56 protein-coding genes and 1 tRNA gene (2 of these 57 only partly in view) are annotated in these 56616 nt (G+C 69.6%); 20 read left to right on the top strand and 37 right to left on the bottom strand.

Translation table 11 applies throughout. The features are described 5' to 3' along the window. The 16 genes from AB0K08_RS10075 to AB0K08_RS10000 form a co-directional block, all read right to left on the bottom strand. Positions 1-1207, bottom strand: partial view of a dihydroorotase gene (locus AB0K08_RS10075; protein WP_363353947.1) — the 5' portion only. Its footprint begins 179 nt before the window's first position; 1207 of the gene's 1386 nt are visible here — the first part of the coding sequence; it begins with the start codon at positions 1205-1207; its stop codon lies off the left edge, out of view. Continuing rightward, positions 1204-2172 (bottom strand): aspartate carbamoyltransferase catalytic subunit, encoded by a 969-nt coding sequence (locus tag AB0K08_RS10070; RefSeq protein ID WP_363353945.1) that lies wholly within the window; start codon positions 2170-2172, stop codon positions 1204-1206. Before AB0K08_RS10070 ends, AB0K08_RS10075 begins: the two co-directional genes overlap by 4 nt. Beyond that, on the bottom strand, positions 2169-2774 hold the full coding sequence (gene pyrR / locus AB0K08_RS10065; RefSeq protein WP_363353943.1) for a bifunctional pyr operon transcriptional regulator/uracil phosphoribosyltransferase PyrR: 606 nt from the start codon (positions 2772-2774) through the stop codon (positions 2169-2171). Before pyrR ends, AB0K08_RS10070 begins: the two co-directional genes overlap by 4 nt. A gap of 148 nt (positions 2775-2922) precedes the next feature. Beyond that, positions 2923-3333: a transcription antitermination factor NusB gene (nusB, locus tag AB0K08_RS10060; RefSeq protein WP_363353941.1), complete on the bottom strand. Its 411-nt coding sequence runs from the start codon at positions 3331-3333 to the stop codon at positions 2923-2925. 16 nt (positions 3334-3349) lie between these two features. After that, on the bottom strand, positions 3350-3913 hold the full coding sequence (gene efp, locus AB0K08_RS10055; RefSeq protein ID WP_363353939.1) for an elongation factor P: 564 nt from the start codon (positions 3911-3913) through the stop codon (positions 3350-3352). Positions 3914-4001: 88 nt separating this feature from the next. Next, complete coding sequence (gene aroB, locus AB0K08_RS10050; protein WP_363353937.1) at positions 4002-5144, bottom strand: 3-dehydroquinate synthase; 1143 nt, start codon at positions 5142-5144, stop codon at positions 4002-4004. Further along, complete coding sequence (locus AB0K08_RS10045; RefSeq protein ID WP_363353991.1) at positions 5141-5677, bottom strand: shikimate kinase; 537 nt, start codon at positions 5675-5677, stop codon at positions 5141-5143. The genes aroB and AB0K08_RS10045 overlap by 4 nt, the downstream gene beginning before the upstream one ends. A 53-nt stretch (positions 5678-5730) precedes the next feature. Next, entirely contained in the window at positions 5731-6975 is a 1245-nt protein-coding gene (aroC, locus tag AB0K08_RS10040; RefSeq protein WP_363353935.1) for a chorismate synthase, read from the bottom strand. Between the two features lie 75 nt (positions 6976-7050). Further along, positions 7051-7956, bottom strand: coding sequence for a shikimate dehydrogenase (locus AB0K08_RS10035; protein ID WP_363353933.1), 906 nt, complete (start codon positions 7954-7956; stop codon positions 7051-7053). Further along, complete coding sequence (gene mltG / locus AB0K08_RS10030; protein ID WP_363353931.1) at positions 7949-9316, bottom strand: endolytic transglycosylase MltG; 1368 nt, start codon at positions 9314-9316, stop codon at positions 7949-7951. The genes AB0K08_RS10035 and mltG overlap by 8 nt, the downstream gene beginning before the upstream one ends. Beyond that, positions 9297-9827 carry a Holliday junction resolvase RuvX gene (gene ruvX / locus AB0K08_RS10025; RefSeq protein ID WP_363353929.1) on the bottom strand — a complete coding sequence of 177 codons (531 nt, stop codon included), beginning with the start codon at positions 9825-9827 and terminating at the stop codon, positions 9297-9299. Before ruvX ends, mltG begins: the two co-directional genes overlap by 20 nt. Further along, positions 9824-12577 carry an alanine--tRNA ligase gene (alaS, locus tag AB0K08_RS10020; protein ID WP_363353927.1) on the bottom strand — a complete coding sequence of 918 codons (2754 nt, stop codon included), beginning with the start codon at positions 12575-12577 and terminating at the stop codon, positions 9824-9826. The genes ruvX and alaS overlap by 4 nt, the downstream gene beginning before the upstream one ends. 7 nt (positions 12578-12584) lie before the next feature. Then, positions 12585-12938, bottom strand: coding sequence for a hypothetical protein (locus AB0K08_RS10015; RefSeq protein ID WP_363353925.1), 354 nt, complete (start codon positions 12936-12938; stop codon positions 12585-12587). Between the two features lie 123 nt (positions 12939-13061). Next, positions 13062-13688, bottom strand: coding sequence for a 30S ribosomal protein S4 (gene rpsD / locus AB0K08_RS10010; protein WP_363353923.1), 627 nt, complete (start codon positions 13686-13688; stop codon positions 13062-13064). A 223-nt stretch (positions 13689-13911) separates the two neighbouring features. After that, positions 13912-14442 carry a general stress protein gene (locus AB0K08_RS10005; protein WP_363353921.1) on the bottom strand — a complete coding sequence of 177 codons (531 nt, stop codon included), beginning with the start codon at positions 14440-14442 and terminating at the stop codon, positions 13912-13914. A 41-nt stretch (positions 14443-14483) separates the two neighbouring features. Next, on the bottom strand, positions 14484-15947 hold the full coding sequence (locus AB0K08_RS10000; protein WP_363353918.1) for a replication-associated recombination protein A: 1464 nt from the start codon (positions 15945-15947) through the stop codon (positions 14484-14486). A gap of 65 nt (positions 15948-16012) precedes the next feature. Here AB0K08_RS10000 and dtd point away from each other — a divergent pair, with 65 nt between their 5' ends. Then, entirely contained in the window at positions 16013-16465 is a 453-nt protein-coding gene (dtd, locus tag AB0K08_RS09995; protein WP_363353916.1) for a D-aminoacyl-tRNA deacylase, read from the top strand. Here the strand turns inward: dtd and AB0K08_RS09990 are convergent. Genes AB0K08_RS09990 through aspS form a run of 3 tightly spaced genes read right to left on the bottom strand, consistent with a single transcriptional unit; the run spans position 16462 to position 19275 of the window. Further along, a complete protein-coding gene (locus tag AB0K08_RS09990; protein WP_363353914.1) occupies positions 16462-17223 on the bottom strand; it encodes a DUF4232 domain-containing protein in 762 nt (253 codons plus the stop codon). The genes dtd and AB0K08_RS09990 overlap by 4 nt on opposite strands. Beyond that, positions 17220-17426 carry a hypothetical protein gene (locus tag AB0K08_RS09985; protein ID WP_363353912.1) on the bottom strand — a complete coding sequence of 69 codons (207 nt, stop codon included), beginning with the start codon at positions 17424-17426 and terminating at the stop codon, positions 17220-17222. The genes AB0K08_RS09990 and AB0K08_RS09985 overlap by 4 nt, the downstream gene beginning before the upstream one ends. 1 nt (position 17427) lies before the next feature. After that, complete coding sequence (gene aspS / locus AB0K08_RS09980) at positions 17428-19275, bottom strand: aspartate--tRNA ligase (RefSeq protein WP_363353910.1); 1848 nt, start codon at positions 19273-19275, stop codon at positions 17428-17430. A 125-nt stretch (positions 19276-19400) separates the two neighbouring features. Here aspS and AB0K08_RS09975 point away from each other — a divergent pair, with 125 nt between their 5' ends. Continuing rightward, positions 19401-20675, top strand: coding sequence for an APC family permease (locus AB0K08_RS09975; protein WP_363353908.1), 1275 nt, complete (start codon positions 19401-19403; stop codon positions 20673-20675). 10 nt (positions 20676-20685) lie between these two features. Then, positions 20686-21123 (top strand): VOC family protein, encoded by a 438-nt coding sequence (locus tag AB0K08_RS09970; protein ID WP_363353906.1) that lies wholly within the window; start codon positions 20686-20688, stop codon positions 21121-21123. Between the two features lie 406 nt (positions 21124-21529). Here the strand turns inward: AB0K08_RS09970 and AB0K08_RS09965 are convergent, their stop codons facing one another. The 3 genes from AB0K08_RS09965 to AB0K08_RS09955 all read right to left on the bottom strand — a co-directional run bounded on the left by AB0K08_RS09965 (position 21530) and on the right by AB0K08_RS09955 (position 23093). After that, a complete protein-coding gene (locus tag AB0K08_RS09965; RefSeq protein ID WP_363353904.1) occupies positions 21530-22213 on the bottom strand; it encodes a cation transporter in 684 nt (227 codons plus the stop codon). Beyond that, positions 22210-22566, bottom strand: a complete 357-nt coding sequence (locus AB0K08_RS09960; protein ID WP_363353902.1) for a metalloregulator ArsR/SmtB family transcription factor — start codon at positions 22564-22566, stop codon at positions 22210-22212. The genes AB0K08_RS09965 and AB0K08_RS09960 overlap by 4 nt, the downstream gene beginning before the upstream one ends. 149 nt (positions 22567-22715) lie before the next feature. Next, complete coding sequence (locus tag AB0K08_RS09955) at positions 22716-23093, bottom strand: metalloregulator ArsR/SmtB family transcription factor (RefSeq protein WP_363353900.1); 378 nt, start codon at positions 23091-23093, stop codon at positions 22716-22718. A gap of 81 nt (positions 23094-23174) precedes the next feature. Here AB0K08_RS09955 and arsB point away from each other — a divergent pair, with 81 nt between their 5' ends. Genes arsB through AB0K08_RS09920 form a run of 7 tightly spaced genes read left to right on the top strand, consistent with a single transcriptional unit; the run spans position 23175 to position 29703 of the window. After that, positions 23175-24296: an ACR3 family arsenite efflux transporter gene (gene arsB / locus AB0K08_RS09950; protein WP_363353898.1), complete on the top strand. Its 1122-nt coding sequence runs from the start codon at positions 23175-23177 to the stop codon at positions 24294-24296. Positions 24297-24326: 30 nt separating this feature from the next. Then, a complete protein-coding gene (locus tag AB0K08_RS09945) occupies positions 24327-24770 on the top strand; it encodes a low molecular weight phosphatase family protein (RefSeq protein ID WP_363353896.1) in 444 nt (147 codons plus the stop codon). Positions 24771-24813: 43 nt separating this feature from the next. Beyond that, positions 24814-25266: an arsenate reductase ArsC gene (locus AB0K08_RS09940; protein WP_363353894.1), complete on the top strand. Its 453-nt coding sequence runs from the start codon at positions 24814-24816 to the stop codon at positions 25264-25266. 11 nt (positions 25267-25277) lie between these two features. Continuing rightward, positions 25278-26303 (top strand): thioredoxin-disulfide reductase, encoded by a 1026-nt coding sequence (gene trxB, locus AB0K08_RS09935; protein WP_363353892.1) that lies wholly within the window; start codon positions 25278-25280, stop codon positions 26301-26303. Continuing rightward, complete coding sequence (locus tag AB0K08_RS09930) at positions 26296-27774, top strand: FAD-dependent oxidoreductase (protein ID WP_363353890.1); 1479 nt, start codon at positions 26296-26298, stop codon at positions 27772-27774. Before trxB ends, AB0K08_RS09930 begins: the two co-directional genes overlap by 8 nt. 34 nt (positions 27775-27808) lie before the next feature. Further along, on the top strand, positions 27809-28459 hold the full coding sequence (locus tag AB0K08_RS09925; RefSeq protein ID WP_363353888.1) for an arsenate reductase ArsC: 651 nt from the start codon (positions 27809-27811) through the stop codon (positions 28457-28459). Positions 28460-28503: 44 nt separating this feature from the next. Next, positions 28504-29703 (top strand): MFS transporter, encoded by a 1200-nt coding sequence (locus AB0K08_RS09920; RefSeq protein ID WP_363353886.1) that lies wholly within the window; start codon positions 28504-28506, stop codon positions 29701-29703. A 317-nt stretch (positions 29704-30020) separates the two neighbouring features. Here the strand turns inward: AB0K08_RS09920 and AB0K08_RS09915 are convergent, their stop codons facing one another. Then, on the bottom strand, positions 30021-30473 hold the full coding sequence (locus AB0K08_RS09915; RefSeq protein ID WP_363353884.1) for a C40 family peptidase: 453 nt from the start codon (positions 30471-30473) through the stop codon (positions 30021-30023). Positions 30474-30923: 450 nt separating this feature from the next. On the opposite strand from AB0K08_RS09915, the gene AB0K08_RS09910 reads away from it, so the two are divergent. Continuing rightward, positions 30924-31334, top strand: a complete 411-nt coding sequence (locus AB0K08_RS09910) for a four-helix bundle copper-binding protein (RefSeq protein ID WP_363353882.1) — start codon at positions 30924-30926, stop codon at positions 31332-31334. Between the two features lie 44 nt (positions 31335-31378). Beyond that, positions 31379-32050 (top strand): DUF305 domain-containing protein, encoded by a 672-nt coding sequence (locus tag AB0K08_RS09905; protein WP_363353880.1) that lies wholly within the window; start codon positions 31379-31381, stop codon positions 32048-32050. A gap of 165 nt (positions 32051-32215) precedes the next feature. On the opposite strand, the gene AB0K08_RS09900 is transcribed toward AB0K08_RS09905, so the two are convergent. The 5 genes from AB0K08_RS09900 to AB0K08_RS09880 all read right to left on the bottom strand — a co-directional run bounded on the left by AB0K08_RS09900 (position 32216) and on the right by AB0K08_RS09880 (position 37486). Further along, a complete protein-coding gene (locus AB0K08_RS09900) occupies positions 32216-32896 on the bottom strand; it encodes a DUF305 domain-containing protein (RefSeq protein ID WP_363353878.1) in 681 nt (226 codons plus the stop codon). A gap of 47 nt (positions 32897-32943) precedes the next feature. Then, positions 32944-34968, bottom strand: a complete 2025-nt coding sequence (locus AB0K08_RS09895) for a copper-translocating P-type ATPase (protein ID WP_363353989.1) — start codon at positions 34966-34968, stop codon at positions 32944-32946. Positions 34969-35226: 258 nt separating this feature from the next. Further along, on the bottom strand, positions 35227-35559 hold the full coding sequence (locus tag AB0K08_RS09890) for a heavy-metal-associated domain-containing protein (protein WP_363353876.1): 333 nt from the start codon (positions 35557-35559) through the stop codon (positions 35227-35229). 98 nt (positions 35560-35657) lie between these two features. After that, on the bottom strand, positions 35658-36782 hold the full coding sequence (locus tag AB0K08_RS09885; protein WP_363353874.1) for an ATP-binding protein: 1125 nt from the start codon (positions 36780-36782) through the stop codon (positions 35658-35660). Next, on the bottom strand, positions 36779-37486 hold the full coding sequence (locus AB0K08_RS09880; RefSeq protein WP_363353872.1) for a response regulator transcription factor: 708 nt from the start codon (positions 37484-37486) through the stop codon (positions 36779-36781). The genes AB0K08_RS09885 and AB0K08_RS09880 overlap by 4 nt, the downstream gene beginning before the upstream one ends. Before the next feature lie 161 nt (positions 37487-37647). On the opposite strand from AB0K08_RS09880, the gene AB0K08_RS09875 reads away from it, so the two are divergent. Further along, positions 37648-38259: a CueP family metal-binding protein gene (locus AB0K08_RS09875; protein WP_363353870.1), complete on the top strand. Its 612-nt coding sequence runs from the start codon at positions 37648-37650 to the stop codon at positions 38257-38259. A gap of 728 nt (positions 38260-38987) precedes the next feature. Here the strand turns inward: AB0K08_RS09875 and AB0K08_RS09870 are convergent. Further along, positions 38988-40130, bottom strand: coding sequence for a calcium/sodium antiporter (locus AB0K08_RS09870; protein WP_363353868.1), 1143 nt, complete (start codon positions 40128-40130; stop codon positions 38988-38990). A gap of 118 nt (positions 40131-40248) precedes the next feature. Here AB0K08_RS09870 and AB0K08_RS09865 point away from each other — a divergent pair, with 118 nt between their 5' ends. Both AB0K08_RS09865 and AB0K08_RS09860 read left to right on the top strand, forming a co-directional pair. Next, a complete protein-coding gene (locus AB0K08_RS09865) occupies positions 40249-41313 on the top strand; it encodes a hypothetical protein (protein ID WP_363353866.1) in 1065 nt (354 codons plus the stop codon). A gap of 297 nt (positions 41314-41610) precedes the next feature. Next, positions 41611-42453, top strand: coding sequence for a hypothetical protein (locus tag AB0K08_RS09860; protein ID WP_345354544.1), 843 nt, complete (start codon positions 41611-41613; stop codon positions 42451-42453). A gap of 242 nt (positions 42454-42695) precedes the next feature. On the opposite strand, the gene AB0K08_RS09855 is transcribed toward AB0K08_RS09860, so the two are convergent. Continuing rightward, positions 42696-43085, bottom strand: a complete 390-nt coding sequence (locus AB0K08_RS09855; RefSeq protein WP_115930598.1) for a heavy metal-responsive transcriptional regulator — start codon at positions 43083-43085, stop codon at positions 42696-42698. A 109-nt stretch (positions 43086-43194) separates the two neighbouring features. Between AB0K08_RS09855 and merA the strand changes: the two genes are divergently transcribed. Further along, positions 43195-44628, top strand: a complete 1434-nt coding sequence (gene merA, locus AB0K08_RS09850; protein ID WP_363353863.1) for a mercury(II) reductase — start codon at positions 43195-43197, stop codon at positions 44626-44628. Between the two features lie 227 nt (positions 44629-44855). On the opposite strand, the gene AB0K08_RS09845 is transcribed toward merA, so the two are convergent. Beyond that, positions 44856-44932 (bottom strand) — tRNA-Met (locus AB0K08_RS09845). Positions 44933-45119: 187 nt separating this feature from the next. Here AB0K08_RS09845 and AB0K08_RS09840 point away from each other — a divergent pair. Further along, the gene (locus tag AB0K08_RS09840) at positions 45120-45734 is read left to right on the top strand and encodes a recombinase family protein (protein WP_363353861.1); all 615 of its coding nucleotides are present in this window, start codon (positions 45120-45122) and stop codon (positions 45732-45734) included. Between the two features lie 44 nt (positions 45735-45778). Beyond that, positions 45779-45943: a hypothetical protein gene (locus tag AB0K08_RS09835; RefSeq protein WP_363353859.1), complete on the top strand. Its 165-nt coding sequence runs from the start codon at positions 45779-45781 to the stop codon at positions 45941-45943. 19 nt (positions 45944-45962) lie between these two features. Here the strand turns inward: AB0K08_RS09835 and hisS are convergent, their stop codons facing one another. Continuing rightward, the gene (gene hisS / locus AB0K08_RS09830) at positions 45963-47327 is read right to left on the bottom strand and encodes a histidine--tRNA ligase (RefSeq protein ID WP_363353857.1); all 1365 of its coding nucleotides are present in this window, start codon (positions 47325-47327) and stop codon (positions 45963-45965) included. Positions 47328-47474: 147 nt separating this feature from the next. On the opposite strand from hisS, the gene AB0K08_RS09825 reads away from it, so the two are divergent. Continuing rightward, entirely contained in the window at positions 47475-49124 is a 1650-nt protein-coding gene (locus AB0K08_RS09825; RefSeq protein WP_363353855.1) for a DUF349 domain-containing protein, read from the top strand. Between the two features lie 84 nt (positions 49125-49208). Then, entirely contained in the window at positions 49209-49817 is a 609-nt protein-coding gene (locus tag AB0K08_RS09820; protein ID WP_363353853.1) for a hypothetical protein, read from the top strand. Here the strand turns inward: AB0K08_RS09820 and AB0K08_RS09815 are convergent. The 5 genes from AB0K08_RS09815 to ruvB form a co-directional block, all read right to left on the bottom strand. After that, a complete protein-coding gene (locus AB0K08_RS09815) occupies positions 49814-52243 on the bottom strand; it encodes a bifunctional (p)ppGpp synthetase/guanosine-3',5'-bis(diphosphate) 3'-pyrophosphohydrolase (RefSeq protein ID WP_363353851.1) in 2430 nt (809 codons plus the stop codon). The genes AB0K08_RS09820 and AB0K08_RS09815 overlap by 4 nt on opposite strands. Before the next feature lie 71 nt (positions 52244-52314). Further along, complete coding sequence (gene secF, locus AB0K08_RS09810) at positions 52315-53310, bottom strand: protein translocase subunit SecF (protein ID WP_363353849.1); 996 nt, start codon at positions 53308-53310, stop codon at positions 52315-52317. Continuing rightward, positions 53307-55058, bottom strand: a complete 1752-nt coding sequence (secD, locus tag AB0K08_RS09805; protein WP_363353847.1) for a protein translocase subunit SecD — start codon at positions 55056-55058, stop codon at positions 53307-53309. Before secD ends, secF begins: the two co-directional genes overlap by 4 nt. An 18-nt stretch (positions 55059-55076) precedes the next feature. Then, complete coding sequence (yajC, locus tag AB0K08_RS09800) at positions 55077-55535, bottom strand: preprotein translocase subunit YajC (protein ID WP_363353845.1); 459 nt, start codon at positions 55533-55535, stop codon at positions 55077-55079. A 48-nt stretch (positions 55536-55583) separates the two neighbouring features. Next, positions 55584-56616: the 3' portion of a Holliday junction branch migration DNA helicase RuvB gene (ruvB, locus tag AB0K08_RS09795; RefSeq protein ID WP_363353843.1), read on the bottom strand. The gene runs 104 nt beyond the window's last position; 1033 of the gene's 1137 nt are visible here — the last part of the coding sequence; the start codon falls outside the window, past its right edge; it ends in the stop codon at positions 55584-55586.

Below are 56616 nucleotides of genomic sequence, written 5' to 3'. Positions count from 1 at the left end.
GGTCCACGGTCCGGGTGACGTCAGGGTCGTAGACCGTGAGGTTGGCCGGCGCGCCGATCTCGAAGACGCCGTCGGCGGAGATCCGGCCCTGGTCGGCCACGCGGGCGATCCGGGCCGGCGTCGAGCTCAGGATCCGGGAGATTCCCGCCCAGTCCATCAGGCCGGTGTCCACCAGGGCCAGTTGCGCCACGGGCAGGGCGGTCTCCAGGCCGGTCATGCCCATGGCGGCCACGGTCCACTCGCATTCCTTGGTCTCCGCGGTATGCGGGGCGTGGTCCGTGCCGATCGTGTCGATGGTGCCGTCCGCCAGCCCCTCGCGCAGCGCCATGACGTCGGCCTCGCGGCGCAGCGGCGGGTTGACCTTGTAGACGGGGTTGTAGGTGCGGACGAGTTCCTCGGTCAGCAGCAGGTGGTGCGGCGTGGCCTCGGCGGTGACGTCGATCCCGCGCTCCTTGGCCCAGCGGATGATCTCAACCGAGCCGGCGGTGGAGACGTGGCAGACATGCAGCCGGGAGCCCACGTGCTGGGCGAGCAGCACGTCCCGGGCGATGATGGCCTCCTCCGCCACGGCCGGCCAGCCGGCGAGCCCGAGCATGGAGGACAGCGCCCCCTCGTTCATCTGGGCGCCGTCGGTGAGCCTCGGCTCCTGCGCGTGCTGGGCGATCACGCCGTCGAAGGCCTTGACGTACTCCAGGGCACGGCGCATCATCACCGGGTCGGCCACGCACATCCCGTCATCGGAGAACACCCGGACCCTGGCCCTGGACTCGGCCATCGCGCCCAGCTCGGCCAGGCGTTCCCCGCCCAGGCCCACCGTCACGGCCCCGATCGGGTGCACGTCGCACCAGCCGGCCTCGCGGCCCAGCTGCCAGACCTGCTCGACCACGCCCGCCGAGTCCGCGACCGGCGTCGAGTTCGCCATGGCGTGGACCGAGGTGAAACCGCCGAGCGCCGCGGCGCGGGTCCCCGTCTGCACGGTCTCCGCGTCCTCACGGCCCGGCTGGCGCAGGTGGGCGTGCAGGTCCACCAGGCCCGGCAGGACCACACGGCCACGCGCGTCGAGCACCTCGGTGCCGGCCGGCGTCGTCAGATCCGGCCCGACGGCGGCCAGCAGCCCGCCCTCGACGAGGACATCCGCGGTGGTGCCGTCCGGCAGCGTGCCGCCGGTGATCAGGTACCGGTCCGGGGAGGGGGATGCGGGGCTCATGCGGGCTCCTTCTGGTTCAGCAGCAGGTAGAGGACGGCCATGCGCACGGAGACGCCGTGGGCGACCTGTTCCAGGGCGGTGTTGCGGGCGGAGTCGGCGCCGGCGGCGGAGATCTCCAGGCCGCGGTTCATGGGACCGGGGTGCATGATCACGGCGTCCGGGACGCCCGAGGCCTCGATCACGGCCAACCGCTCGTCCGTCAGCCCCCAGGACCGGGTGTACTCGGCGGCGGAGGGGAAGAACGCGTCGTGCATCCGCTCGGACTGCACCCGCAGCATCATCACGGCGTCCGGGGCGGTGGCCAGGGCCTCGTCGAGGGAGTACGTCACGGCGCAGGGCCAGTCCCCGGCCCCGAGCGGGATGAGGGTGGGGGGCGCGGCGAGGGTGACCTCGGCCCCCAGGGTGGTCAGCAGCCACAGGTTGGACCGGGCCACCCGGGAGTGCAGGATGTCCCCGACGATCACGACCTTCATCCCGGTCAGGTCGGTGCCGTGCGGGGCGAGGCCGCCCCGCCGCGCCAGGTGCCGGCGCAGGGTGAAGGCGTCCAGCAGCGCCTGGGTGGGATGTTCGTGGGTGCCGTCGCCGGCGTTGACCACGGCGGACCGGATCCATCCGGAGTCCGCGAGCTGGGCGGCGGCCCCGGACCCCCAATGACGCATCACGATCGCGTCGGCGCCGATCGCCTCGAGCGTCTGGACGGTGTCCTTCAGCGACTCGCCCTTGGACACCGAGGTGCCCTTGCCGGAGAAGTTGATGACGTCCGCGCTGAGACGCTTGGCCGCCGCCTCGAAGGAGATGCGGGTGCGGGTGGAGTCCTCGAGGAAGAGGTTGACGACGGTGCGTCCGCGCAGGGCGGGAAGCTTCTTGACCTCACGGCCGGAGACGGCGGCCATCTCCTCCGTGGTGTCCAGGATCCGCAGCGCGTCGGCGTGGGAGAGGTCCTGGGTGGAGAGCAGGTGCTTCACCGGGCGGCCTCCCCGGCCACCGGGGTGATGTCGAGGATGGACACGGCGTCCTCGGCGATCTCCGCCCCGTCCACCTCGACGAGCCGCACCTGGACGCGCTCGGCGGTGGAGGTGGGCAGGTTCTTGCCGACGAAGTCGGCCCGGATCGGCAGTTCCCGGTGGCCGCGGTCCACCAGGACGGCCAGGCGCACGGCCGCCGGGCGGCCGAAGTCGTTCAGGGCGTCCAGTCCGGCGCGGATGGTGCGTCCGGAGAAGAGCACGTCGTCCACCAGCACCACGGTGGCCCCGTCGATGCCGGCGGCCGGCAGCCGGGTCGGCGCCGGGGTGCGGGAGGTGGAGCGCCGCAGGTCGTCGCGGTAGAGGGTGACGTCCAACTCACCGGTCGCGGCCGCCGCGTCGAAGCCGGGTTCGATCCGGGCGAGTTTGGCGGCCAGCCGTTCGGCCAGCGGGACGCCGCGGCGCGGGATGCCGAGGACCACCAGGGAGTCTGCGCCCTTGTTGGACTCCAGGATCTCGTGGGCGATCCGGGTCAACGCCCGATCGATGTCCGCCGCGGTCATGACCTGACGGACGGTGCGCACGGCGCGGCGTTCAGCCTGCACACATGCCTCCTTCCCCGCCTCACAGGACGGAACTTAAAGGAAACGCAACCCTGCTGGGGCGTGTTGGTCCGGCGTCCACACTAGCACCAGGGCCGGACAGTGCCGGCTCCTGCAGTCAGTCCGGTGTCAGTCCGGTGTCAGTCCAGTGTCAGTCCAGCAGGGTCGGCTTGAGCTGCTGGAGGCGGCCCAGCAGCCCGTTGACGTAGTCCGGGGAGTCGTCCGTGGACAGCTCCTTGGCCATGGCGACGGCCTCAGCCACCGCCACGCCGTCCGGGACGTCGTCGTTGAACAACAGCTCCCAGGCGCCGATCCGCAGGATGGCGCGGTCCACCGCGGGCATGCGGTCCAGGGTCCAGCCCTGTGCGTAGGAGGACAGGATCTCGTCGATCCGTTCCTGTTCGGCCACCACGCCCTGGGTGATCTCCACGGTGTACGGGTTGATCACCTGTTCCGTGGACGTGCGGCGGGAGGTGACCCCCGCCTCCGGGGCGGTCCCGCGCTGCTCGGCCTCGAAGAGGATGTCCAGGGCGCGCCGCCGTGCCTTGCCTCGTGCACTCACTGATCCAGCCTGTCGATCAGTCGTTCACGCGGCCGAGGTAGTCACCCGTGCGGGTGTCCACCTTGACCTTGGTGCCCTGGTCCACGAACAGCGGGACCTGGATCTCGTAGCCGGTCTCCACGGTGGCCGGCTTGGTGCCCGCGGAGGAGCGGTCCCCCTGCAGGCCCGGCTCCGTGTAGGTGATCTCCAGGACCACGGACGGCGGCATGTCCATGTACAGCGGCGTGCCCTCGTTCATGGCGATGGTGACCTTCTGGTTCTCCAGCATGAAGTTCGCGGCGTCGCCCACCACGGCCGCCAGCACCGTGATCTGGTCGTAGGTGTCCAGGTCCATGAAGACGAAGTCCTCGCCGTCCTGGTACAGGTACTCGTAGTCCGAACGGTCCACGGTGGCGGTCTCGATCTTGGCGCCGGCGTTGAAGGTCTTGTCCACGAGCTTGCCCGTGTTGATGTTCCTCATCTTGGTGCGGACGAACGCTCCGCCCTTGCCCGGCTTCACATGCTGGAACTCGATGACGTTCCACAGGTGGCCGTCCATCTTCAGGACGGTGCCGTTCTTGATGTCATTGCTCGTTGCCACTGTCAATCTCCGTCTGTGTGGGGTGGGCCGGTCGATGGCGTCGACGCGGCGCGCGGCGCAGTCCAGTCGACCATTCTAGGGGATGGCGCTACTCCGAGATCTCCTGGTAGGCCGCGAAGAGCAGGGAGGCGTCCGGGACGTCATAGGTGGTCGGCTTGCCCAGCCCGTCCAGCAGGACGAACCGCAGCTGGTCGCCGCGGTTCTTCTTGTCCCGGCGGATCCCGTCCAGCAGGGCCTCCCAGCGGCCTGACGCGTACTGGGTCGGCAGCCCCAGGGAGTCGAGGATGGAGCGGTGGCGGTCGGCCGTGGCGTCATCCAGCCGGCCCACGGACCGTGCCAGTTCGGCGGCGAAGACCAGGCCGACGGACACGGCCGCGCCGTGGCGCCACTGGTAGCGCTCGGCCAGCTCGATGGCGTGGCCCATGGTGTGGCCGTAGTTCAGCATCTCCCGCAGCCCGGATTCCCGCAGGTCGTCCGAGACCACCTGCGCCTTCACGGCGATGGAGCGCTCGATGAGTTCCCGCAGCTGGCGCGAGTGGGGGTTCTGTGCCTGCTCCGGTGAGGACTCGATGATCTTCAGGATCTCCGGGTCCGCGATGAAGCCGCATTTGACGACCTCGGCCAGTCCGGAGACCAGCTCGTTCGGCGGCAGGGTCAGCAGCGTGTCCAGGTCGGCGAGGACGCCGGCCGGTGGGTGGAAGGAGCCCACGAGGTTCTTGCCCTCGGCGGTGTTGATGCCGGTCTTGCCGCCGACCGCGGCGTCCACCATGCCCAGCAGGGTCGTGGGGATGTGCACCACCCGGACGCCGCGCAACCAGGTGGCGGCCACGAAGCCGGACACATCGGAGACCGAGCCTCCGCCCACGGACACCACGGCGTCCGAGCGGGTGAAGTCGTTCTGCCCCAGGACCTGCCAGCAGAAGGCGGCCACCTGGATGTGCTTGCCCTCCTCGGCGTCCGGGATCTCGGCCGTGAGGGCTTGGTATCCGGCGGTCTCCAGGTCCGACTTGACCACGTCACCGGTGGCGCGCAGGGCGCGCGGGTGGATCACCAGGACGCGGCGGACCGAGGGGCCCAGCATGTCCGGCAGTCGGCCCAGCAGCCCCTTGCCCACCACCACGTCGTATCCACCGGTGGCCTCGGCTGCCGATCCCCCGGAGACCGGGATGACGGTGGCGTCCTCGGCGTTCTCGGTGTCGGCTGCGGTGGACGGGGGGTTCGGCTCGGTCATGGATGGACACTCCTGTGGTTCTCGGATGAGGTCTCGGATGGGTTCTCCGCCGTGCGTACCAGGCGGATGATCTGGTCGGCGAGGTCATGGGTCGAGCGGCCGGTGGTGTCAACCGTCCACTGCGACACCTCACGGTACAGGCCGTGTCGTTCGGCGAGGATGCGGCGCCAGGTGCGGCCGGGGTCCCCGGCCAGGACCGGCCGGCCGGCGCCGCCCTTGAGCCGTTCCAGCGCGGCGCCCTCGCCCACCGTCAGGTAGACCACGTGGGAGCCCTGCGCCAGCCGGTCACGGGTGAGGGCACTGAGCACCGCTCCCCCGCCCAGGGACAGCACGCAGGGCTCGGCGCGGGACAGCACCTCCGCGATCACGTCCTCCTCGGCCTGGCGGAAGGCCGGTTCGCCCCGGGTGGAGAAATAGGCGGCGATCGGTCCGTTCTCCGCCACGAAGAGGTCGTCGGCGTCGAGCCGTTGCAGGCCCAGCCGGCGGGCCAGGACGGAACCGAGGGTCGACTTGCCGGAACCCATGGGCCCCACCAGCACGATCCGCCGGCCGGGAGACCACGCGGGCCGGCCGTCCGTTGCCGAACTCACTGCAGCGGATCGCCCATGGGTGCCTCAGCGGAGGCCTCGGTGGCAGCGGCTTCGGGGATCGGCAGGGGTTCGAGCGCGGCCACGAACGACTGGAGGTTGCGGCGCGTCTCCGCCACGGAGTCCCCGCCGAACTTCTTCAGCACGGCCTGGGCGAGGACGAGGGCCACCATGGCCTCGGCCACCACACCGGCGGCCGGGACGGCGCAGACGTCGGAGCGCTGGTGGTGGGCCTTGGTGTCTTGGCCGGTGGCGGTGTCCACCGTCCGCAACGCGCGGGGGACGGTGGCGATCGGCTTCATCCCGGCGCGGACGCGGACGACTCCCCCGGTGCTCATCCCGCCCTCGATGCCGCCGGCCCGGTTGGAGGTGCGCACGGGGTGGCCGTCGGCGCCGCGGACGATCTCGTCATGGGCCGCGGTGCCGCGCCGGGAGGCGGTGGTGAAACCATCGCCCACCTCGACGCCCTTGATGGCCTGGATGCCCATCAGCGCGCCCGAGAGCATGGAGTCCAGCCGGCGGTCCCAGTGCACGTGGCTGCCCAGGCCCACGGGGACGCCGTAGGCCAGGACCTCGACCACGCCGCCGAGGGTCTCGCCCTCCTTGTGGGCGGCATCCACCTCGGCGACCATGGCGTCCGAGGTGGACTGGTCGAAGCAGCGCAGGGGGTCGGCGTCCAGGGCCGTCACGTGCTCCGGGGTGGGCAGCGCAGCGCCCTCCGGCACGGAGACGGTGCCCACTGCGGTGGTGTGGGACACGGTCCGGATGCCCAGCTCGGCCAGGAACGAGGAGGCCACCGTGCCGAGGGCCACGCGCGCCGCCGTCTCACGGGCCGAGGCGCGCTCCAAGAGGGGGCGGGCCTCATCGAAGCCGTACTTCTGCATGCCGGCCAGGTCGGCGTGGCCGGGGCGGGGGCGGGTGAGGGCGGCGTTGCGGGCCACGCCCTCCAGCTCGGAGGGCTCCACGGGATCGGCCGACATGACCTTCTCCCACTTCGGCCATTCGGTGTTGGCGATCTCGATGGCCACGGGCGAGCCGAGCGTCGAACCGTGCCGCACGCCGCCCGTCAGGGTGACCTGGTCCTGCTCGAACTTCATCCGGGCACCCCGGCCATAGCCGAGGCGACGGCGCGCCAGGGCGTCCTGCACCATAGAGGTGGTCAGGGGGATGCCCGCGGGCATCCCTTCGATGATTCCAACGAGTGCGGGCCCATGAGATTCGCCCGCTGTCAACCAGCGCACCATGGACTCGATTCTCTCATGGCCTGGCGGTCCCGAGGCACAGAGTGACCGGCACCCGTCACAACGGTGGGGGTCAGGTCACTTTGCGCTGGAGGGGGTGCGGGAGGGGAGATCGACGGCGGCCGCCATCGCCGCCGTGACGGCGCCCCAGTCGGGCGTGCTCCCGGCCGGCAGGGCGCGTTCGGAGCACAGGCGCACCTGTTCCACCGCCTGGTACAGCAGCATCTCGAGTCCGCTGACCACCTGTCCGCCACCGGACTCCCATGCGGTGGCCAGGGCCGAGGGCCAGGGGTCGTAGGCGGCGTCCAGCAGCGGGGGCAGCCCACCCGCACCACGTCCCGCGGCGGCCAGCAACCCGGCCGTCGGATCCGCGGCCCGCGGGGGCAGGGTGGCGACGACGGCGCGGAACCCGGGCGCCGCCGTCGGGAAGTCCGCCAACAGCCGGATCTCGGGCTCGAGGCCGAAGCCCCGGGCCAGTTCGGCGTGCTCTGCGGCCTTGGCCGGGGTGCGGACGAACAGGTCCACGCCGGCCAGCTCCATCAGCTGCGCGGCGGCGATGGCCGCGGCGGCGGTCCCCCCGCCGCCGAGGATGCCCATCCGGCCACCGGTCACCGACGTGTCATAGCCGGCGAAGGCCAGGGACTCCACGATCCCCTCCACGTCCGTGTTGTACGCCGTCGAGGTGCCCGCCTCGTCCCAGACCACCGTGTTGAGGAATCCGAGCCGTTCGGCGCGCGGGGAGAACCGGTCCACCTCGGCCATCATCGCCGACTTCAACGGCATGGTCACGGACAGCCCCAGCCACCGGCCGGTGAGGTCCGCCATGAAGGCGGGCAGCTGCTCCGGGGTCACGTCATGCGCCTCATAGTCCACGGCCAGGCCCAGGGCCCGATATCCGGCCCGGTGCAGGGCCGGGGACCTCGAATGCGAGATGGGGTGTCCGAGGACACCGGCCGTCAGCCCGGTCACGTTCTCGCTAACCACAGATCTCCTCGTTCTCGGCGCAGTAGTCGCGGTACTCCTGCTGGTAGACGCGGTGCTGCGCGTAGTCCTCGGCGAACTTCGTCTCACCGGTCTCGATGTTGGTGGTCACCCAGTAGTAGTAGTCGTTCTCCTCCGGGTGGGCCGCCGCATCCAGGGCCTGGGTGGAGGGGGCCCCGATGGGTCCGGGCGGCAGGCCACGGTGGGCGTAGGTGTTGTACACGTTGGAGGCGTCCTGCTTGTCCTCCTCCGAGAACTGCAGCTGACGCTGGCCGAGGCCGTAGATCACGGTCGCGTCGATCTGGAGGTAGCCGCCGGTCTCCGGGTTGTCCGGATGCAGGCGGTTCTCGATGATGCCGGCCACGATCGGGTAGTCGTCCGGCAACGCCTCGGCCTCGAGGATGGAGGCGATCGTGACGGTGCGGAACTGATCCGCCTCCTCCGTGATGCCCTGTTCCTCCAACTCGGCCATGGTCGGCTCGATCATCTGCGCGAAGATCTCGGCCGGTTCGGCGTCCACCGGGAAGCGGTACTCCCCGGGGGCCAGGTAGCCCTCCAGGCTCGGCGCCTCGGCCGGCAGACCGAAGTCCTCCGGGTTCTCCGCGGCCGCCTCGAGGTCTCCGACGCTGAACCCGGTGGACTCGCTGATGGCCTGGATCGCCTCGTTCAGGCGCATCCCCCGGTTGACGGCCACATAGTGGACCTGACCCTGACCGTCCCGCAGCAGGATGGCCGCGGCGTCCGCGGCCTTCATCTGCAGCTTGAGCGGATAGTCCCCCGCCTGGATCGAATTCTCGGACCGGGACTGGTTGACCGCCTCGATGAACGCCCCGCTACTGGCCACGATGTCCTGCTCCGCGAGCCGGTTCCCGATCGCCAGGGCCCCCTCACCCTCGTTGACGGTGAAGCTGACGTCCTCGCCGCCCGGACCGGGGTAGTCCTCGGCGGCAGGGGACGGGAGGATGGTCCGCAGGGCGAAGGACAGCCCCGCCACCAGCACCACGAACGCGGCGAAGGCGGAGATCAACACCACGTTGCGGCGACGGCGGCGCTTGCGGCGCGCCTCCTTCTTCAGCTGCGCCTCCGGAGAGCGGTCCCGGTTGACCGTGACCGTCTGGTATCCCTTGCGCCCGGCCGGACGCACGATGACGGGGTCCTGCGATGACGTGGAGTCCTTCGGCGCGTACCGGCCGTCACCGGCGGCGTCCGGGTATTCGCGGCGGTCCTCCCCCACCGGGGGCGAGGACGGCCCGGGGGCCGCTGACCCGTCCGATCCGTCCTGCACCGACTCACGGCGTCGCAGTTCCCGCCGCGTCACCGGGGTGTCGTCATCGCCCGGCCCCTCAGGAGTCAGATCGGCCACGTGTCCCATCCTCTCCGTCGGGTGCAGGCACGGCGACGGGACGCCCGGCGTCCCGCTGGAGTGATTGTTGCATATTCAACGCCTGCTCGAGGATCTGAACCGCCGCCACCTGGTCCACCACGGCCCGGTGGGACCGCGTGTCACGGCCCGCCTCCCGCAGCTGCCGGTGCGCCGAGACGGTGCTGAGGCGTTCGTCCACCAGGTGCACCCGCGCGCCGCTGCCGGCCGCCCGGAGTGCCGCGGCCAGGTCCTGCGCGTACTGTTCGGCGTCCTCGGTCGAGGCGGTGGACCGCCCCTGCAGGTTCACCGGCAGGCCCACGTAGACGACCACGGCGTCCCGCTCCAGGGCCTCGCGGACGATCAGGCGCCGGTCGTGGCCCTTCTTGACGTCACGCTTCAGGGTGCGGACCGGCGTCGCCAGGATGCCGTCCGGGTCCGAGGCCGCGAGTCCCACGCGGGCCTGGCCCACGTCGACGCCGAGCCGGACCCCTCGCTGCACCGCCCCGCTCACGCGCCCGCGGCTCCGGCCGCAGCACCGACTCCTGCGCCGACGGCGTCCCGGACCGCGGCCAGGGCCGCACCGATCCGGCTCGCGTCCTGACCGCCGCCCTGGGCGAGGTCGTCCTTGCCGCCGCCACCGCCGCCGAGCACGCCACAGGCGGTCTTCACGAGGGCCCCGGCCTTGAGCCCGGCCTCCCGTGCGGCCTGGTTGGTGCCGATGACCACGAGCGGGCGGCCCTTGGCCGTGCCGGCCATGGCCACCACGGCGGGCGTGCCCGCCGCGTTGCCGGCCGTGTTCTCCAGCCGGGAGCGCAGGTCCAGCACCAGGGACCGCAGCTCGTCGCCGGAGCCGACCGGGCCGGCGTCGTGGGCCAGCAGCCTCACGACGGCCTGCGCGCCGGAGACCTCGACAGCGGCCTGCACCAGGCGTCCGGCCTCGGCCTGCAGCTGGGCGGCCCGGAGCGCGGCCAGCTCCTTCTCGACCTCCTTGAGCCGGGCCAGGGTGCCGGCCACCCGGTCCCTGACCTGGTCCGCGGGCACCTTGAGCAGGCCGGTCAGCTCGTTGACGAGGGTCCGCTCGGTGGCCAGGTGCCGGAAGGCGTCCAGGCCCACGAGGGCCTCCACGCGGCGGTTGCCGGAGCCCACCGACTGCTCGCCGAGCAGGGCCAGGGAGCCGATCTCCGCCGTGGCGCCGACGTGGGTGCCGCCGCACAGCTCGCGGGACCACGCGCCGTTGACCTCGACCACGCGGACGCGGTCGCCGTACTTCTCCCCGAACAGGCTCATCGCGCCCAGGCCGCGGGCCTCATCGAGGGACATCTCGCGGGTGAGGACCGGGTGGTTGTCCCGGATGGCCAGGTTGGAGACGTCCTCCACCTCGGAGCGGGCCATCTCGCTCATGGCCTCACCCCAGCGGAAGTCGAAGCGCAGGTACCCCTCCTTGTTGAAGGAGCCGGACTGGGTGGCCTCCGGGCCGAGGATCTGGTGCAACGCGGCGTGCACGAGGTGGGTCCCCGTGTGGGCCTTCTGGGCGTCCAGGCGGCGCTGCAGGTCGATGGTGCCGACGGCCTCGACGCCGGCCGGCACCTCGCCCTCGGTGACCCTGACCCGGTGGACGCTCAGGCCCTTCACGGGGGCCTGGACGTCCAGGACCTCCACCACGAAGCCGTCGCCCGTGATGTATCCGGTGTCTGCGGCCTGGCCGCCGGCCTCGGCGTAGAACGGGGTGGCGTCCAGCACGAGTTCCACCTCCTGGCCGGCCGTCGCCAGGCCCACCTGCTGACCCTCGGACAGCAGGCCGCGGATGCGGGAGGCGGTGGTGTGCTCGGTGTAGCCGGTGAAGACGGTGTCACCGGACCCCTGCAGCGCTCGGTAGGCCGAGGAGTCCACGTGGCCGGACTTCTTGGACTTGGCGTCCTGGCGGGCCCGGGTGCGCTGCTCGGTCATGAGCGCGCGGAAACCGGCCTCGTCCACGTCCACCCCGGCCTCCTGGGCCATCTCGAGGGTGAGGTCGATGGGGAACCCGTAGGTGTCATGCAGCTCGAAGGCGTCGGCGCCGGAGATGCCGGTGGCGCCGGTCTGGGCGGCGGACTTCGCCGCCTTGACGGCCGCGTCCATCCGGGCGGTGCCGGCGGCGATGGTCCGCAGGAAGGCCTTCTCCTCGTTGTAGGCCACCCGCGCGATCCGCTCGAAGTCCTGCCCGACCTGCGGGTAGGTGCCCTTCATGGCATCACGGGAGGCGGGCAGCAGCTCAGGCAGCACCGGCTCGGTCACGCCCATCAGGCGCATGGCCCGCACGGCGCGGCGGATCAGGCGGCGCAGCACGTAGCCGCCGCCCTCGTTGCCGGGGACCACGCCGTCGGTGATGAGCATCAGGGCCGAGCGGACGTGGTCCGCCACCATGCGCAGGCGCACGTCGTCCGCGTACTTCGGGTCGGCCGGGTCCTCGGTGGAGGAGTACTGCCTGCCGGCCAGCTGGGCCGCGCGGTCCAGGACGGGGCGGACCTGGTCCGTCTCGTACATGTTCTCCACGCCCTGCAGGATCATGGCGAGACGTTCGAGGCCCAGGCCGGTGTCGATGTTCTTGTGGGCCAGCTCGCCGGCCACGGTGAAGTCGGTCTGCGAGTTGACCTCGGAGAGCTGGTACTGCATGAAGACCAGGTTCCAGATCTCCATGTACCGGTTCTCGTCCGCCGACGGGCCGCCCTCGCGGCCGTACTCCGGCCCCCGGTCATAGAAGATCTCCGAGTCCGGGCCACCCGGACCGGGCTGGCCGGTGTGCCAGTAGTTGTCCTCCTTGCCCAGCCGCTGGATGCGTTCGGCCGGGAAACCGACGTCCTCGCGCCAGATACGCTCCGCCTCGTCGTCCTCCTCGTACACGGTGACCCAGATCCGCTCCGGGTCCAGGCCGTAGCCGCCCTGCTCCTGGGTGGAGGTCAGCAGCTCCCAGGCCATCGGGATGGCGCGTTCCTTGAAGTAGTCGCCGAAGGAGAAGTTGCCGCACATCTGGAAGAACGTGCCGTGCCGGACGGTCTTGCCGACCTCCTCGATGTCCGCGGTGCGGATGCACTTCTGCACCGAGACGGCCCGCTGGTACGGCGGGGCCTCCTCACCCAGGAAGTAGGGGATGAAGGGGACCATGCCGGCGATGGTGAACAGCAACGACGGGTCCGGGGAGACCAGCGAGGCCGAGGGGACGACGGTGTGGTCCTTCTGGGCGAAGAATTCCAGCCAGCGGCTGGCGATGTCCTGCGACTTCATGACGGCGCTACGACTGCTTTCGTGGATCGGTGGGGTCGGTGGCGGGCCGCTGTGTGGCCGTGCCCGAGATGGTGGTGTGGGCCGGGTCTGCAGGCCGCGGGGTGGGGTCCGCCAGGGTGGAGGAGAGGGTCTTCCACGCGGGAACCTCCTCGCGCAGCTGGTAGGCGAAGGACCGGGCGCTGGCGGCCAGGGCGGTGGCCGCCGCCTGACCGGCGTTGCGGCCGATGTTCTCCGGGTTCAGGGTGTCCCGGAGGGTCTGTTCGGCGCGGACGGCGGCCGCGTCCCGGCCCTTGCTGAACACGGTGTGGCCGAGCCAGCCCACGGCTGCCCCCACTCCCACCAGCATGACGCGCTTGATCACGGCGTGGTCCTTTCGGTTCGGTGCCTGGTCCACCCTACCGGGGCGGCGGTTAAATGCCGGAACCCGGCACCCCCTGGTTCGGGGATGCCGGGTTCCGGTGATGCCACGGATCCGTGCGGGGGATCAGCGGGCGTAGTACTCGACCACGAGCTGCTCCTCGCAGGTCACGGGGACCTCGGTGCGCTTGGGGCGGCGGGAGAGCTTGGCCTGCAGCTTCTCGATCTCGACGTCCAGGTACCCCGGGACGGCCGGCAGGACGGCCTGGTGGGCGCCGGTGGCGGAGATCTGGAAGGGGACCATCTTCTCGGAACGTGCGTGCACGTGGATGAGCTGGCCCTCCTTCACGCGGAAGGACGGACGGTCCACGCGGGCGCCGTCCACCATGATGTGGCGGTGCACGACCATCTGGCGGGCCTGCTGGATGGTGCGGGCGAAGCCGGCGCGCAGCACGAGGGCGTCCAGACGCATCTCCAGCAGCTCGACCAGGTTCTCACCGGTCAGGCCGGCGGTGCGCTTGGCCTCTTCGAAGTAGCGACGCATCTGGGCCTCGCGGATGTTGTACTGGGCGCGCAGACGCTGCTTCTCCTTCAGGCGCACCGAGTAGTCGGAGTCCGCCTTGCGGCGGGCGCGGCCGTGCTGGCCGGGGCCGTACGGACGGCGCTCCATGTACTTCTCGGCCTTGGGGGTCAGTGCGATGCCGAGGGCGCGCGAGTGGCGCACGGTGCGGCGGGTACGGAGGTTGGAAGCCACGAATGGACCTTTCTTGTCAGGCGGCACGGTTCTGGTTTGTCTCCGGTCCTGACACGGTCATGGGGGCTCCCACGGTGTGACAAGGGTGGACCGGAACCTGGCCTCCTGCACGTCCACGAGGAGAGCTGAGGGGCATGCCGCTGCCCGTCATCGCTACAGCGCCGCACTCGAGGGACGAGGTGAAGACCGGCGGCGCTTGCCAGACAGCAAGCCAGTCTACCAGTTACCGGCCGTCCTGCCCGACATCCGGCATCGGCTGGCCGTCGGCCACCTGGGCGGCCAGGGTGATGTGTGTGGCCTCCACGAGCACGTCGTAGGACTGCGCCTCCATGACCTGGATGGAGGAGAAGTCGCGCCGTCCCCGGGTGGCCGCATGGCCGAGGGCACCGAAGATGGCGCCCCAGACGGCGCCGAAGCCGAGGGTCATCAGCAGGATGGTCAACCACCCGGCGGCCGGGGCCAGGATGAGGAAGAGCAGGCCGATCATGAGGCCGAACCACAGCCCGCTGAGGGCGCCCCGCCCGGCGGCCCTGCCGACGGTCAGCCGGCCGGTGATCTGCTCCACAGAGCGCAGGCCGGTCCCGACGATCCGGGACTTCTCCACCGGGAAACCGCCGTCGGAGAGGCGGTCCACGAGTTCCTGGGCCTGCTCATAGGAGGCCACCGTCTTCAGGATGCGGTAGTCCACCTCTGCGGTGTTCGGCACGAGGCCGCGGCCGGAGGCGCCGGTGGGGTGGTTGGCTGGGGTGGTCATGGTGCATCCTCCTGGATCGAGCGGATACGGTCGGTCCCAGTCTAGTCGCGTGACCCCGGCTCGCCGCCGGTCTGGGTGCCGGCCGGAGTACCCCGGATGATGGAGCGCAGGTGCTGCAGCCGCTCCCCCAGGTTGCGCTCCACGCCGTGCTGCGTGGGCCGGTAGTAGTCCTTGTTCCGCAGCGTGTCCGGCAGGTACTGCTGGCGGGCCACCCCGTGCGGGGCGTCGTGGGAGTAGACGTAGCCCTTGCCGTGCCCCAGCGCCGCGGCCCCCGGGTAGTGGGCATCCCGCAGATGGGCCGGCACCTCCCCGGACAGGCCGGCGCGCACGTCCGCCACCGCCTGGTTGATGGCGGCGTAGGAGGCGTTGGACTTGGGCGCCGTGGCCAGGTGGACGGTGGCCTCGGCCAGCACCAGCCGGCCCTCCGGCATGCCGATCAGCTGGACGGCCTGGGCGGCCGCAACCGCCGTCTGCAGCGCGGTCGGGTCCGCCATCCCGATGTCCTCGGAGGCGGAGATGATCAGCCGGCGGCCGATGAACCGCGGGTCCTCCCCCGCCTCCAGCATCCGCGCCAGGTAGTGCAGGGAGGCGTCCACGTCCGAGCCGCGGATGGACTTGATGAAAGCGCTGATGACGTCATAGTGCTGGTCCCCGGCCTTGTCGTAGCGCAGCACGGCCCGGTCCATGGCCTGGGCGGCGTCCTGCAGGGTGATGGCCGGCCGGCCCTCGGAGTCCCCGTGCCGGTCCAGGGCCACCCCCGCGCTGGCCTCGAGGGTGGTCAGGCCCCGGCGGGCGTCCCCCTGGGCCATCCGCACGAGGTACTCGCGGGCCTCCTCCTCCAACTCCACGGTCCCGTTCAGGCCCCGCTCGTCCTCGACGGCGCGGTCCAGCAGCCCGGCCACGTCCTCGTCCGTGAGGGGCTTGAGGGTGAGCATGATGGAGCGGGAGAGCAACGGGGCGATCACGGAGAACGAGGGATTCTCGGTGGTGGCCGCCACGAGCACCACCCAGCGGTTCTCCACGCCGGGCAGCAGGGCGTCCTGCTGGGCCTTGTTGAAGCGGTGGATCTCGTCCAGGAACAGCACCGTGGTGCGGCCGTACAGGTCACGGTCGTTCAGCGCCTGGTCCATGACGGCCCGGACGTCCTTGACGCCCGCGCTGATGGCGGAGAGCTCCACGAACTTGCGGCCCGGCCCGCGCGCGATCACGGTGGCCAGGGTGGTCTTGCCGGTCCCGGGAGGCCCGTACAACATCAACGACGACGGCCCCGCACCCCGGGCGCCCGGCCCGCCGGCCGCGCCCTCGGCGAGTTTCCGCAACGGGGATCCCGGCTTCAGCAGGTGCTGCTGGCCCACGACCTCGTCCACCGTGCGCGGGCGCATGCGCACCGCCAAGGGGGCACTCGGGCGCTCCCGGCCGCCGAAGGAGGATCCGTCGTCGTGCTCCTCCGATTCCGGCTCATCCTCGGCGCCGGCGCCGCCGAACGCACTGAACAGATCACTCACCGTTCCAGCCTAGCCGCCGGGCCCGGCCTCTGAGCAGCGCGGTCCGATGCGCCAGACTGGAGGGCATGAGAGCAGTGCTGCAGCGGGCGAGGACCGCCTCCGTGACCGTGCAGGGAACCGTGACGGGGCGCCTCGACTCCCCCGGACTCGTGGTCCTGTTGGGTGTCAGCGTGGCGGACACGGAGACTGAGGCGAGGCAGTTGGCGGAGAAGGTGGCGCACCTGCGGATCCTGCAGGACGAGGCCTCCCTGGTGTCCGCCGGCGCCGGCGCCCTGGTGGTCAGCCAGTTCACCCTCTACGGGGACGTGCGCAAGGGCCGGCGCCCCTCGTGGTCGCGGTCGGCGAAGGGTGAGGCGGCCGAACCGCTGTATGAGCTGTTCATCGCGGAGCTGCAGGGCCAGGGCGTACCCGTGGAGCGCGGGGTCTTCGGGGCGATGATGGACGTGTCCCTGGTCAACTCCGGGCCGTTCACCGTCTGGGTGGACACGGACGAGTTGAAGGGGCCGCGGCGCGGTTAGCCGGTTCCCGGCTCTGCCTCGGCCTGCAGGAACGGCCCCACCTTCACGGTGGTGAACATCGAGAGATCGGAGGCCTGCTCGGCGGCCCCGGTGACCACCACGGGTTCCGCGCCGCGGAAGGGTTGCAGGAGCAGATCCCCCAGCGGCTCGGATTCGGCCCCGCCCAGGGCCCCGGTCCATTCCACCAGGAGCTGAGCGGACTCCCCCGCGCTGAGCGTGAGGGTCTGAGGCACGGAGTCGTCCCCACCCGGCAGGTACTGGCCGTGCAGATCCACGGGGCTCTGCTCGAGTTCGTTGACGAAGGGGTTCCCCCACGCGCCGCGGGCACCGAGCCCCGGGTACCCCCGGACAGCGCAGTCCCCTGCCCCCGTGTGGGTCACGGTGATGAGGCCGTAGCGGTGTCCCAGGGCCGCGTCCGTGAAGCTCAGTTCCGCGGCGAGGTCTTCCCCGGTACAGGCCTGATCCACCGGGTGCGAGGAGGCCCGGATCCGGAGCAGCGCACGCCGGTCCTCAGCGTCCAGCCCCTCCACCGGGGTCACCGGACCATCACCGGGCTCGGCCCAGCCGGACGGCACCTCGGATTCGTGCGCCTCGCCCACCGCGGCGGGCGCGCGGTCCTGCGGAGCCGGCGCGGCCGTCATCGTGAGCTCCGCAGTCTCTGCAGTCTCTGCAGCGCAGCCGGACAGGAGCGCCACCAGGACCAGCAGAGCGGGGACGGTGGCAGCGCACTGACGCAGCCGGGCCTGGCGGGGGTTCACCGCTGGCGCGCCGCCCACACCTTGACCACGATGTACTGGGCCACCATCCCGCCGCCGATGGACAGGATCCAGCGCACCCACACGGGCCAGTCGGTGGTCGAGTCGATCAGCATGCTCAGGCCGAAGACCGCGATGAGGACCGGCAGCAGCCGGACCGCGGTCGGCGGGACGGCGCGGACCTCACGTTCCCGGGGCTCGGACACCTCAGGCGCCCGTGGTGTCGGCGGAGTCCTGCGGTGCCTTGGCCGCGGGTGCCTCGGCCTCCTTCGGCTCCGGCTTGGCGTCCACGCCGGCCTCCTTGCGCTGCTGCTGGGTGATGGGCGCGGGTGCGGCGGTCAGCGGGTCGTAGCCGTTGCCGGTCTTCGGGAAGGCGATGACGTCCCGGATGGAGTCGGTGCCGGCCAGCAGGGCCACGATCCGGTCCCAGCCGAAGGCGATGCCGCCGTGCGGCGGGGCGCCGTACTTGAAGCCCTCGAGCAGGAAGCCGAACTTGGACTGCGCGGACTCCTGGTCCAGGCCCATGAGCCGGAACACGCGCTCCTGGACCTCACCCTGGTGGATACGGATGGAGCCGCCGCCCACCTCGTTGCCGTTGACCACGATGTCGTAGGCGTAGGACAGTGCGTTCTCCGGATCATCCTCGAAGGTGTCCATGAACTCTGGCTTGGGTGAGGTGAAGGCGTGGTGCACGGCGGTCCAGGCGCCGGCGCCCACGGCCACGTCACCGGAGGCCACGGCGTCCGCGGCGGGCTCGAACATCGGGGCGTCCACGATCCAGACGAAGGCCCAGTCGGCCTCGGCGGCGGGCACGTCCGGGCCGGCGTCCTTGATGAGGCCGACTCGGTGGCCGATCTCCACGCGGGCGGCGCCGAGCAGCGCCCGGGAGGCCTTGGCCTCACCGGCGGCGAAGAAGATGCAGTCCCCCGGGGAGGCGCCGGTGGCCGCGGCCAGGCCCGCCTTCTCCTGATCCGAGATGTTCTTGGAGACCGGGCCCGTCAGGGAGCCGTCCTCCTGGACCAGCACGTAGGCCAGGCCCTTGGCCCCGCGCTGCTTGGCCCATTCCTGCCAGGCATCCAGGGTGCGCCGCGGCTGCGAGGCGCCGCCTGGCATCACCACGGCGCCCACGTGGGGTGCCTTGAACACGCGGAACGGGGTCTCGGCGAAGTACTCGGTGAGGTCGCTCAGCTCGAGGCCGAAGCGCAGGTCCGGCTTGTCCGAGCCGTACTTCTGCATCGCCTCGCGGTAGGTCATGCGGCGGATCGGGGTGGGCACGTCCACGCCCACGAGGGACCAGACGGCCCGCACGATCTTCTCGCCGAGCGCGATCACGTCATCCTGCTCCACGAACGAGGCCTCGATGTCCAGCTGGGTGAACTCGGGCTGGCGGTCGGCGCGGAAGTCCTCGTCCCGGTAGCAGCGGGCGATCTGGAAGTACTTCTCGATGCCGCCGACCTGCAGGAGCTGCTTGAACAGCTGCGGGGACTGGGGCAGGGCGTACCAGGAGCCGGGGGCCAGGCGGGCCGGGACCAGGAAGTCGCGGGCGCCCTCCGGGGTGGAGCGGGTCAGGGTGGGGGTCTCGACCTCGATGAAGCCCTCGTCATGCAGCAGTCCGCGGGCGGCCCGGTTGACCTCGGAGCGCAGGCGCATGATGCGGGCCGGCTCCGGGCGGCGCAGGTCCAGGTAGCGGTGGCGCAACCGGGCCTCCTCACCGACCTCCACGTGCTCGTCGATCTGGAACGGCAGCGGCTCGGCGGTGTTCAGCACCGTCACGGTCTCGGTGATGAGCTCGATCTCGCCCGAGGGCAGCGAGGGGTTCTCGTTGCCCTCCGGGCGGCGTTCCACGGTGCCGGTGACCTGCAGGACGTACTCGTTGCGCAGCGGATCGAAGTCCCTCTCCTCCCGCACCACCACCTGGGCGAAGCCCGAGGCGTCGCGCAGGTCCACGAAAGCCACCCCGCCGTGGTCACGGCGGCGGGCCACCCATCCGGTGACGGTGACGGTCTGTCCGATGAGCGAGGCGTTGAGTTCGCCCAGCTGATGGGTGCGCAGCACTGATGGTCCTTCCGGTCCCGGCGGAGTCAACCGGGTGTTCTCTTGGGGTTCTGTTGAGCGTGGTAGAGACAGACTCGTCCCGCACAGGCGGGCGGTTCCGGAGTTGATTCTAGTGGGTGGAGCGGATGGGCGGTCACGCGGGTCTGCAACGGCGTCTCGGACTGCCCGGTGCGGTGGTCGTCGGTATCGGCTCCATGGTCGGGGCCGGGGTCTTCACCGCCCTCGGGCTCGCCGCCGCACGGGCCGGCACCCTGTTGCTGGCCGCCCTGGCCGTGGCCGGGGTGCTCGCGTGGATCAACGCCACCTCCACGGCGCAGCTGGCCGCCGTGCACCCGACCTCCGGCGGCGCCTACACCTTCGGCCGGCGGCAGTTGGGGCCCTGGGCCGGGTTCCTGGCCGGCTGGGGGTTCGTGACCGGCAAGTCGGCCTCGATCGCGGCCATGGCCTATACCTTCGCGCTGTATGCGGTGCCCGGCACCGACGGGACCGCGCGCTGGGTGGCGGTGGCCGCCGTCGTGCTGGTGACCGGGGTGAACCTGCTCGGCATCACCCGCACGGTCCAGGCCACCGTGGCGATCGTGGTCCCGGTGGTGCTGATCCTCGCCCTGGTGGTCGTGGCCGGGCTGGCCTCCCCCGGGCCCGACGCCGGCCACGGACGTGCCGAGGTCGGCTCACCGGGCGCGGATCCCGGCCTGTGGAGCGTCCTGCAGGGGGCGGGCCTGCTGTTCTTCGCCTTCGCCGGCTACGCCCGGATCGCAACCCTGGGCGAGGAGGTCCGATCCCCACGGCGGACCATCCCCCGGGCGGTCTTCGGCGCGCTGGCGTTCACCCTGGTGCTCTACGTGCTGCTGGCGGTGGCGCTGCATCGGACCCTCGGGGTGGACGGACTCGCCACCTCGGCCTCACCCGTACGGGATGCCGTGGCGCTGCTCCTCGGCCCGGACTGGATCTGGCTCGCGGTGCTCGGCGCCGCCCTGGCCAGCCTGGGCTCGATGTTGAACCTGGTGGCGGGGCTGTCCCGGACGGGACTGGCCATGGCGCGCGAGGGGGACCTGCCCCGGCCGCTGGCCGCCGTCTCGCCACGGACGTCGGTGCCGTGGGTGGCGCAGCTGGTGACCGCGGGCGCGGTGATCGTGCTGCTGCTGAGCGCCGATGTGCTGACGGTGGTCGGCTTCTCCTCCTTCGGCGTGCTCGTCTACTACGCGGTGGCGAACCTGGCCGCGTTCACCCTTACCGAGCGGGTGGTGCGGGCGCCGCGCTGGCTGAACCTGGCCGGTGCGCTCCTGTGCCTGGTGCTGGCCCTCACGCTCCCGTGGGTGTCCGTGCTGGTGATGGTGGGGGTCTTCGCGGTGGGCCTGGCGGGGCGGGCGATGGTGGTGTGGCGGCGCGGGCGGCGGTAACCTGCTGCGCATGGGCATCCGGTTGGAGAACGTCGGCATCGCCGTGCGGGACCTCGAGGCGACCATCGCCTTCTTCACCGACCTCGGGCTGAGCGTGCTGGGACGGGACACCGTCAGCGGCGAGTGGGCGGACACCGCCGTGGGCCTCGACGGCAACCACGCCAAGGTCGCCTTGTTGCAGACACCGGACGGCCGGGGACAGATCGAGCTCTTCGAGTACCTCCACCCTGAAGCGATCGAGACGGAACCCACCCGGCCGAACGAGATCGGCATGCACCGGGTCGCCCTCTCTGTGGACGACCTCGACGAGGCGTTGGCCGTGGCAGCACGGCACGGCTGCCACCCGTTGCGGGGCGTGGCGACCTACCAGGACGTCTACAGGCTCACCTATGTCCGCGGCCCGAGCGGGATCATCGTGATGCTCGCCGAGGCGCTGCGGAGGGGTTGATGGCCCCGCTCCCCCGCCGGAACCTGCACGGTTGAAGCTCCGCTGACATCTGAGTGGGTCACGGTGCTCTGACTGTGGGCCAGGGGGGTGCGCACTCAGCAATCGTCTGCTGCGAGCACTTCCTCAATCCCTGCGGGTGTGTCAGATGGCGCCCCGTCACCGGAGATCTCACCGGACGGGTCTTGCGGGACACCGAGCGATGTGTGCTGAGGTGTTCCCAGATCAACATCGGGTGTGTGCCGTCAGGGGTTCCCCTTGCGTACAGTGTCGACGCCACCCTGACGATTCGTGAAGGCCACTTCTGAAATCCGTGCCGGCGACTACTGAAGGCGCCAACCGCCATTTATAGCTTCGGCCCACACCTGGCCCGCTCTCACGTCCCACGCGGGCAGGCCACCAGGTCACGCTAGGAAACTTCCTTCTGTGGTCGTGCCTCGTCCTCGTCGTCTTGGTCCAGGTGGCCGAGGGTCTCGAAAGGGGATTCGACCTCCCCACCCCAGGCCTCCATGCCCTCGCGTACCGCGAGGAAGGCAACGACCAGGGCGGCGACCGGGTCGGCCCAGTCCCAGCCGAACAACCAGTTCAGCAACAGGCCCAGCAGCACCGTGCCGGAGAGGTAGATGCACAGCAGCAGCTGCTTGGCATCGGCCATCACGCTCTTGGAATCCAGCTCCCGGCCGGTGCGGAACTCAAACCAGGCCAACGCCGGCATCACGATCAAGCTCAACGCGGCAATCCCGATGCCCAGAGGGCTCTCGTCCACCTGCTGGGCCCCAGTCAACGCCAAGATCGAGTCGACTGTGACATAGGCGGCCAGGGCGAAGAACGCGATCGCGATCGCCTTGACCGTCACCCGCTCCCAGCGTTCGGGGTCCTTACGGGTGAACTGCCAAGCCACAGCCGTGGCCGAGAGGACCTCCACCACCGAGTCGAGCCCGAAGCCGATCAGTGCGCCGGAGGACGCCATGGTCCCGGCGGTAATGGCCACGATGGCCTCGATGACGTTGTAGGTGATGGTGAACCCGACAATGAACTTCACCCGGCGGTGCAGCGTGGCCCGCCGCTCGGCAGTCACGACCGGGGCGCTCATCGGGCACCCCCGCCGCAGCAACCAGCCACCGCGCAGCCCGAATCAATGCACGGGGCTCCGGCGTCCACCGCCAGGGTCGTCTCCACCAACGCCGCCAACGCCCGGCCCAGATGCGGGTCGGCGATCTCATACCGGCTCCGGCGGCCCTGCGGCTCGGCCACCACGATCCCGCAATCACGCAGGCAAGCCAGGTGGTTCGAGACATTGGACGGTGAGAGCTCTAGCTCCCGGCCCATCTCCGCCGGGTAGGCAGGTCCGTCCAACAGCATCAGCAGGATCCTCGACCGGTTCGGGTCGGCCATCGCCCGGCCCAACCGGCTCATCACGTCAAGACGAGAAGCAATAGTCAGCACGCGCTGAACTATACAGCAGTGACTGAACAACGGCTTGCACCTGCCGCACGGTCAACTCAGGCCGGACTGTCCGCCGCCGATCACCAGGACATCGACCGCACCGGCCATCCCGGACTCGGCTGACGGGTCCGCTGGTGGGGTGGGCGGGGTCAGCCTAGCTCCAGCATCCGGCCCAGCTCGGCGAAGGCTTCGGGGATGACGGTGTAGTGCGCCCACCTGCCGCGCTGTTCGCGGGTGAGCAGCCCGGCGTCCACGAGTTTCTTCATGTGGTGGCTCACGGTGGGCTGGCTGATGCCGAGTTCCTCGGTGAGGTCGCAGGCGCACACGGCGTCGCAGCCCTGGGCGGCGACGTGGGAGAGCAGGCGCAGGCGCATCGGGTCCGCCAGGGCCTTGAGCATCCCGGCGGCCCGCTGGGCCTGCTCGGCGCTGATCGGCCCGTCCGACAAGGAGCAGCACACCGGGGCGCTGGCACTCTCGGGGCGGCGGTCGGTGGTCTTGGGGGCGGGAAGAGTAGTTGTCGCGGCCATCACCCCATCTTACATTGACGTAGATCGATCTGTCCCGGTATTGTTCCCATCGACAGTGATCAATACGAAGGATGGGCCAGCATGAGCACCACCACCACCGCGTCCGCCCCACACCAGCCGGTGCTGAAGGAGATGTCCTTCCTGGACCGCTGGCTCCCCGCCTGGATTCTGCTGGCCATGGCCGCCGGTCTGGCGCTGGGCCGGTTCATCCCCGGGCTGGACACCGCCCTGGAGGCGGTGAAGATCGGGGAGGTGTCCCTGCCGATCGCGATCGGGCTGCTGGTGATGATGTACCCGGTGCTGGCCAAGGTCCGCTACGACGAGACCCACCGGATCGCCGGGGACAAGTGGCTGATGATCACGTCCCTGGTGCTGAACTGGGTCGTCGGTCCGGCGCTGATGTTCGCCCTGGCCTGGCTGCTGCTGCCGGACCTGCCCGAGTACCGCACTGGGCTGATCATCGTCGGCCTGGCCCGGTGCATCGCCATGGTGTTCATCTGGAACGACCTGGCCTGCGGCGACCGGGAGGCCGCCGCCGTGCTGGTGGCCGTCAACTCCGTCTTCCAGGTCATCGCCTTCGGCGCCCTGGGCTGGTTCTACCTCCAGGTGCTCCCCTCCTGGCTCGGCCTGCCCACCACGTCCGCCGACTTCTCGGTGTGGGCGATCGTGCTCAGCGTCCTGATCTTCCTGGGGGTCCCCCTGCTGGCCGGGTTCCTGACCCGTCACTTCGGGGAGAAGGCCAAGGGCCGCACCTGGTACGAGCAGACGTTCCTGCCCAAGATCGGGCCGTGGGCCCTGTACGGGCTGCTGTTCACCATCGTGCTGCTCTTCGCCCTGCAGGGCGAGGCCATCACTTCCAACCCCTGGGACGTGGCCCGGATCGCGCTGCCGCTGCTGGCCTACTTCGTGCTGATGTTCGGCATCGCACTGTTGGCCTCCAAGGCCGTGGGCCTGAACTACGCCAAGTCCACCACCGTGGCCTTCACCGCCGCCGGCAACAACTTCGAGCTCGCCATCGCCGTGGCCATCGGCACCTTCGGCGTCACCTCCGGCCAGGCCCTGGCCGGCGTCGTCGGCCCGCTCATCGAGGTCCCCGTCCTGGTCGGGCTCATCTACGTCTGCCTCTGGGCCGGCCGCCGACTCTTCCCCGGAGACCCCACCGTCCCGGCCCGGACCGAGACCGCCGCCGCGGCCCGGCACTGACCCCGCACACCTGACAGGAGAGTCCCAGTGATGACCACCCCAGAGTCCGCGTCCCGGCCGTCCGTCTTGTTCATCTGCGCCAAGAACGGGGGCAAGTCCCAGATGGCCGCGGCCCTGATGGACCACCACGCCGCCGGCGCCGTGGAGGTCCACTCCGCCGGCACCCGACCGGGGGAGGCAATCAATGCCCTGTCCGCTGAGGTCATCGCCGAGGCCGGCGCGGACCTGTCCGCCGGGCACCCCAAGCCCATCGACCCGGAGCTGTTGGCCCGGGTGGACCGCGTCATCGTCCTCGGCGACGAGGCCCGCGTCGAGCCCGTGGAGGGGATGGCCGGGACCATCGAGACCTGGCACACCGATGAGCCCTCCACCCGCGGGATCGAGGGCCTGGAACGGATGCGCCTGGTCCGCGACGACATCGACGCCCGTGTGCGGACCCTGCTCACCGAACTCACCGGCAGCCCCGCCTCCTGATCCTTCGTTCGCCCTCCACCTCCTGACTGAAATGGATGATTTGATGACCGCACAGACCACCCCGGACACCACCGCCACGCAGACCGTCAAACCCTCGGTGCTGTTCGTGTGCGTGCACAACGCCGGCCGCTCCCAGATGGCCGCCGCCTACCTGGCCCACCTCTCCGATGGGAGCATCGAGGTCCGCTCCGCCGGGTCCGCCCCGGGCGACGCGGTGAATCCGGCCGCGGTGGCGGCGATGGCCGAGGAGGGCATCGACATCAGCGCCAACCGGCCCAAGGTCCTCACCGACGCGGCCGTGCAGGACTCCGACGTGGTCATCACCATGGGCTGTGGGGACGCCTGCCCGTTCTACCCGGGCAAGCGCTACGAGGACTGGAAGCTCGAGGACCCCGCCGGTCAGGGCATCGAGGGGGTCCGCCCGATCCGGGACGAGATCAAGACCCGGATCCAGCAGCTCATCGCCGAGCTGCTCCCGGCCGGCACCAGCAAGTAAGGCCGCCGCCCATGGACACCACGACCACGAACGCCACGAGCGCTGAGGCCACGAGCATTGAGGCCACGGATCAGGTGATCATCATCGGCTCGGGCCCGGCCGGGTACACCGCCGCGATCTACGCCGCCCGGGCCGGTCTGGCCCCGCGGGTCATCGCCGGTTCGGTCACGCACGGCGGGGCGCTGATGAACACCACCGAGGTGGAGAACTTCCCCGGCTTCCCCGGGGGCATCCAGGGACCGGAGCTGATGGCCGGGCTGGCCGAGCAGGCCACCCGGTTCGGGGCGCTCATCGAGTACGACGACGCGGCCACCGTGCAGCTCGCCGGGCACCTCAAGGAGGTCACCACCCTGGCCGGGAAGACCTACCGGGCCCCGGCAGTGATTGTGGCCACCGGCTCGGCCTACAAGGAACTGGGCCTGCCCGAGGAGTCCCGGCTCAGCGGGCATGGGGTGTCCTGGTGCGCCACCTGTGACGGGTTCTTCTTCCGGGAGCAGGACATCATCGTGGTCGGCGGCGGGGACTCGGCTATGGAAGAGGCCCTGTTCCTGACCCGCTTCGCCAAGACCGTGACCGTCGTGGTCCGCCGCGATGCCCTGCGGGCCTCCAAGATCATGGCCGCCCGCGCGAAGGACAATCCCAAGATCCGCTTCGCCTACAACAGCAAGGTCACCGCCATCCACGGCCAGGACAAGGTCAGTGGGGCCACCCTGGCCGACACCATCACCGGGGACACGCGTGAGGTGGCCGCGACCGGGGTGTTCGTGGCGATCGGGCATCTGCCCCGCACCGATCTGGTCGCCGGCCAGCTGGAGCTGGACGCCGAGGGCTACATCGTCGTGGACGCCCGCACGACCCACACCAACCTGACCGGGGTGTTCGCCTGCGGGGATGCGGTGGACCACCGCTATCGCCAGGCCATCACCGCCGCCGGCACCGGTTGCGCCGCGGCCCTGGACGCCGAACGGTACCTGGCCGCCCTGGGCGATGCCGACAGCATCGCCACCGCACTCGTCGAGGAGCCCACCCATGGCTGACACCACCACCCACACCAGCACCACCACCACAACCAGCACGGACACCGCCGCCGCCACCGGGCTGCCGGTCGTGGTCATCGGGGCCGGGCCCGTGGGCCTGGCCGCCGCCGCCCACCTGATCGAGCGCGGCCTGGCCCCCCTGGTCCTGGAGGCCGGCGAGCAGGTGGGGGCTGCGATCCGGGACTGGGGCCACACCCGGCTGTTCTCGCCCTGGCGGTACAACCTCGACGCCGCCGCGGCCCGACTGCTGGAGGCTGCTGGCTGGACGGCGCCGGACCCTGAGGCCCTGCCCACCGGGACCGAGCTCGTCGAGCAGTACCTTCAGCCGCTGGCCGCCACCGAGGCCCTGGCAGACCGGATCCGCACCGGAGCTCGTGTGGTCGCGGTGTCCCGGGCCGGGATGGACAAGACCCGCACCGCCGGCCGACAGGACACCCCGTTCCTGGTCCGCATCCAGCGCCCCGACGGCACCGTGGAGGACCTCCACGCCTGCGCGGTGATCGACGCCTCCGGCACCTGGACCACCCCGAACCCGCTGGGCCAGGCCGGGCTTCAGGCCCCCGGAGAGGCCCAGGCCCGCGCCGCGGGACGGATCACCGCCGCGCTGCCGGACGTCCTGGGGGCCGATCGGGCCCGGTTCGCCGGTCAGCATGTGCTGGTGGTCGGGGCCGGACACTCGGCGGCGAACACGCTGCTGGAACTCGGCGCCCTGGCCCAGGACGACCCGGGCACCCGGATCTCCTGGGCCGTGCGCTCGGCCGACGTGTCGAAGGTTTATGGCGGGGAGGACCGCGACGAGTTGGCCTCCCGCGGGGCCCTGGGCACTCGGCTGCGCCAGTTGGTCGAGTCCGGGACCATCGAGGTGCACCCCTCCTTCACCATTGCCGCCTTCACCCCGACCGCCGGTGCCCTGACTGTGCATGCCGCCACCCCGGCCGCGGACCGGGAACTGATGGTGGACGTGCTGGTGCCGGCCACCGGGTTCCGCCCCGACCTGGGCATCCTGGCTGAGCTGCGCCTGGAACTGGACCCGGCAGTAGATGCCCCCCGGAAGCTGGGCCCGCTGATCGACCCGGAGTTCCACTCCTGCGGCTCGGTCGCCCCCCACGGGGAGAAGATGCTGGCCCACCCGGAGCCGGGCTTCTACATCACCGGGATGAAGAGCTACGGGCGGGCCCCGACCTTCCTGATGGCCACCGGCTACGAACAGGTCCGCTCCATCGCCGCCGCCCTGGCCGGTGACCAGGCCGCCGCTGACAACGTCGAACTGCACCTACCTGAGACCGGGGTCTGCTCCACCGACCTCGGCGGATCCTGCGACACCCCGGCCCCCGCCACCCCGGACGCAGACCAGGGGTGCTGCGCCCCGACGGTGGCCGCGGAACCGGCCGTGGCCTGCTGCGCCGCTGAGCCCGAGCCGATCACGATCCTGTCCACTGCCCCTGCCACCCGCGTGTCCGCCTGCTGCTGACCATCTGTTGAGCATCCCGTCCTGAGGAATCGCCATGTCCGAGCCGAGCACCCATCTGAGCACCGAACCGACCACCCTGGACACCCACGTCCTGCAACGCAACGCCGAACACCTGGCCGCCAAGTACGCCGGCGTGTTCTCCCCCGAGACGGTGGAACGCTACGTCTTCGAGTCCTACGCGAGTCTCTCGCGAACCGCGAAGGTCCGCACCTACCTGGCCTCCACCGCCACGCACTTCGCGGACAACCGGCTGCGGGCCCTGGCCCAGGCCGAGGGCAGGATCGCCTCCCCGGTGCCGCAGGTGCTCTTCGTGTGCGTGCACAACATCGGCCGCTCCCAGATCGCCGCGGCCCTGCTCGCCCACCACGCCGGGGAGAAGGTGGAGGTCCGCTCCGCCGGGTCCCTGCCCGGACCAGAGGTACATCCCCTCGTCGCCGAGGCTCTCCGAGAACGGGGCATCGACCTGACCGGGGCCTACCCGAAACCGCTCACCGACGACGTCGTCCGTGCCGCGGATTACGTCATCACCATGGGCTGCGGGGACGCCTGCCCCGTCTACCCCGGCAAGCGGTACCTGGACTGGGAGATCACCGACCCCGTCGAACAGACCCTGGAACGGGTCCGTGAGATCGTGGCGGACATCGACGCCCGCGTCCGAGACCTCTGGGCCCAGCTCCAGGACTGAATCGGAGGCTTGCGGGCGGCGGGTCCGCATGGATCACAGGGAGGATGATGGCCGCCACCGCCACGACCACCGATCGGCCCACCGCCGACCGTCCTCGCGGGGGACTGGTGGCGCTGTGCATCGCGGTGACCACCAGCTGGGGGTTGCTGTACTACTCGCTGCCGGTGGCCCTGGCCCCGATCGCCGCGGACACCGGCTGGAGCCACACCGCGATCACCGGTGCCTTCTCCGCTGGCCTGATCGTCTCTGCGGTTGCCGGGATCCGGGTCGGCCGGATCCTCGACGCCCGCGGTCCGCGCCGCGTGATGACCGCCGGTGCCCTCCTGGGCGTGCTCGCCCTGGCCCTGGTGGCCTGGGCCCCGACCTTGCCCATGTTCTTCGCCGCCTGGCTGCTGGCCGGGATCGCCCAGTCCGCGGTGCTCTACCCGCCGGCCTTCGCGGTCATCACCCGCTGGTACGGACCCCACCGCGTGCGCCCGTTGACCACCCTGACCCTGATCGCCGGGCTCGCTTCGACGATTTTCGCCCCGCTCACCGCCTGGCTCATCGACTACCTCGGCTGGCGCACCAGCTACCTGGTCCTGGCCGGCATCCTCGCCGCGCTCACCCTGCCCCTGCACGCCCTGTTCCTCAACCGCACCTGGTCGGACGCCCCCTCGGCGCAGCCCGCCTCGGATGCCGCGGACGATATCCGGTCGGTGACCCGCACACCGCGGTTCATCACCCTGCAGATCACCATGGCCCTGGCCACCCTGGCGTTCTTCGCCGTGACCATCAACCTCATCCCGCTCCTGCTCGAACGGGGCATGGACTACGCCACCGCCGCCTTGGCCCTGGGCCTGGTCGGCGCGGGACAGGTCATCGGCCGCCTCGGCTACGCGGCCCTGGACCGCACCACGACACCCCGGGTCCGCACAATGGCCATCCTCGGCGCCGGAGCGGCCGGTCTGTGGGCCCTGGCCCTGCTGCCCGGACCAGCCTGGCTGCTCATCACCGTGGCCGTCCTCGTCGGCGCGGCCCGCGGCTGCCACACCCTGCTGCAGGCCACCGCGGTCTCCGACCGCTGGGGAACGACGCACTTCGCCGCCATCAACGCCGTCTTCACCGCCCCCATGACCGCCGTCGGCGCACTGGCCCCCGTCGCCGGACCCGCCCTGGCCAGCCTGCTCGGGAGCTACCCGGCAATGGCTGTCACGATGGCCCTGGTCCTCACCGCCGTCGTCCTGCTCGCCGTCCGTTCCTAGCCGTCGCCCACCAGAAGCGCGACTCCGCATTCGAGAACCCCAGGGCGATCAGTCCGGCGAACTGTGCCCATTCCTTATGCAACATGTTCTGCCCCGACTTTCGCATCCAGTGAACAATCCGGGCATCTCATTAAGCGAACGACTCCCGGCACCCGTTCGAAGGGGCCCATCGAGGGGTATATGGGCGCCCCTTCGCGCCCGAAAGGGGATCGGTCAGCAGGACGTCGGGGTGGGCACGGTGGCTGAGGTCTCCTGAGATCGAACGGCCCCGAGGCTTTCGTCTTGCGGGGGGCCGTCCCGGGGTGGTGGTGTGCCGCTTAGTAGCGGGCGTCGGTGCCCATCATGTTCCAGGGGCTGTAGTCGGCGTCTGTCACGGCCACGCCCATTTGGGGGTTGCGGGCGTGGGCGATCTGGCCGTCGCCGATGTACATAGCCACGTGGTAGATCCCGGAGGCTGAGCCATTGTTGGACCAGAAGACCAGGTCGCCGACCTGCAGGTTGTCGAGGGAGACGTACTGGCTGGCGGCCGCGTACTGGGCCTTGGAGTTCCGGGGCAGCTCGATGCCGGCCTGGGCGAAGGCGTTCTGGGTGAAGCCGGAGCAGTCGTAGCCGGTGGGGCCATTACCGCACCAGACGTATCCGACGCCTGGATCGGCGGCCTTGGCCGTGGCCCACTGCACGGATCCTCCCCAACCGTTGCTGCTGGAGGAAGAGCTGGAGGAAGCGGTGGTGTAGGAAGTCCGTTGGATGTCCACGGCCTGATCAGCCACGGTCGCGGAGTGTGTATGGGCACCGGATGAGCGGGGTGTCTCGGTTGGGTCACCGGCCTCCCATGTCCAGGCATTGGCAGTGGAGCCGCTGGGCGCGGAATAGGCGCTCTCGTTGGCCGCGGCGGGGCCCATGCCGGCTACCGTGGCCCCCACCACGGTGGCCAGGCCGACCGCGCCCATGGTGAGGGAACGACGGCGGTGAGAACGGCGGGCCTGGGCTTCAGCCTCGATGCGGGCACGGTGGGTGGGATAAGACTGAAAGTGCCGGATTCTCGGGCCCGTTCTCGCCTCCGAGCGTTCGCGACAGCGTCCTCCGTCAAGCGGGATCTTCATGGAATCTTCAAACACCAACACTTCATCCGGGCCGGACGGGCGGCTTACGGTCGATGGTGTGGCGGGCCGGTTCCAACCAGTTCGTCTTCCTAGATCGGACCGATGAAGGAGTACGACATGACCCATCACGTGAGCTCGATGCTGGATACCTACCCGAAGGACCTGGGGAACATCGATCGGCAGAAGCTGGCCGAGTGCATCGAGGCCTGTTTCGAGTGCGCCCAGACCTGTACGGCCTGCGCCGACGCCTGTCTGGCCGAGGACATGGTCGCCGAACTGCGCCAGTGCATCCGGTTCAACCTGGATTGCGCCGACATCTGTGAAACCACCGGCCGGGTGCTGTCCCGCCAGACCGGCAACAACGCCGAGACCACCCGGGCGCTGCTTGAGGCCTGCCGCACCGCCTGCAAGGCGTGCGCCGAGGAGTGCGAGAAGCACGCCGACATGCACGAGCACTGCAAGGTGTGCGCCGAGGCCTGCCGGCGCTGCGAGCAGGCGTGCGCCGAGTTGCTCGCCTCCATGGGCTGAGCACAACCCTGTCCGATGCCGGAACGCCGGTCAGAGTCAGCAGCGTGGAACACGTGCTGGACCTGACTGGCGCACTCGTGCAAGAGCATCCCCGCAGAAGGAGAACCCGCGTGTCAAAGACAGAACACCGCAGTGACCAGGGTGGTGATCACGGCGGTGGTCATCAGGCGCCGCACCGCTCCCTGACGATGTACCTGCGGTTCGCCGCGATGATCCTGACCGGCATGGTGGTCATGTATTGGACGATGTTCGCCGGTTCCTGGGAATGGTCCCACGTGCGCTGGAGCGAGAGCCGGTTGTTCATGGCCCTGACCATGGGCGGGGCCATGGGCCTGGTGATGCTGGCCTGGATGCTGAACATGTACCGGAACCCGAAGGCCAATATTGCTGTGGTGGCGGTCAGCGTATTGCTCCTTGGCGGTGGCATCGCCCTGGATCGCAGTCAGGCGACCGTGGACGACAGCGACTTCATGCGCGCGATGATCCCGCACCACTCGCTGGCCATCACGAGGTCCGAGCGTGCTGGCATCGAGGACGTTCGGGTGTGCGAGCTTGCCGTGGAGATCAGTCAGGCCCAGCGGAGGGAGATCTTCGAGATGGACTGGCTGATCCAGGACATCCAGGACAACGGCATCGCCACGACCCCCGAACAGGCGCAAGCACGGGCCGTGCCTGACTACGAAGAGCCGGCCGAACGCCAGTGCCCCACCGACTGACGGATCCCCAGGGCGCACCCCGAGCACTGTCGGGATCCCGATGGACGTTCAACCGATGCGCCAGGACCCACACGGTGCTATCCGCCAGGGTGGATGGAGCCGTGTGGGTCCTTTCAGCGCAGCAGCGGAGCGGCAGAGCTGATCGAGACGGGGCGGTGGATCCCGTCAGAGACTTTCGAGCATCTGCTCCATTTCAGTGATCTCGGCTTCCTGGGCGTCGATGACCTGTTCTGCCAGTGCCACAGCCTGAGGGTTTTGACCGTTGTCGACCTCGTCTTGGGCCATGTCGACAGCACCCTCGTGGTGGGCGGTCATCTGCTCCAAGTAGAGCCGGGCGGCTTCGGTGTCCTGGGCCGCCTCGAGGTCGGCCAGGTCTTGATCGGACATCATCCCGGACATTCCACCGTGGTCCATGCCCTCCATATCTGCCATGGGTTCCGCGTCCCAAGCGGCGAGCATGGCGTTCATGCGCTCGATCTCCGGACCCTGGGCATCAATGACCTGCTGGGCGAAGTCTGTGACCTCGGCCGGGATGTCGTCCTTGGCCAGCAGCATCTCGCTCATTTGAACGGCCTGCTCGTGGTGGGGGAGCATCATCTGGGCGAACATCACGTCCGCGTCGTTGTGCTCGGCCGAGATCTCCTCGGCCGGGATCTCCTCGGCCGAGCCGGTGGCCGGGGCGGACGGGGTCGCGGTCTCCGTGGCCGCCGAAGTGGCAGCAGCCGAGCTGGTGGCCGGGGCAGACTCGGAGCCGGCGCCGTTGTCCTCGGCGCCGGTGCCGCACGCAGTCAGCGTCAGGGCCGAGGCCAGGGCCAGGGCGGCCAGGGTGGTGGTATTTCGTTTCAAAATGGTTCCTTCCGGTGGGAGTTTCGACAGGGGGTCCGGGCCCGCGGTCAGCTGGTGGCCGTTGCGGGCTGGGGTGCGGTGTGCGGCCGTGGGCCACTGGCCGGGGCCAGCCGGGCAGGATCCAGGTCGATCCGACGTAGCAGTTGAGCGTTGAGGGCAACGACGATGGTGGAGGCGGACATCAGCACCGCTCCGACGGCCGGGGAGAGCACGAACCCGATGGGGGCGAGCACGCCGGCGGCCAGGGGCACGGAGACCAGGTTGTAGCCGGTGGCCCAGATGAGGTTCTGGATCATCTTGGTGTAACTGGTCCGGGAGAGCTCGATCATGGACAGCACAGCGCGTGGATCATTGCCGGCCAGCACGACGCCGGCCGATTCCATGGCCACGTCGGTGCCGGCCCCGATCGCGATGCCGACTTCGGCGCGGGCCAGAGCGGGGGCGTCGTTGACACCGTCGCCGACCATGGCCACGCGCAGCCCGCGGGACTGCAGCTCGGTGACCTTGGAGTCCTTGTCCTGCGGCAGGACTTCGGCGAAGATCTCGTCGATCCCGAGGTCCGCGCCCACGGCTTGGGCGACCTGGCGGGCGTCGCCGGTGATCATCGCGACTTTCACCCCGCGGTCGTGCAGGGCGGCCACGGCGGCTCGGGATTCGGGGCGGACCTGGTCCTCCACGGCGAGGGTCCCGATGACGGCACGGTCGCGGACCACGTGCAGCACCCCTGCCCCCCGGTCGGTCCAGGCCCTGGTGTCGGCGGTGAGGGCCTCGGGGGTGTCCAGGGCGAGTTCGCGGAGCATGTTCGGCCCGCCCACGCGGACCTCGGACCCGTTGACGGTGGCTTTCACCCCGCGACCGGTGGCGGACTGGAATCCGGTGCCGCGCAGGCCCAGCCCGGCGGCCTCGGGGTGGTCGGTGGCGGCGGTGACGATGGCGCGGGCCACGGGGTGTTCGCTGTCGGCCTCGGCCGCGGCGGCATAGGCCAGAAGCTGTGCCTCGGAGGTGCCCGGGGCCGGTGCTGTGCCGGTGAGGACGTGGGCGCCCTCGGTCAGGGTGCCGGTCTTGTCGAACAGGACCACGTCGATGGTGCGCATCCGCTCCAAGGCCAGCCGGTCCTTGATGAGCACCCCGGCCTGGGCGGCGCGTTCGGTGGAGATCGCGATCACCAGCGGGATCGCCAGGCCCAGGGCATGGGGACAGGCGATGACCAGCACGGTGACGGTGCGGGTGACGGCGTCATCCGGCTGGCCGATCACCACCCAGACGATGGCGGTGATGACGGCCGCCCCGAGGGCGAACCAGAACAGCAGCGCGGCGGCCCGGTCGGCCAAGGCTTGGGCGCGGGAGGAGGATTCCTGGGCGTCGGCGACCATCCGTTGGATGCCGGCCAGGGCGGTGTCGGTCCCGGTCGCCTCGATGGCCACCCGCACGGTGTTGTCGGTGGCCACGGTCCCAGCCACCACCGTGTCCCCGACGCCGCGGGAGACTGCCTTGGACTCGCCAGTGATCATCGATTCGTCGAACTCCGCGGTGCCCTCGATCAGGGTCCCGTCCGCGGGTACGCGGGCCCCGGACCGGACCAGGACCGTGTCCCCGACCACCAGCTCACCGATCGACACGGTCACGGTGGTGCCGTCCTCGGTGACTTTCTCGGCCTCGTCGGGCAGCAGGGCGGCCAGGGCGTCCAAGGCGGAGGAGGCCGCGCCCAGGGCGCGCATCTCCATCCAGTGGCCCAACAGCATGATGACCACCAGCAGGGCCAGTTCCCACCAGAAGTCCAGCATGAATCCGCCGAGACCCAGGGACGTGATCCAGGAGGCCACGAACGCCACCGTGATGGCCATCGCGATCAGCAGCATCATCCCGGGCTGATGGGAGCGCAGTTCCGTGAGCCCGCCCTTGAGGAAGGGCATGCCGCCGTAGAAGTAGATCACGGTGCCCAGCACCGGGGCGATCCACTCAGAGCCCGGGAACTCGGGGACCCGGTAGCCGAGCAGGTCCGCGACCATGTGGCTGAAGACCACCACCGGGATCGACAGCACCAGCGAGAGCCAGAACCGGTTCTTGAACATCGCCACCGAATGCCCGGCGTGCTCCCCGTGGTGATGGACCTGGTGCTCCTCGTCCACCGCCGAGTGGGCATGCTCGTGCGGCATGGCCTGACCGTGCGTGTCCTCATCCACGTGATGGCCATGCTTGGTGTGCTGGCCGTGGTCGGTGTGTGGCCCGGGGCCGGCGCGCCGGTGGTCTGGGTGGTCGTGGTCGGGGGTGTTCATGCTGTTCCTTCCGCATGGGCCCCTCACGCGGGGCCAGGTGTTCCGGTGGGGGGGTCAGGCGGCGGGGGTGTAGCCGGCCTCTTCGATGGCCGTGCGGACGGTGTCAGAGCTCGCCGGGCCGGTCACGGTGACGGTGGAGACGCCACCGGCGACCAGCTCGACCTCCACCGCGGTCGCCCCGTCCAGTGCGGAGACCTCCTCCATGACCGAGGCGACGCAGTGTCCGCAGGTCATGCCCTCCACCCGGTACGTCGAGGCCCCGTCCGGGCTGGGCTTCCCAGCTGCCGGGGCCTCTTGCCCTGCGCCGGCGCCGGAGTCGGGTGCGGGGGTGCAGCAGGCGCAGCCGGTGGTGGCCACTGGCAGCGGGGTGCGGGTTGTGTTCTCCATGGGTGTTCTCCTCGGCTGATCGTGGGGTGCGGCAGGAATCGGTGCAGCCCTTCTCTTCTTGGTATATACCCCTAGGGGGTATATGGCAAGAGCGTGGGTCATCCTCCGGCGGTGTGTGTCTGTGGGCGGGGGAGGTCGATAGTGAAGACCGCGCCTCGGCCCGATCCGGATACGGCGCTGAGGGTTCCGCCGTGGGCCTCGACCAGAGCGCGGGCGATGGCCAGGCCGATGCCGGAGCCACCGTGGTCGCGGTCGCGGGCGGTGTCGCCGCGGTAGAAGCGTTCGAAGATCTGCGGCAGGTGTTCGGCGCCGATGCCCTCGCCGGTGTCGGCGACCATCAGGGCCAGGCGCCCGGGGCGGTGGGAGGTGGCGTGCAAGGTGACGGTGCCGCCGGGCGGGGTGTGGCGTAGGGCGTTGGTGAGCAGGTTGCCCAGCACCTGGCCCATGCGTTGACGGTCCACCTCCACAGACCCGCCACAGTCCCCGGCGTCCACCTCCAGAGTGATGCCCTTGGCGGTGAAGGCCCCGCGGTGGGCCTCGGCCACCTCCTCCAGCAGTTCGTCCACGGCCAGCTCGGTGCGATCCAGGGTGAGGTGCCCTTCCTGGGCGCGGGAGACGTCGCCGATGTCCTCCACCAGCCGGCCTAGGCGTCGCAGCTGTCCGGACATCAGCTCCGCGGTGGGCCCGTCCCAGGAGGTGACCCCGTCCTGGAGGGCGTCGACGTAGACGGTGAGCACAGAGACGGGGGTGCGCAGCTCGTGGGCCAGGTCCGAGAGCATCCGCCGGCGGGTGGTCTCGGTGCGCTGGAGCCGGGAGGCCATGGTGTTGAAGGCCCCGGCTACTGCATCCATTTCGGTACCTGCCTCCAGGGGCGGGACCCGGGTGTCGTAGCTGCCGCCGGCCATGGCCAGGGCCGCGGAGCTCAGCCGGCCCAAGGGACGACGGATGCGCCGGGCGCACCAGGTGCTGATCAGCAGCGCGCACACCAGGGCGGTACCCAAGGCCACCGCCAGAACGATGAGGTTGGCGTCTCGGTAGGCCTGCTCTGCGTGTAGCAGCGCGGCCGAGCCCTCGCTGCGCCCGGCCATGAGCAGATGGGTATGGAAGATCGGCGGTCCGGCCACCACCGCCACCGCCAGCGCGGCCAGCAGGCTGACGGCCACCACCAGCAGCTGAGCGGCCAGGAAGCGTGAGGCCAAGCCGTGGCCGTGCCGCCGGCTCACCGGGCCACCATCCGGTAGCCGACCCCGCGGACGGTGTCGATATGGTGTCCCGGGTCGTCGTTGAGCTTGCGGCGCAGGTTCCCGATGTGCACGTCCACGAGCCGCTCGTCCCCGACCCAGGCTGGGTCCCACACGGTGTCGATGAGCTGGCGGCGGGTCATCACCTGCTGCGGACGGGCGGACAGGGCCGCCAGCAGGTCGAACTCGGTGCGCGTCAGCCCCACCGGCAACCCGCCTACTCGAGCCTCGTGCGCGGCCAGGTCCACGACCAGGTCCCCGAACACCCGGGCAGGCTCGACCGGGTATACGGCGGTACGCGGTCGGCGCAACACCGCGGCGACCCGGGCGACCAGTTCGCGCACGCTGAAGGGTTTGGTGATGTAGTCATCGGCCCCGGCCCCTAGCCCGGCCAGTTTGTCCTCCTCGTCCCCGCGGGCGGTGAGCATCAGCACATAGCACTGGGAGAAGGCCCGCAGTCGGCGGCAGACCTCGATTCCGTCCAGCCCGGGCAGTCCCAAGTCCAGGATCACCACATCGGGGTCATGGCCGCGGGTTGCTTCCAGGGCGTCGGGACCGGTGTGGGCGACCGTCGCGTCGTAGCCGGCCCGGGCCAGATAGGTCGCCACCATCGCCGCCAGCGGCTTCTCGTCGTCCACGATCAGCACCCTGCCGGCCGAGAGGGTGGAATCAGTGCCAGGATCCATGCCTCCAGTGTCTCCCCACCATCCCGGCCGACACCCCGACGCCGGCCCGCGCCAGGGGAATCTTCGTCAAACCTTCAAACCAACCACCCCGGGTACGCCGACGCTCCGGGGGAGAATGGAGAGTCGATCCTCGCCGTGTGTCGCGAGGCGGAAAGGAACCCGTGACCTCACTGTCCCGCAGAACCATCATCGGCGGAGGCCTCGGCCTGTTGGGCTCAACCGTCCTGGTCGCCTGCTCGCCCACGATCCCGGACACCGGCAGCGTCGGCACAGCCACCGCCGACGCCCTCGATCCGAAGGCCCGGCGACTGCTCGCCGCCCACGGTATCGAGGCCTCCACCGCCGAAGATGCCGTCGCCGCCCTGGACCGGGTATCCAAGCCGCGCCCCCTGACCCTCACCGGTTCCGTCGGATACGACCAGGTCGTCTTCGCCGACGACTCCGACCAGGTCACCGTCCCTCTGACCGGCGGGCAGTTCTACCTGTCCATGGCGCCCTATCGCACCCAGACACACGAGTGCTACTACCACAACCTCGGAGGGTGCCAGGGAGAACTCACCGACACCCCCATCCACGTCACCGTGACCACCGATGCCGGCAAGATCCTCCTTGACGAGGGTGCCACCACCGGCGCCAACGGCTTCATCGGCTTCTGGATCCCCCGCGACCACACGGGCACCGTCACCATCACCGCCGCCGATACAACGGCCAGCACACCCTTCGACTCCGGCCCGGACGGACCCACCTGCCTCACCACCCTGCATCTGGCCTGAACCCCCGGACATCCACGCAAGCCAGCCCCCAACGCTAAAAGGCTTTGAAAAGCTACAGCTTGCGCACAGCCATTCGAGGGCCGTTGTTGACTCCCTATGCCCGGTGAGACACACCTGCCTTGATACTCACTGCTGATCGGCAGCATCAGACGGCGGATGCCAGAATTCGCACGCACGAGATGCCACCTTGTCGACGCTGGGACTGTCCGTAAGGGGACGGCAGCAGCAGTTCGTAAGCGCTGCCGAGGGTCATATGGGCAACGGTGCGGTGTTCGTAAGGGGATCGTCTTTCGGGACGCTCAGGGCGACCTGACGGATCGGCCGGCACATCGGGCCCATGGCTCAGCAGCCTTGCTCGCGTGGAGGAAAGCCACCTGCGTGCTGTAGCCGAGGACCTCGGCAACGAGCGAGGGCGGGCATTCGAGGACGAGCTCACCGATGGCTCGGTGGCGGGCGCTGAGGGGTTGACGCCCAGGTCGCGCAGCCGCTCTATGACGGTGTTGGGGTGCAGGTGATGGCCGGCCAGTGTGCTGGGGAGGCTTGCAGAGTTGATTCCTCTGATCCAATACTCAGGCCACCTCGTGACGTCATCTGAATTACAGGCCGGGTGTCCATGCAGGTGGCCACTAGACACTGGGTCTGGCGCTGATCGGGGGGGGCGACTATCTGGTGCCTGGGGGGGCGCGCGGTATTGACAGGCCCGGGTTGATCTAGTCAGCGGCTCGTGGTCAGGACGGACGGGGGGTTGTGCCGCTGCCTTGTCTGCCCTTACGCAGCCCGATTTCGTATGCGGTGAAGGCGATCAGCGTCACTGTGATCAATGGGAGGACAAACCATGCCATCACGGCGGTAAATCCTTCCAGTGCGTCGTGTGCGGTGGCAGCCAGGATGAGATACCCGAGGTAAACCAGATACAGGGCTACGAACAGGGCGCCTTCCCATCGCGCCACCGTGAAGCCGGTGAAGGCTACGGGCAGCAAGGCGATCGCGGCCGCCAACATTACCGGGATATCGAAGGCCAGGGCGGCGCTGGATACGGGAATGCCCTCGAGGGAGATCATGGCTGGCAACCCGAGCACGACTCCGATGTTGAAGATGTTGCTGCCGACCACGTTGCCAATCGCCAAGTCACGTTCGCCACGGCGCACGGCGATGAGGGAAGTCGCCAGCTCAGGCAGAGATGTGCCGATGGCCACGACGGTTAAACCGACCACTAGGCTGCTCACCCCGAGCGTGGTGGCCGTGTTCACCGCGCCCTCGACGAGGAGCGTGGCCCCGGTTACCAGGAGAGCAACTCCGAACACCACGAGCAGAATCGACTTTCCGCTCGAGGCCACAGGCAGTTTCTGGGCATGGGCGGAGGTGCCGATACCCGGGGAACCCTCAGCCAGCTGCATAACAGGGGCCTTGGACTGTGTCCTTCTGCGGCCGATGGTGACGGTCAGCACGGTGTGAGCGACCACGGCACCGAACAGGATTAGCCCGTCTACCGCGCTGATCACCCCGTCGAGGCAGACCAGCAGCAGCGCCGCGGACAGAGAAAGCATCAGGGGGAGATCAAAGCGCACCAACCGTTGTGTCGCGGCCAGCGGCAGAACTAGAGCGGAGAGGCCGAGAATGAGCAAGACGTTAGCAATGTTGCTGCCGACCACATTGCCCACCGCCAGTCCGGGTTCGTCGCGCAGGACCGCACCGATACTCACCGAAAGCTCGGGCGCCGACGTGGCCGCCGAGACCACGGTGAGCCCAACCACCAGGGAGGAAACCCCCGCTCGACGAGCCAAGGCGGAGGCCCCTCGCACCAGTACCTCCCCGCCCAGCACCAGCAGCACCAACCCGACAATGATCCGCCCCAGGTCTAGAAAGTCCATAAGTAGGAGTCTACGGATCACAACCCGAGTCGCGATGAGCACTCCATCGACCCGGTTGAGCACCCGCATGAGGATCCCCAAAGGGAGCCGAAGTCCTCTGGACGGTACGTTGACAGTCATGGCCACCCCGAATGCACCGATGGATAATTTCAGCTGGCTTCCCCAGGAGTTGGAAAGCGTCGCCCTGCGGTTGGCAAGGGCTGACGAATGCTCCTTCGACATCGGAGCCGTGGCGTCCAAGTGGTCCTCAGATGGCCCTTTGGGCTTTGAACAGGTACGCCGAGGGGATGAGGTGCAGACCTTCCTGAAATCGGTGAAACCGGTCCCTCCAGTCGTGGCGCTGTTATTCAGCGAGGCCGTGAATCATCTCCGGGCCGCGATCGACAACGTCATCTGGTATCTCGTGGAGCGGGAACACGGCCAGCTGAGCGGCTTCAAAGCAACCTTGGTCAACATGCCGATCCACGAGTCCCTAGAGGCCTTCGACAAGTGGACGAAGCGGAGGGTGAAAGAGGAGATCACAGTCTTTGGTCCCGACGCCCCGCTGGGCCGCCGCCTGCGGATACTCCAGCCGTATGTCGATCTGCAGAGCGATGTGCCGTCGATGAGCGAGACCCTGGCCGCAATAGTGGGTCACAAGGTTGAATACGCACAGCCTCTCCGTCTCTTGCAGGCGTATTCGAACGAGGATAAGCACCGCGCCATCCGGGTCGCCGCAGCCAGAACCTTTAGCTCCACGGACCGAATACCTCTGGCCGAGCAGAATCTCTACCACCAGGAACTGAAGGTGGGCGACCCGATGGGGCCCCCAGCGCCCTGGGGCCAGGTCTCCATTCTGGAAACCAACACGGCACTGATGATCGAGCGGCCAGCTCCCTTTGCTGCCTGGGTCAATCCCGTCAATGACCTCAGCGCAATGCGGCGGCATGTGAGCCAAGTCGTTGTTCCCGTGTTGCTGACCGGCCTGCAAATGCCGAACGGGCTGCCGCCTCAGATCGACCTCGGGGACAGCGGGCTGTCCAACCGCGAACGTTTAACCGCCGCGTCCTGGGATGACGCTCATACGCGTCTGATGAGCGTTGTTTGGGAGCGGTACCACGAGGCCATGAGTCGAGGCGTGCAGTTCACTCCCGTCGTGGAATGCACCGATGCTGACGAAGAACCGCAAGATGGCACGAGTTAACGCCAATTGAGATCCTCGACTTGAAACTGTGAGCTGGGAGCGACTCCCAATTCCCTCCCTAGGCTTTGGAACTACTGGATCAGACCGAATCCATAAACGCACCGCAAGGCGTTCCTCACCGCCGAGGCAGTGAAGAACTTCGCGTGCTCTCCGAGTGTCACATCGTGGTCCCGATGAGCGAACGGCCTACGGCGGCAGTTCAGAGGTGCTGCCGAGGGTCATCTGGGCGACGGTTCGGGCCCGGATGGGGATCCCCTTACGCCAAACGGACGTGGGCGCCCCGCTAGGTTGGCTTAAGTGAGCGACAGACCATCAAGCGAAGAGTGGGAAGAACGCCTAGCCAAGATCCGGGAGGCATTGGGACACTGGCGCGAACGGGTGAAGTTTCCTGACAATGTCGCACCCGGCTCGTCTCTATCGGCGGATGATCAGGTTCACCCTGAAATGCCGTGCAGCCAGCTCGCCTGGTGGGGATTGACCGTCGGCGTGGAGCACTTAGACGGATGCGTAGCGCTGGTGGATCACCAGTTGGAACACGACCGACCGATTCTGCCAGCGGCCACCTTCACCGTGCTGCGGGGGGCCTTGATCGGATCGTCGCAGGCGGCGTTGCTGCTATGTACCCGTAAACGCGAGCAGCGCATCAACTACGGGTTGCGCATTGCTCGGGAGGAATACCTGCAGGCGCTCTACTTTCGAGGCGCCACGGCCGGTCACCCGGCTGTGGCTGAGATGGAGGGCATCGTGACTCCGGACAGTGACTTCTTGGATTGGCCTCAGGAAGGAATTGAGCGCGTGGAGACGCTACTCAAAGCGCGTGGCGTGTCCAGGTCGAACCTGAAGTTGAAAGACACTGACCTCATCAAAGAAGCTGCGAAAGTCGTCCATAGCGGCGAGGATGCTGCCCTGCTCCAGCTGGCTACGGAGATGGAATGGAGGCTCGGTAGTGGCTCCGCTCATGGCCGCCTGTTGATGAACATGCACCGCCCGCAAGGGCATAGCCGAGGTGATGAGGGACGCGTGGCATTTTTCGGCACCGCGAAAGACATGGTCGTCCAACAAATGGCGACGGCCTGGTTCCTCCTCAATGAGGCATGGCGCATGTGGGAGTTGCGAACCACATCGTCAGCGTCCAATTAGACGTTCCCTGAACGCGACGACCAGATCGCGCACCGCCGGAGCAAGCCGGGCCGACCGATCGACTTCGGCGAGCGGCAGCAGGCTCGCTGTCGCGGCCGCAATGTCGTGGAGCGGTGATTCAACCGCCTCAAGCAGTGGTGCCGGATCGCGATGCCCTCGGACAAGACCGTCGGCAGCTACCACGCCGGACTGTGCCTGGTCGCCACCTGCTCCTGGCTCGGCACCGGTGGTCGCGGCACGGCTCAGACGTAGCGGCAGACCTGGTCCGGGCCGCAGGTGTCCGGCCGGACGGGGATGGCCGCCTCGCGTAGCTCGGTGAGGGTGTCGCGCAGGACGGTCAGGCTGCGCAGTTGGTACTCGATCTCCGCTAGGCGCTCATCGAGCAGGTCACGCACGTGCGCGCAGGGCGCCTGCCCGTCATCGCGGATGTCCAGGACCTGCTTGACCTGGGCCAGAGTGAGCCCGGCGGCCTGTCCCCGGCGGATGAAGTCCAGTCGGGACAACACGTCGGGGCGGTAGTCGCGGTAGCCCGCCGGCGTCCGGTCTGGGGCCGGGAGCAGGCCCTGGTCTTCGTAGAACCGCAGCGTCTTGGTGCTGGTGCCCGCCGCGGCGGCGAGTTCCCCGATCCTCATGGCCACCTCACTTCCCGGGGTGACTGGCAAGCCTGCCTTGACCTTCCCCTGTACTGGAAGGTCCATTCTGGTGCTCAGGATGATGTTTCGCCAAGTGATGGAGGTAGCGGTGAGAGGTGAGCGGGTGGACCTGGCGGTGATCGGTTCCGGTGGGGCGGCGTTCTCGGCCGCGATCCGGGCCCGGAACCTGGGCAAGTCGGTGGTGATGATCGAACGGAGCACGGTCGGGGGGACCTGCGTGAACATCGGCTGTGTGCCGTCCAAGGCGCTGATCGCCGCGGCCGCGGCCCGGCACGGGGCCGCCGACGCGCCCGGCCGGTTCCCCGGCATCAGCACCACCGCTGGCCCGGTGGACATGCCGGCACTGATCCAGGCGAAGCAGTCCCTCGTGGAGGGCCTGCGGTCGGACAAGTACGTCGACCTCGCTGCCTCCTACGACTGGCCCATCCGGCCCGGAGAGGCCTCCTTCGCCGGCACCCCGGACGCCCCGGTGCTGCAGGTCACCGGCCCCGACGGGGATACCGCGCTGATCGAAGCCGAGCACTACCTGATCGCCACCGGCGCCCAACCCTGGGTCCCCGACCTCCCGGGGCTGGACCGGGTCGACTACCTGACCTCCACCACCGCGATGGACCTCCCCGAGGTGCCCGAGTCCCTGCTGGTGCTCGGCGGCGGGTACGTCGCCCTGGAGCTGGCCCAGCTCTTCGCCCGGCTCGGCTCGGCGGTGACCATGCTGGTCCGCTCCCGCCTGGCCTCGGCCGAGGAACCCGAGGTCGACCAGATCCTGGGCGAGGTCCTCGCCGAGGAGGGCATCACGGTGATCCGCCGCGCCCAGATCACCGCCCTCATCCAGGACGAGGCCACTGGTGAGGTCACCGCCGCCGCGACCGTGGCCGGCGGTACCGCCCGGTACCGCGCCCAGCGGGTGCTGGTGGCCCTGGGCCGGCGCCCGGTCACCGAGACCCTGAACCTGGACGCGGTCCAGGTCGCCACCGGGGCCGGTGGGCAGATCCTGGTCGATGACTTCCTGGCCACGTCCACCCCGCGGATCTGGGCCGCCGGGGACGTCACCGGCCACCCCGAGTTCGTCTACGTCGCCGCTCAGCACGGGGCGATGGCCGTCGAGAACGCCTTCACCGGCGCCGGGCGCACCGTGGACTACTCCCACCTGCCCCGGGTGACGTTCACCAGCCCGGCCATCGGCGCGGCCGGGCTCACCGAGCACCAGGCCGTGGCGGCCGGCTACCGCTGTAACTGTCGGGTGCTGCCCCTTCAGTACGTGCCCCGGGCCCTGGTCAACCGCGACACCCGCGGGTTTATCAAGGTCGTCATCGACGACGACACCGGTCGCATCCTCGGCCTCACCGCCCTGGCCCAGGACGCCGGCGAACTCGCCGCCGCCGGAGTCTTCCTCCTCGACGCCGGACAGACCTACCAGCACGTCGCCGGAATGTGGGCGCCCTACCTGACCATGGCCGAGGGCATCAAGCTCGCCTGCCAGGCCTTCACCACCGACCCCTCCCAGCTGTCCTGCTGCGCCTAACCCAGCCCCCGGGGCGCCGACGCTGCGTCGTAAGGGGATCCTTCTACGGGATGGGGGCCGGGTTGTTGTGCGTAGTAGACCCGGTAGCCCGGTCCATAAGTCAGCCGAAGTTCCAGGGATACACGTACAGAGGTGGCCTTGACGACCGGCAGGGGCTCACGCTTCGGATGCCGGAGATCCGATGGCGAAGTGAAAAGAACCCGGCCCCATGGGGACCGGGTTCTTCGTGGTTGCGGGGGCAAGATTTGAACTTGCGACCTCCGGGTTATGAGCCCGGCGAGCTACCGAACTGCTCCACCCCGCGTCGGGACAGTCCATCCTACAGGTTTGGCACCGGCGTCCCAACCACGTCTCTACCCGACCTCGGCAGGCCGGGCCGTTGGACCTTGAAAATTCGGTGGCGGAAGCGCTTGGTGGCAGTGCCGAGCGTTGCTCGGCGCTTGAGCCCAGCCACCCAGGCTCGGCCAAGCCGATCCCCCTGGAGGTGCGTCGTGAGCGCCCTGCACATCGGATATGCCCGCTGTTCAACAGACCAGCAAGACCTGACCGCCCAACGTGACGCTCTGCTCGCCCTTGGCGTCGAGCCAGAACGGATTTACGTGGACCACGGCCTCACCGGTTCCAACCGCGAACGGCCCGGGCTGCGCGAGGCGCTTGCCGCCTGCCGCGCGGGTGACACCTTGGTGGTGACAAAGCTCGATCGCCTCGCCAGGTCTCTTCCCGATGCCCGGGCGATCGCCGACCAGCTGACGGCCCGGCAGATCAGCCTGTCGTTGGGCGGATCGGTCTACGACCCCACCGACGCGGTCGGGCGACTGCTCTTCAACGTCCTGGCCATGGTCGCAGAGTTCGAGTCTGATCTGATCCGGCTGCGCACCCGCGAGGGCATGAAGGTCGCCAAGGCCAGGGGGCGTCTGCGGGGTAAGCAACCCAAGCTCAACCACCGCCAAGAGGCGCATCTGGTCTCCCTGATCCACAGTGGCGAGTACTCCACTCTTGAGGTCGCCGAACTCTTCGGCGTCGGCCGTTCGACGGTCTACCGCGCCATCGAACGGCAACGAATAGCAATCGGTGCCGACTCCGCTGAAACCGCATCGCGATCTTGAGACCTCGCAGCCATCAACCGTCCCTCCAACAGAAAAATGACACCATGCGGACGATGACCTTCGCCATGAACCTGAGTCTGGATGGCTTCGTCGCTGCGCCCGGGGATGACCTCGACTGTGACGCCCGCCTGGTCACCCACTCGGTCCTGATGGGCGGCGGCACGCCGGCCGACGGCGTCCTCCTGACCCGGTACGAGACCAGACGCTGACCACCGGACCGGGGGGTGTTCAGTTCTCCAGGACGCGGGCCCGCAGGTCCGTCTCCGGCGGCATCCAGGTCGCCGGGTCGGCCTCGGCCTGTTCACCCGAGCGGATGTCCTTGACCTCGTGGACGGCCCGGCCGTCGTCGTCGGTCCGGGTGAACCAGACGAAGGGGATCCCCCGCTTGTCCGCGTACTTGATCTGCTTGCCGAACTTCTCGGCAGAGACGGCCACCTCGGTGGGGATGCCGCGGGAGCGTAGCGCACCGGCCGTGTCCTGCGCGGCCGACCAGTCGTCGTCGTGCGTCAGGGCCACGTACACCGCGGTGGGCACCGAGCGGGAGGCCTCCGCCATCTGTTGGGAGAACATCCGCATCATCAGCCGCGTCACGCCGATGGACAGTCCCACGCCCGGGAACGTTCGGTTGCCCTTGGCGGCGAGGGCGTCGTAGCGGCCGCCGGAGCAGATGGAGCCCAGCTGCTCGTGCCCGGTGAGCACGGTCTCGTAGACGGTACCGGTGTAGTAGTCGAGCCCGCGGGCGATGGACAGGTCCGCGACGGCGCGCCCGGGTGCACGGCGGTGCAGTTCCCCGACGACGGCGGCCAGCTCCTCGAGCCCCTCGTCCAGGAGCGCGTGGCTCACCCCCAGGGCGCGCACCTGCTGCACGAACGAGGTGTCCTCCGTGCGGATCGACGCCAGGGCGAGGGCCTGCGCAGCCTGCTCCTCGGTGGCCCCGAGCTCGGCCTGCAGCAGCCGGGAGACCTCGGCGGCCCCGATCTTCTCCAGCTTGTCGATGTTGCGCAGCACCCCGGCCGTGTCCTGCAGCCCGAGCCCCAGGTAGAAGCCCTCGGCGAGCTTGCGGTTGTTGATGCGGATGGTGAAGTCACCGATGGGCAGGGCGCCGAGGGCCTCCGCCATCACCAGCGCCACGTCCACGTCATAGCGGAAGGGCAGGGCCCCGTCCCCCACCACGTCGATGTCCGCCTGGGTGAACTCCCGGGCCCGGCCCTCCTGTGGCCGCTCCCCCCGCCAGACCTTCTGGATCTGGTAGCGGCGGAACGGGAAGTTCAGGTGACCGGCGTTCTCCACCACATAGCGGGCGAAGGGCACGGTCAGGTCGAAGTGCAGGGCCAGCCGGTTCGGGTCAGAGGCGTCCTGGGCCTTGCCGCCGTCCTGACCGGCATCGGCCTGGAGGCGGGAGACGGCGTAGACCTCCTTGTCGATCTCGCCCTTGCGCAGGAGCTGGCCGAGGGTCTCCACGGCCCGGGTCTCGATCGAGGAGAAACCATGCAGCTCAAAGGTGGTCCGCAGGGTGTCCAGCACGTGGTGCTCCACGATCCGCTCGGCGGGAAGCCACTCGTGGAAACCGGACAGGGATGCCTTGCGGGACATGGGCCACCTTCTGTTGAGGTTGGTTGGGAGGCAGTTGCGGGACTTTCGGCTCCCCATTCTAGGTCCAGCCGGTACGCTGGAGAGGACCGAATCCACGAATCCCTGCGGCCGCGCGCCGGTGCAGGGCACCAGCAGAAGGTTCCAGCGGTGACCACCAGTCAAGAATCCGACGATCAGCAGTCCACCCAGACCGAGGCTTCGCCCGTAGAGCCCGTCGAGACACCACCGGCCGAGACTCCGGCCACGCTCGAGACCGAGGACGTCCTGGCCTCCGTCGAGTCCGTCGAGTCCGCAGAGGCACCCACAGCCGAGCCGACCCCGGACGCTGAACCAGAAGCAGAGCCGGCCACCGCGCCCGCCGCAGCCGAGGCGCCCGCAGCGGCCCCGGCACCTGCCTCGCCGAAGCCCGGCCAGGCGCCCAAACCGGGCAAGGCTCCGAAGCCCTCCAACCTGCCCCGCCCGGGCGGCGCGCCTGCCGGCAAGCCCGGCAAGGGCTCCCCCGCGGCACCCGCCGCCCCGATGCCGGCACCGAGCTACACCACCCCTCCCGAGGAGGCCGCCAGGTTCGCCAAGATCAGCGACGACGGCCATGTGCTGTTGCTCGACGGCGGCGAGGAACACCCGGTGGGGCAGTTCCCGGACGGCACCTCGGACGAGGCCCTGGCGTACTTCTCCCGCAAGTACGACGAGGTGGTCTCCCAGGTCATGCTGCTCGAGCAGCGCGTGGCCACCGGCGCCCCGGCCGGTGAGATCCAGAAGACCCTGGGCCACCTGCGCCAGACCATCGGTGAACGCGGCATGGTCGGTGACATGCCGGCCCTGCGCGCCCGCGTCGAGGCCCTGCAGACCCGGTTGGACGACCTGAAGGTGGCCGAGAGGCTGGCCCTGGAGAAGGCCCAGGCCGAGCAGTTGGCCACCCGCGAGGCGATCGTGGCCGAGGCGGAGCAGATGGCGGCCAAGGACCCGCAGCAGGTCCAGTGGAAGCACGCCAGCGCCCGCATGGCCGAGCTCTTCGAGAACTGGAAGGCCGCCCAGAAGGCCGGCCCGCGGCTGGGCAAGTCGGTGGAGGACGGGCTGTGGAAGCGCTTCCGCACCGCCCGCACCACGCATGACAAGCACCGCCGCGCCTTCTTCTCCCAGCTGGACGCCACCAACGCGACGGCCAAGCAGGCCAAGGAGAAGCTGATCGCCCGCGCCGAGGCACTGTCCACGTCCACGGACTGGGGACCGACCGCTGGCGCCTACCGGGACCTGATGGACGAGTGGAAGGCCGCCCCGCGTGCCTCCCGCAAGGAGGACGACGCCCTCTGGGCCCGCTTCCGGGCCGCCCAGGACGTGTTCTTCAACGCCCGGAAGTCCCAGAACGAGGAGATCGACCGGGAGTACGGCGAGAACCTCAAGGTCAAGGAGCAGATCCTGGCCGAGGGGCAGAAGATGCTGCCCGTGCAGGACGTCAAGGCGGCCCGCAAGGTCCTCAACGACCTCCGCGGACGCTGGGAGGATGCCGGCCGGGTGCCGCGCAAGGACGTCTCCCGCATGGAATCGGCCTTCCGCAAGCTGGAGGACGGCTTGAAGTCCGCCGAGGACGACCACTGGCGCAAGACCAACCCCGAGACGAAGGCCCGGACGAACTCCGCGCTGACACAACTCGAGGACAAGGTCGCGGAGCTTCAGGACGATCTGGACAAGGCCCGGGCGAAGGGCGACTCCAAGGCCATCGCCAAGGCCCAGGAGGCTCTGGAGGCCCGCAAGATGTGGCTCGAGACGCTGCAGAAGTCGGCCCAGGGACTGCGCTGACCGCAGGAGCTGTCCACCAGGGGTTATCCACAGTTGTGGCCCGGCCGGGTGCCGGGCCACAGCCGTCTCTGCCACGCTGGGACGGTGACCGAAGCCGCACCGACCGAAGCCGCCGTGGAGTTCCTGGTGCCCGGGCTGCCCTACTCCGCGCCGGAGCTGCGCGGCATGGAGATCGCCGGGCTGGTGGTCCACGTGATCGGGGACCTGCACCTGGCGGCCGACCACCTCTCGGCCGAACCGGAGACGGACCCTGCGCGGGTGCGCGCCGCCGCCGTCCACTGGCTGGCCGCCCCCGTGCTGACGGGACGCTGGGCGGTCATGGGCCTGACGGCCGCGTGGATCCTGGCCGGCGGCCCGGCCCCCTCGGTGCTGGAGGCCGCGGTGGACCGCTATCACCGGATCCCGCTGCAGCCGCTGTCCGTCCGGTTGAACCTGGAACAGACGGACGTGGTGGAGGAACCCTCTGACGTCATCCGCCTCTGGGGGCTGCCGTGCACCGGGCTGGCCCGGACGGTGGAGGACCTGCTGCGCCGTGCCGAGGACCCCGCCCGGGCCGCCCCGGCCCTGGCGGCGGCGGCCCGGCTGCTGCCGTTGACCCCGGCGGGGCACCTGCGGGACCGCTTCGAGCGGAACCGAAGACGGCCCGGCATGGCCGGTGCACGCCGGGCACTGGAGAGGCTGCTGTCCGGCTAGCCGTCCGAGGGGGCGGTGCTCCGACCCGTCGTCCGGTACACGTCATAGACTCCGTCGATGCGGCGGACCGAGGACAGCACGTGGCTGAGGTACTTCGGGTCCCCCATCTCGAACACGAACTTGCTGATGGCCACGCGGGACCGCGAGGTGTTCACGGAGGCGGAGAGGATGTTCACGTGGTGCTCGGCCAGCACCCGTGTCACGTCCGATAGCAGGGACTTGCGGTCCAGGGCCTCCACCTGGATCTCCACCAGGAACACGGAGGACTGCGTGGGGGCCCAGGAGACCTCGACCATCCGGTCCGGCTCCGCCTTCAGCTGATCGATGTTGCGGCAGTCCGCCCGGTGCACGGAGACGCCGGAGCCCCGGGTGACGAAGCCGACGATCTCGTCCGGGGGCACGGGCGTGCAGCAGCGGGCCAGCTTCGCCATGACGTCCGCGGAGCCCTGGACCATCACGCCGGAGTCCGAGGTCCGGGTGGGGGTGGCGATGCTGGTGATCGGGATGGCCGCGGTGTCCAACGAGCCGTCGTCCGCCTCCGGAGCCGCGTGCAGCCGTTCGAGGTGCTCGATGACGTTCTGCACCGAGACATTGCTGTCCCCGATCGAGGCGTACAGGGTGGCGATGTCCGGCAGGTTCAGATCGGTGGCCACGGCGGTCAGCGAGTCCGGGCCCATCATCTGCTGCAGGGGCAGGTTCATCTTGCGCAGCTGGCGCGTGAGCTGCTCCTTGCCCTTCTCGATGGACTCCTCGCGGCGTTCCTTCGAGAACCAGTGCCGGATCTTGTTGCGGGCCCTCGGGCTGCGGACGAAGCCCAGCCAGTCCTGGCTGGGGCCGGCGCTCTCGGTCTTCGAGGTGAAGATCTCCACCCAGTCCCCGTGGTGCAGCTCGGAGTTCAGCGGCACCAGCTTCCCGTTCACGCGCGCGCCGATGGTCCGGTGGCCCACCTCGGTGTGGACCGCATAGGCGAAGTCCACCGGGGTGGAGCCGGCGGGCAGGGCCATGACCTCGCCCTTGGGGGTGAACACGAAGACCTCTGCGGCGTCGATCTCGGCCCGCAGCGAGTCGAGGAACTCGTTCGGGTCCGTGGTGTCCTTCTGCCAGTCCATCACCGAACGCAGCCAGCCGGGCGTCTGGTCCGCCGCCCCGGCGGCCCCCTGGCCGGCCTGGTCCTTGTACTTCCAGTGGGCGGCCACGCCGTACTCGGCCCGGCGGTGCATCTCGTGGGTGCGCAGCTGGATCTCCACGGGCTTGCCCCCGGGCCCGATCACGGTGGTGTGCAGGGACTGGTACATGTTGAGCTTGGGCATGGCGATGTAGTCCTTGAAGCGGCCCGGCAGCGGGCTCCACTTCGAGTGCAGGACGCCCAGGGCCCCATAGCAGTCGCGGACCGAGTCCACGAGCACGCGCACGCCCGTGAGGTCGTGGATCTCGTCGAAGTCCTTACCGCGGACGATCATCTTCTGGTAGATCGAGTAGAAGTGCTTCGGGCGGCCCGTCACCGTGGCCCGCACCTTGGCCTCCTTGAGGTCCTTCTCAATCTGCCCACGCAGCATGGCGAGGTTCTTCTCGCGCTCGGGCGTCCGCTCCCCCACCAGCCGGACGATCTCCGCGTACACCTTGGGGTACAGCGCCGCGAAGGACAGGTCCTCCAGCTCCCACTTGATGGTGTTCATGCCGAGCCGGTGGGCCAGGGGCGCGTAGATCTCCAGCGTCTCCTTGGCCTTGCGCGCGCTGGACTCGGGGGCCACGTAACGCCAGGTGCGGGCGTTGTGCAGCCGGTCGGCGAGCTTGATCACCAGCACGCGCACGTCATCCGCCATGGCCAGCACCATCTTGCGGACGGTCTCGGCCTGCGCGGCGTCCCCAAACTTCACCTTGTCCAGCTTGGTGACCCCGTCCACCAGCAGGGCCACCTCGTCCCCGAAGTCACGGCGCAGCTGCTCCAGGGAGTAGCTCGTGTCCTCCACCGTGTCATGCAGCAGGGCCCCGGCCAGGGTGGTCCCGGTCATCCCCAGCTCGGCGAGGATGGTGGCCACGGCCACGGGGTGGGTGATGTACGGGTCGCCGCTCTTGCGCTTCTGCCCGGCATGCGCCTTCTCGGCGACCTCGAAGGCCCGGATGATCAGGTCGAGGTCTTCCCGGGCGTCCTTGGGCTGGCGGACCTTCAGCGTGCGGACGAGCGGTTCCAGGATCGGCGAGTAGTCGTTGGTGACCCGTCCGGTCAGCCGGGCCAGCCGGCTCCGGGGGCGTCGGGAGACGATCGCGGTCCCCGAGGGGGTGCGGGCCGAGGTGACGGCCGGCGGAGGTGCCGGGGCCGCCGGCGGCGAGGCGGCCGGCGTCGTGGACGAGTAGGTCTGGTTGGGCTTGGCCGCCGGGACGGCACCCGCGTCAGAGGTCCGCGTCACGCGGGGATCCTCACCCATGGTTGCCGTCCTTCCCACGCTTCGCCCTGCCACCCGCACGGGAGGTAGTGGCTCATTCTACCGCCACCGGTTCAGGCGGTGGCGGCGACCTCCGCCTCACGGCGCTGCAGCACCTTGGCGTCCGCTGCCTGGACGGCGGGCTCCTTACGCCGCAGCAGCGCGTAGAGCGGAGCCTGGATGAAGATCGTGGCCAGGGTGCCCACGATGATGCCCACGAACAGCGCCAGGGCGATGTCCTGGAGCGTGCCCGCCCCGAGGAGGAAGGCACCGATGAACAGGATGGACCCCACGGGCAGGATGCCCACCATGGAGGTGTTGATGGAGCGCACCAGGGTCTGGTTGATCGCCAGGTTGACCATCTCGGTGAAGGTCCGGGAGGAGTCGTCGTGATAGTCCTGCGCGTTCTCCCGGATCTTGTCGAACACCACCACCGTGTCATAGAGCGAATAGCTCAGGATGGTCAGGAAGCCGATGATGGCGCTGGGGGTGACCTCGAAGCCGGTGGAGCCGTAGATCCCGGCCGTCAGCGCCACCACGTAGAACAGCCCGATCACGGCGGCCACGGACATCTTCCACGTCCGAAAGTACAGGGCCATCAGCAGGGTCACCAGCACGATGAAGATGACCAGGCCCAGGCCCATCTGCTGGGAGACGTTCTGCCCCCAGGTGGGACCCACGAAGTTCGAGGTCACCTGATCCTGTTCCACCTCGTAGGCGGACTGCAGGTTCTCCGCGACCGCGAGGGTCTGGGTGTCGTCCAGCCGGTCCGTCTGGACCCGCATGGTGCCCGGGGCGATGTTCGTGACGGTGGCCACGGCCTCCGGGACGGCCTCGGTCACGGCCTGCTCACCGGGCGCCACATCCGTGTTCTCCACGGCGGACACGGTGAACTCGGAGCCGCCGCGGAAGTCGATGCCGAGGTTGAAGCCACCGCGGGCCATGGTCAGGCCGCCGGCGACCACCAGCAGGATGGCGGCGAGGGAGAACCAGAGCTTCCACTTCGCCACGAAGGGGTAGGACGTCTTGCCGGTGTAGAGCCGGTTGCCCCACTGGGCCAGTGCACTCACTTCTGCTCCTCCGTCCGGTCCGTGGCGGACTCCAGGCCCACAGCGGCCATCCGCTCCTCACGGCGCCGCTCGGCGATCGTCTGACGCCGCGCCGCCTCCTTGGATGACTTCTGGTTCTTCTTGGCCCGGGCCACGGTGGGCGCCGGCTTGAACTCCCGGATGCGTCCGGCCCCCTGGTAGAGCGGCTCCACGCCGAGCAGCGACGGGTCCAGCCCGGAGAGCTTGTGCCCGCCCCCGAAGAACCGGGTGTGGGCCAGCATCTGCATCACCGGGTGGGTGAACATGAACACCACGATGAGGTCCGCCACGGCGGTCAGGCCCAGCGTGAAGGCGAAGCCCCGCACGTTGCCCACCGCCACGAAATACAGCACGACGGCGGCCAGCAGGTTCACCGCCTTGGAGGCGGTGATGGTGCGCTTGGCCCGGGCCCAGCCGTACTCCACGGCCTCCGGCAGCGGGCGCCCGGACCGCAGTTCGTCCTTGATGCGTTCGAAGTACACGATGAAGGAGTCCGCCGTGAGCCCGATCGCCACGATCAGCCCGGCGATGCCCGCCAGGGAGAGCCGGTAGTTGTCCGACCACCCCAGCAGCACGATCGCCAGATAGGTCAGGACGCCGGCCACCACCAGGGACGCCATGGTCACCAGGCCCAGCACGCGGTACTGGAAGAACGAGTACAGGGTCACGAGGGCCAGCCCGATGAGCCCGGCGATCAGGCCCAGGCGCAGCTGGTCGGCGCCGAGGGTGGCGGAGATCTGCTGCTCGGACTCGATCGAGAAGCTGATCGGCAGGGCGCCGTACTTCAGCTGCTCGGCCAGGGCCGCGGCGGAGACCTCCGTGAAATTCCCGGAGATCTGGGCGCGTCCGTCCGTGATGACGGCGTTGGAGTTCGGGGCGGAGACCACCTGGCCGTCCAGCACGATCGCGAACTGCTTGCGCGGGTCCCCCTCCGGGAAGGGCGTCAGCCGCTGGGTGACCTCGCGGAACTTGTCCGCGCCGTCGCCGTTGAAGGACAGGTTCACGGCCCACTGGTTGGTGGACACGCCGGTGGCGGTGTTGACCAGCCCGTAGTCGGCATCGGCGATGTCCGTCCCGGGGACCTCCACGGGGCCGACGATGTACTTCACACCGGGCTGTCCGGTCTCCTCGTCACCGGGCTCGCAGACGATCGCGGCCTCGTCTTGCGGCAGCGCCTCGCGGTTCGGGTCGGCCAGCACGGCGGGACAGTCGTAGGCCTCGAACTCGGCGGCGAGCTCCGGGGTGATCCAGTTCGGGTCGGAGCCGTTCTCCGGTTCGGCGGTGGGCTCGGGGAACTCCTCCACCGGGGTGCGCTGGTCCTCCGGGATCGCCTCGAAGGGCCCCCGGGTGATGACCGGCCGGAACTCCATGTTGGCGGAGGCCTGGATCAGGGCCCGGGTCTCCTCATCGGGGATGCCCGGCAGGGAGACCACCACGTTGGATCCGCCCTGGGTGGTGATCTCGGCCTCGGCCACGCCGGAGCCGTCCACGCGCTGGCGGATGATCTCGACCGCCTGGTCCAGCTGCTCTGCGGAGACCTGCTGCCCGCCGGTGGCCTCGGGGGTGAGCACCATCTGGGTGCCACCCTCCAGGTCAAGGGCGAGTTTGGGGGCCAGTTGGGCCTGGCCGGTGAACACGCCAACGCCCAGGACCGCCGCGAGGGCGACGGTCAGGGCGGCGAGCCACCAGAGGGTGCGCTTGGCGCGTCCCCGGGGGGTCTTGTCTGCCATGGAGGATGTGGCTTTCGATCAGGCGCGCTCGGTGCCGGGACGCTGGTCGTCCGGGCCGTTCTCGTCCGGGCGGGTCGGGTCCTCCTCCAGGCCGGCCGGGGAGTCCGGGACGGCGGGGTCCTGGGTGGCGGCCGCTGCCGCGGGGTCCACGGCCTTGCCGATGGCCTGCAGGTGCACGGTGGCGGTGTTCCCCGGGGAGATCTCGATGACGGCCTTGTTCTCGTCCTTGTCCACGGACAGGATGGTGCCGAACAGGCCCATCGTGGTCATGACCTCCACGCCGGGGCCCAGGGTGTCATGCAGCTGGCGCTGCTGCTGCTGCTGCTTCTTGCTGCGGCGGAACATGCTGAAGATCAGGAAGCCGAAGACCACCAGCATGATCAGCAGGAAGGGGTCGAAGGGCAGGCCACCACCGCCTTCCGCGTTCGCGCCTTCGGCGACGATCGAGACGGTGGTCGGGGCAATCAGCTGGGTCACGTCGGGACACCACATTCCAGGTTCGGGGCACAGGGCAACCCGGCCAGTCTAAGGGGTGCCCGGACCGAACAGCGTGTCCGTCCCCCCGGCCGCGTCGCCGCGCCGCGTCTCGTCCTGCTGACCGGCGTCCTGACCGGCGTCTGAAGCCACCGTCCAGAACGCGGCGCCCGGCGACTGGGGCGGCGGCGTGAGCCCCAGGTGCTCCCAGGCGGCGGGCATGGCGATGCGCCCGCGCGGGGTGCGCCCCAGCAGGCCCTCGCGCACCAGGAAGGGCTCGGCCACGGTCTCCACCGTCTCCGTCTCCTCCCCCACCGCGATCGCCAGCGTGGACAGGCCCACCGGCCCCCCGGCGAACTTGGTGCACAGGGCCTGCAGTACGGAGCGGTCCAGGCGGTCCAGCCCGCGGGCATCCACCTCGTACATCTCCAGGGCGGCGGAGGCGGCCCGCGAGTCCACCTGGTCCAGCCCACCGACCAGGGCCCAGTCCCGTACCCGGCGCAGCAGCCGGTTGGCGATGCGCGGGGTGCCACGGGACCGGCTGGCGATCTGGGTGAAGGCGGCCGAGTTGAGCTTCATGTCCAGCAGCAGGGCCGAGCGGCGCAGCACCAGCTCGAGCTCCTCGGTGCTGTAGAACTCCAGGTGCCCGGTGAAGCCGAAACGGTCCCGCAGCGGCCCCGGCAGCAGCCCGGCCCGCGTGGTCGCGCCGACGAGGGTGAAGGACGGGATCTCCAACGGGATGGACGTGGCGCCGGCCCCCTTGCCCACCACGATGTCCACCCGGAAGTCCTCCATGGCCATGTAGAGCATCTCCTCGGCCGGCCGGGACATCCGGTGGATCTCGTCCAGGAACAGCACCTCCCCCTCGGTCAGGGAGGACAGGATGGCGGCGAGGTCCCCGGCGTGCTGGATGGCCGGGCCGGAGGAGATCCGCAGGGGGGCGTTCATCTCCGCGGCGATGATCATGGCCAGGGTGGTCTTGCCCAGGCCGGGCGGGCCGGACATCAGGACGTGGTCCGCGCTGCGGCCGCGCATCCGGGCGGCCTCCAACACCAGGGACAGCTGCCGGCGGACCCGCTGCTGG

This window comes from Citricoccus sp. NPDC055426 (assembly GCF_040677445.1).
GTDB lineage: Bacteria > Actinomycetota > Actinomycetes > Actinomycetales > Micrococcaceae > Citricoccus.
This window is presented reverse-complemented; position numbering and strand designations above follow the sequence as displayed.

Excerpts from the sequence above, each read along its gene's own strand:
- aroB (WP_363353937.1), bottom strand. The coding sequence starts at position 5,144 with ATGACCGAGCCGAACCCCCCGTCCACCGCAGCCGACACCGAGAACGCC.
- aroC (WP_363353935.1), bottom strand. The coding sequence starts at position 6,975 with ATGGTGCGCTGGTTGACAGCGGGCGAATCTCATGGGCCCGCACTCGTT.
- alaS (WP_363353927.1), bottom strand. The coding sequence starts at position 12,577 with ATGAAGTCGCAGGACATCGCCAGCCGCTGGCTGGAATTCTTCGCCCAG.
- AB0K08_RS10005 (WP_363353921.1), bottom strand. The coding sequence starts at position 14,442 with ATGACCACCCCAGCCAACCACCCCACCGGCGCCTCCGGCCGCGGCCTC.
- dtd (WP_363353916.1), top strand. The coding sequence starts at position 16,013 with ATGAGAGCAGTGCTGCAGCGGGCGAGGACCGCCTCCGTGACCGTGCAG.
- AB0K08_RS09975 (WP_363353908.1), top strand. The coding sequence starts at position 19,401 with ATGGGCGGTCACGCGGGTCTGCAACGGCGTCTCGGACTGCCCGGTGCG.
- AB0K08_RS09970 (WP_363353906.1), top strand. The coding sequence starts at position 20,686 with ATGGGCATCCGGTTGGAGAACGTCGGCATCGCCGTGCGGGACCTCGAG.
- AB0K08_RS09965 (WP_363353904.1), bottom strand. The coding sequence starts at position 22,213 with ATGAGCGCCCCGGTCGTGACTGCCGAGCGGCGGGCCACGCTGCACCGC.
- AB0K08_RS09955 (WP_363353900.1), bottom strand. The coding sequence starts at position 23,093 with ATGGCCGCGACAACTACTCTTCCCGCCCCCAAGACCACCGACCGCCGC.
- arsB (WP_363353898.1), top strand. The coding sequence starts at position 23,175 with ATGAGCACCACCACCACCGCGTCCGCCCCACACCAGCCGGTGCTGAAG.
- AB0K08_RS09945 (WP_363353896.1), top strand. The coding sequence starts at position 24,327 with ATGACCACCCCAGAGTCCGCGTCCCGGCCGTCCGTCTTGTTCATCTGC.
- AB0K08_RS09940 (WP_363353894.1), top strand. The coding sequence starts at position 24,814 with ATGACCGCACAGACCACCCCGGACACCACCGCCACGCAGACCGTCAAA.
- trxB (WP_363353892.1), top strand. The coding sequence starts at position 25,278 with ATGGACACCACGACCACGAACGCCACGAGCGCTGAGGCCACGAGCATT.
- AB0K08_RS09930 (WP_363353890.1), top strand. The coding sequence starts at position 26,296 with ATGGCTGACACCACCACCCACACCAGCACCACCACCACAACCAGCACG.
- AB0K08_RS09925 (WP_363353888.1), top strand. The coding sequence starts at position 27,809 with ATGTCCGAGCCGAGCACCCATCTGAGCACCGAACCGACCACCCTGGAC.
- AB0K08_RS09920 (WP_363353886.1), top strand. The coding sequence starts at position 28,504 with ATGATGGCCGCCACCGCCACGACCACCGATCGGCCCACCGCCGACCGT.
- AB0K08_RS09910 (WP_363353882.1), top strand. The coding sequence starts at position 30,924 with ATGACCCATCACGTGAGCTCGATGCTGGATACCTACCCGAAGGACCTG.
- AB0K08_RS09895 (WP_363353989.1), bottom strand. The coding sequence starts at position 34,968 with ATGTTCAAGAACCGGTTCTGGCTCTCGCTGGTGCTGTCGATCCCGGTG.
- AB0K08_RS09890 (WP_363353876.1), bottom strand. The coding sequence starts at position 35,559 with ATGGAGAACACAACCCGCACCCCGCTGCCAGTGGCCACCACCGGCTGC.
- AB0K08_RS09880 (WP_363353872.1), bottom strand. The coding sequence starts at position 37,486 with ATGGATCCTGGCACTGATTCCACCCTCTCGGCCGGCAGGGTGCTGATC.
- AB0K08_RS09870 (WP_363353868.1), bottom strand. The coding sequence starts at position 40,130 with ATGGACTTTCTAGACCTGGGGCGGATCATTGTCGGGTTGGTGCTGCTG.
- AB0K08_RS09865 (WP_363353866.1), top strand. The coding sequence starts at position 40,249 with ATGGCCACCCCGAATGCACCGATGGATAATTTCAGCTGGCTTCCCCAG.
- AB0K08_RS09855 (WP_115930598.1), bottom strand. The coding sequence starts at position 43,085 with ATGAGGATCGGGGAACTCGCCGCCGCGGCGGGCACCAGCACCAAGACG.
- AB0K08_RS09835 (WP_363353859.1), top strand. The coding sequence starts at position 45,779 with ATGCGGACGATGACCTTCGCCATGAACCTGAGTCTGGATGGCTTCGTC.
- hisS (WP_363353857.1), bottom strand. The coding sequence starts at position 47,327 with ATGTCCCGCAAGGCATCCCTGTCCGGTTTCCACGAGTGGCTTCCCGCC.
- AB0K08_RS09815 (WP_363353851.1), bottom strand. The coding sequence starts at position 52,243 with ATGGGTGAGGATCCCCGCGTGACGCGGACCTCTGACGCGGGTGCCGTC.
- secD (WP_363353847.1), bottom strand. The coding sequence starts at position 55,058 with ATGGCAGACAAGACCCCCCGGGGACGCGCCAAGCGCACCCTCTGGTGG.